Here is a 55335-nt window from a genome sequence, read left to right as displayed (position 1 = left end):
GTCGCCCCTACATCTCCACCTCCGGCGCCACCAGCATTGCGGCGTGCCTGACCGGGCTCGCCGACCGCCTCCCGAAGAGGAGCTCGATATGTTCAACAGTCTGCCTCAATCCCTCGGCGCTGCCAGCGCGCTCGCACTGGCCGTGGTCGGACTCGTCTCCGTGGCACCGTCGGCAACGGCCGCAGACCCTGCCACCGTCTCCTATAACACGAACGTGGGAACGATTCGCGCCGAGTTCTCGGACACCACGTTGTCGGCCGGAGACGCATTCACCGTTGCGGTCACGCTGATCAACTACGAGGGCCCTGCGCGGCTCAGCCTGAACCTCGACGTCCCGGAAGCTGGCGGCATCCCACTCTTCGTCTTCGACGGCTGCATCGACGAATCCGAGGCGGTCGAGACCTGCGGGATCACGGCGGGGCCCGACGGTGGCGTGATCGTGGCAGGGAGCCCGCCCGTCGATACTCGGGCCACAGCGACGGTGGAGCTCCGAGTCAACAACGCGGCGCCCGCTGGCACCTATCCGATCACGGGACTGGGGATCGCTGAGAGGCCTGGCCTGCCCAACATCGCGGGCCAGCTCGGCCCGGCCACCCCGTTCACCGTGACGGCACCGGCGGAGGCGGATCTGGGTGTCGCTCTGGACGCGACGGCGGGTCCGCTGCTCGGTTCACAGATCACCTACGACCTGGACGTGTCGAACACGGGCCCGGGGGACGCGACGGCGTCCAGCGTGGAGATCGACCTGCCGCACAAGGTGTACTCCGTGTCCAACCTGCCCGCCGCGTGCGCCTACGACTCGTCCACCGACGTCGTCACCTGCGACACCGGGGCCGTCACCAACGGCGACACCAGCTCGCTGTCGTTCAAGGCCAACATCGCCCTGCTGGCCATCGGCTCACTGAACGCGACCGCCACCCGCGTCTCGTCCAGCCCCGACGACCCCAACCCGGCCAACGACACCTCCACCGCACACTGCGGCAGCCTCACCGGCCTCATCATCACCTGCTGACCGGGTGCCGACCAATCTTTGTCTCCGAAGGAGTAGACCCATGCGTTCTCCCACTTCACGCCGGTTTGTCGGCAGAACCGTCGTCGCCGTCCTGGCGGCGGCCACGCTTGCCACCAGCACGCTTCCTGCCTCGGCCTCCGACCCGGCGTCGACGAGCGTGACGGTCGCCACCGGCAGCGCCACGTTCAGCTTCTCGGACACCGTCGTGTCTCAGGGCGACGACGTGTCGCTCACCATGGAGTACACCAACTCCACGAACGCGACGATCTACGCCTCCGGCGGGCTGTACGCCTACACCGACGAGCTGACCGCCATCTTCGACCTGAACTCCTGCACGGTCGACGACCCGTCCGGGGACTGCGACTCCCTCCTGGACGGCATCGCCCTGCGCGGCCGCACCGACGTCCCGCCCTCGGGCACCGAGACCGTGGAGTTCGACCTCCAGGTCCGCTCCGACGCCGCACCCGGAACCTACGAGATCGAGCCCGACGTCGGTCTCGGGACGTCGTTCAGCAGCAACTTCACCCCCGTCATCACGATCACCGTCCTCGAGCCTGCGGCCGACCTCGACGTCGGCCTGTCCGCGACTGGCTCGCTGCTCACCTCGCAGATCTCCTACACGCTCAAGGTGAGCAACGACGGCCCTGCCGCTGCCACAGCGTCCACGGTCGACGTGGCCCTGCCCGCTCAGACAGGTTCGGTCTCAGGCCTGCCCGCCACCTGCACCTACAGCTCGGCGACCGACGTCGTCACCTGCGAGACCGGAGCGATCGCGTCAGGCGACACCGTCACCAGGAACTTCAAGGCGAACGTCGTCCTGCTCTCGCACGGCTCGCTCACGGCCACGGCGAGCCGGGTCTCGTCCAGCCCGAGCGATCCGAACGCCGCCAACGACACCGCGACGAAGACCTGCCAGAACCTTCTCGGAGTCGTCATCACCTGCTGAGGGGGCAAGCACGCTGCCCGGTGCGGCAGCGTGCTTGCCAGCCGCTCGGCCAGCCGGCCGCGTTCGAGTGCGGCCCGCGCGTCGGTACTCGCCGACCATCACCGAACAGTCTCGCCACCTGCACGCGTCGGCTCAGGTCGAGCTCGTGCCCTCTCACCAGGAGCAGCAAATGTCCACCAGACAGCGAAGAGTCCTGACCGCGATGAGTTTTCTCATCCTGGCTGCAACAGGCTTCGCCGTGGCAGCCCAGCCGGCAGCGGCCGCCCCGGCCAGCACGACCTATGACGGTCCCTCGATGTCCGCCGTGATGACGATCTCCGACAGCGAGGTCCTGCCCGGCGAGTCGTTCACAATCCAGATCGACGTCACCAGCAAGCTGGCCAGCGCTGGCACCGCCAGCATCCGGATGTTCGCAGCGCCTCCGAACACGACGATTCTGGATCTCGACTGCGGTGCGACCACCGGGGTCTCGTCGTGCACCCAGGACCAGAGCAACCCACCGCAAACCGACTACACGGTCGAGATCCCCGTGGCGGGCGGAGCGACCGAGTCGGCGACACTCCACTACGACGTGCGGGAGGACGTGGTCGCCCCGACGACCAAGCAGCTGGTGTTCGAGGTGGGCATCACCGGTGGTTCCGGAGGCTATGGGGCAGTCCTCCCGCTGACCGTCGAGTCGGTGCCGCAGGAGGCGGATCTCGCCGTCGACCTTCAGGCCGCCGCTGGACCGTTGCTTGCTTCCCAGATCACCTACCAGCTCACCGTCGCGAACACTGGCCCGGATGAGGCGACGGCCTCGAGCGTCGAGTTCGCGCTTCCTCACAAGGTGTACTCGGTGTCGAACCTGCCCGCGGGATGCTCGTACGCGTCTTCGACGGATATCGTCGTCTGCGACGTGGGAGCGATCGCCAGTGGTGATGAGGCGTCGAGGTCTTTCAAGGCGAACATCGCTCTGCTGGCCATCGGGTCACTCAACGCGACCGCGACGCGCGTGTCGTCGAGCCCGTCCGACCCCAACCCGGCCAACGACACGTCCTCTGCGCACTGCGCCAGCCTCACCGGGGTGATCATCACCTGCTGAGTCCAGCACGACGGACCGCGGTCGCGAGGTGCCAGACTGACCTCTGACCGCATCGGGCCTGCCCTCGATCGCGTCGACGATCGGGGGCAGGCCCTCGTCGATGGGCTCGGCGTCATCGGGTACCTGGTCGATGGTGTCGTGACGCGGCGCCCGGCCACCGTCCTGGACGGACGGTGCAGGCAGTCAGTTGCGGGCCGGGTGCGGGTCAGCCAGGGCGGAGGCGTACCAGTCCACGTCCTCGGGCACCCGCTGCGCGGGAAGTGACAGTCTGACCGCGGGCGGCGAGGCCGTCCAGAGTTTGGTGGTGCTGAACCACGAATCGTGGGCGACGAGGTCGATCTGGGCACGAGTGATGCCCAACGGCGCCAGGGCGATCGCGGCCTCACCAGCCCCCAACGCACATGTCGGGGTCTCGGTCCCGGCATGTGCGAACACGGGTCCCGCCAGGCTGCGGACGCTGGTGGGACGTGGCTCCGCCACGTGGTAGACGCCCGCGGCGAGATCGTCAACCGCGGTTCGCGCGACCAAGGCCCCCAGCCGATCACGCCCGATGCACGACAGCGGCGCGTCCGGGTTGCCGACCCACGCACCCAGGCGCCGCACCGCGGCGATGAGGGGCGCGAGAAACCAACGATCACCGCGTCCGTGGACGAGATGCGGCCTGAGGACGGTACCGCCGGCGTCGAGGACGTAGCGTTCGGCCAGGAGACGGCTGGAGGACAAGGCCGACCTCGGACGCTCGGGCCGCTCGTTCTCCGCCCGACCGTTCAGATCACCGCCGTACACCCCCGCCGTCGAGAGGTGCACGATGCGGCGGACACCGGCCCGACGCGCGACCTCGACAACGCGGGCGGTACCTTCGACGTTGACCGACTGCTGGAGCGTCGGATCGTCGCCGACGTAGCTCGCCGCGTGGACGAGGATCTGCGCCCCGGCACACAGGTCCTCGAGCGCACCGCGGTCGTCGAGCGTGCCTTGAACCGTCCGCGCCGGGGCGTCTACCCGCCCCGCCTCACGGACGAGCACCGCCGTCTCGGCCGCTGCGGACAGATGGCGCACCACGGCGGAGCCGATGAACCCCGTCGCGCCAGTCAACGCCACGCGAGAAATCCTGGCCCCGGACTGGTCCGCGTCGGGGTACTGTGCCATTCGGCGCCCTCGAATCTGTGGGAGAGGTGGACACATGGACATCAGGGAACCCCAGCAACAGCGAGGCTTCGAGCGGCGGGCTGCGGTGCTGGAGGGCGCGGCGAGCGTCTTCGAGCAGTATGGCTACGGGCAGTCGTCGCTCAAGCTGATCACGCAGTCCTCCGGCGCCACGACCGGCTCCGTGTACTTCTACTTCCCGACGAAGGAATCGATCGCCCTCGCGGTGATCGAGGAGCAGAACGCGCGAACTCTCGCAGGCTTTGGGGAGATCATCGCCCGGCACCGGGGCATGGACGTGCTGTTCCGCGCGTCGCGTGCGGTGGCTGATGCCCTGCTGACGGACGTCGTCGTCCGCGCGGGGATCCGGCTCTCCCTCGAACAGGGGACGCTGGCCGTTCCCACCGCGGAGTTCTACCGCCGCTGGATCGATGGTCTGATCGCACCGCTGCAGGACGCGGTCGACGTCGGTGACGTGGTCACGAGCATCCCGCTGCCGGACCTCGCCGAGACCCTGATTCCCTACTTCACCGGTGTTCACGTCGTGTCTGACGTGCTCAGCGGTCGCGCGGACCTGTACCGGCGTCTGCGGACCATGTGGCACCTGGTCGTGCACAGCATCGGGGCGGCCGATCGGCAGGAGCGGCTTCTGGCCCGGGTGGACGACCTGTTCGACCGTTCTCAGCCGGGAGCACGTCTTCATCCCGGTGTGTCGGCGTAGGCGGCCTTGCCGGCCATCGTCGTGCCGAACATCCCTTCACAACGGACGGACAACGCGTGAAGCACGTCGTCCCCGCGCACGACGTCCTGACGGTCGGTGATCCGCATCCGAGGTTGCGCCCAGGCCGGCCGCGCAGGATCAGACGTCGAGAAGGTGATGGTCCGTAGCCACAGGTTGCCGGACCGGTCCCGCGTGACCCCGTCGATCAGACTCACGAGCATCTGCAGCATCTGCCCGGCGAACACCAGGCAGTCCACCAGGGAGGCAGCCGTGCCCGTGCCGCTCTCGATGCCGTCGTGGACCACCTGAGGGCCGACCTCCGTGTAGCACTTCAAACTTGCTGCGGTCGCGTCGGCGTCGAGGATGCGTCCGACATGGTCGGTCTCGCGGAAGCCGTGCGTGTAGAGGGTCGGGCCGATCGTGCCGACCCGGCGACGAGCGGGGATCCCCACCTCGGGGTGGCAGACCACCGCGGTGACCGTGAAGGTCCCGACCTTGATCAGATAGTCGCTGCGTCGCCTGTCGTCCGGGTCCACCGCCCACCGGCACGACACCGGGACCTCGTCGAGGGCACTGACCGGATGGGCTCCGGTGCGGACGGCGAACTCGGCGAACCACGCGTCCCGGAGCTCGTCGCGGTTCAGGCCGAGGGCGCGGGTGAGGGCCATCTCCGCAGCGTGAGCGCCGAGGACGATGGCGTCTGCGGTGCTGAGATGAGGCACGCGAGACACTCCCGGTTTGTGGGACCAGTCGGCGGGGTACGAGACACCAGCCACACCGGCAAGGAGCCCGCCGTCGTCCTCTTCTGGCCGCAAGGGCGGCAGGTGATATCGGGTCCTCCGGTACCCGGCGCCGAAGTAACGACTGCTCCTCGGGCCGAGGACGGCGTCGAACGTCTGGCCGCTCGTCGGACGAGCCGGCACCGTGTGCGACATCAGATCTCCTTCGAGCCGGTCAGGCAGCGCAGGACCCAGGTCCCCAGCATCCGACAGGAGAGCGAACGATGCGAGCCGGACGAGGCACGGGTGCGGGTGAAAAGCGAACGTCCTGCTTGTGCATCGCCCCTGGTCGCCGGGTGGGCAAGAGCGTGGTGAGCGAATCTGGAGGCCGGATGTCGATCGAACGACCTTGTCATTATCGCGCCGGCTCGCCTCACGGCCCGGCGGCCCCACCGGCGCCCCCGCCACGAACCGGGAGGGACGGCGATCCTGTCCCTGACGTCGGGTCAGGGCATCCGGCCACCGGTGATGTAGTCGGTCAGCTGGTCCCGCTCGGCCTGCACCTCGGCCATCCGGCGCTTGACGACGTCGCCGATGCTCACGATCCCGACCAGCCGGCCGTCGTGCAGGACGGGCACGTGCCGGATCCGGCGTTCGGTCATCGCCACCATGAGGTCGTCGAGCGGCGTCTCCGGTGCGCAGCCGTGGACGTCGACCGTCATGATCCGTGACACCGGTTCGTCGAGCACGCCGTCGCCCTCGGCGTGCAGGCGCCGGACCACGTCGCGCTCGCTGACGATGCCGTCGACGTGCACGCCGTCGTCCGACACGACGACGGCACCGATCCGGTGCTCGGCGAGCAGCGCGAGCAGGTCCCGCACACTCGCTCGCGACGTGGTGGTGACGACCTCGTCGCCCTTGTGGCGCAACATCTCCGTCACTCGCATCTCAGACCTCCGTCCGGTGCGCGCCAGGACATCGTCGTCCCGGCCTGCACCTTCGACGCTACGGGCATCCGGCCGCACACGCCCCCCGCGAGAGGGACGGCGCATCGCTGGTCAGCGACCGACCGTCCGGAACCCACAGTTGCCGGCGGTCGAGTCCGGGGTGTTGCCCGTCCGCGCGGCCACGCGATAGCGGTGGCAGTAGGAGTCGTGACAGAGGTACGAACCACCCCGGGTCACGCGGCGCAGCGGCGCGGCCGTCACGCCGTCGTCGGCGAGTCCAAGGTGTCGGCGACCACCGTCATCGACCCGTGCACCCTGGTCAGGGCGCGCAGCGCGGAAGACGTCCTCGCACCACTCCCAGACGTTGCCCGCGACGTCGTAGAGGCCGTAGCCGTTGGGCGGGTAGGTAGCGACGGGCGAGGTGGCGAGCCACCCGTCCTCTGCGGTGTTCCGGGTCGGGAACCGCCCCTGCCAGATGTTGCACATCCATCGTCCACCGGGAGTCAACTCGTCGCCCCAGGCGAACCGCGCGCCGACGAGCCCGCCACGTGCGGCGACCTCCCACTGCGCCTCGGTCGGCAACGAGCACCCCGCCCATCCGGCATAGGCCCGCGCGTCGGCCCAGCTCACGTGGACCACCGGGTGCTCCGCCAGATCGTCGATGCCGCTCGTCGGCCCGTACGGGTGTCGCCAGTCGGCTCCACGCACCCGGAGCCACCAGGGCGCCGCGCCGGACCGCCCCACCACATCCTCGGGCCGCGCCGCGACGGCCAGGTGGAACACGGCGGAGTCGCCATAGCGTTCCGCGTCCGTCTGGTGGCCCGTCGCCTCGACGAAGGCGCCGAACTGCGCGTTGGTCACGGGGGTGGCGTCGATGTCGAAGCCTTCGACGGCCACCTCGAACGTCGGGGACTCCCCGTCGGCCGGGTACCCCTCGTCGAAGTGGTCCCCGAGCCGATACCTCCCGCCAGGGACGTTCACGTGCTCCGTCACGGCCATGCAGCCCTCCTGGATGTTGACACCACCGCGGCAAGCAGGCTATAACACTTCACACATAGGTGCAGTTGCACATAGTCGTTCTCGCACCTATCACCGACCGGAAGAGACCGATGAAGCTCACCCACCTTCTCCTGGGGCTGCTCGCCCACCGCCCCCACCACGGATACGACCTGATGCGCTGGTTCGACGTCGAGGGCAAGTTCCTCCGGTCGAACCTCCACCACTCGCAGGTCTACCGAGAGCTCCGCGCCATGGAGTCACGCGGGCTCGTGGACTCCGCGATCCACCCCAGCAACGGCCGCCCCGACGCGAAGGTCTACCGGATCACCGACGCCGGCCACCAGGAGCTGTTGTCGTGGGTCCGGTCGCCCTACGAACCGTCGAGCCGCTACCAGGACGCCGACTTCTCCGCCCGGCTGATGTTCACGGTCCCTCTCGACGTCCGCGCCGCGCTCGACGTCGTCGAGACGGAGCTGACCTACCGCCGCAAGCAGGTCGGTGAGAACCGGAGCCGTCAGCGTGGGCTGCCGGCCGACGGCACGCTCACAGACCTCGACCCCGCGCGCAGCGAGTGGGTCGGCGAGGCGCTGCACCGTCAGGGGATGCAGGCGGTGGACGCCTGGATCGAGTGGCTCGAGCAGATGCGCACCGAGATCCGCGCGATGGTCGACGACCCGTCCACCGTCGCCGACGCCGAGAAGGAGGACCAGGCATGAGAGCGATCATGGTGATGTTCGACAGCCTCAACCGCCAGATGCTGCCGCCCTACGGCGCGGACTGGGTGCACGCCCCCAACTTCCGGCGGCTCGCCGACCGGACCGCCACTTTCGACAACTGCTACGGCGGTTCCATGCCCTGCATGCCCGCCCGCCGGGAGATGCACACCGCACGGCACAACTTCCTGCACCGATCGTGGGGCCCCCTCGAGCCGTTCGACGACTCGGTCCCGGCGATGCTCTCCGCCGCCGGTGTGCACACCCATCTGGCCACCGACCACCAGCACTACTGGGAGGACGGCGGCGCCACCTACCACACGCGCTACAGCACGTTCGAGATGTTCCGCGGCCAGGAGGGCGACCCGTGGAAGGGTCAGGTCGCCGATCCGCAGATCCCCGAGTCGGCAGGCACGACCGCGCGGCTCAAGCCGAACCTCTGGCGTCAGGACTGGGTCAACCGATCCCACCTCACCGACGAGGCCGACCACCCCCAGACGCGCACCTTCGACGCCGGGGTGGAGTTCATCGAGACCAACAAGGATCAGGACGACTGGTTCCTGCAGATCGAGACGTTCGACCCGCACGAGCCCTTCTTCAGCTACGCCCAGTACAAGCGGCACTACGACACCGGTTACGACGGCCCGCACTTCGACTGGCCGTCCTACAGCCAGGTCACGGAGGACGCGGACGTCGTCGAGCACGGCCGCGCCGAGTACGCCGCGCTGCTGAGCATGTGCGACCACTCGCTGGGGCGGGTGCTCGACCTCATGGACGAGCACGACCTGTGGGACGACACCCTGCTGATCGTCAACACCGATCACGGATTCATGCTCGGCGAGCACGGCTGGTGGGGCAAGAACATCCAGCCCTGGTACGACGAGACGATCCACACCCCGCTCTTCATCTGGGACCCCCGGACCGGCGTCGCCGGCGAACGCCGGGAATCCCTGGTGCAGACCATCGACTTCGGGCCGACACTGCTCGACTTCTTCGGCGTGACACCCACGCCAGACATGCAGGGGCGGCCGCTCACCGACGTCGTCGCCCGCGACGAACCGATCCGCACCGCCGGCCTGTTCGGCATCTTCGGCGGTCACGTCTGCGTCTCGGACGGACGCTACGTCTACATGCGGGCCTCGACGACGGCGCAGAACGGCCCCCTGTTCGAGTACACCCTCATGCCGACCCGCATGAACGGTTTCTTCGGAGCCGGAGAGCTCGGTGCCGCCGAGCACGTGGACGGGTTCTCCTTCACCAAGGGGACCAAGGTCCTGCGCACCCCCGCACAGTCGTTCGTCACGCCCTACGTCTTCGGCACCCAGCTGTTCGACCTGACCGAGGACCCGCACCAGACGCGGCCGTTGCGGGACGAGGCGCTCGAGCTGCGGATGGCGACGATGCTGCGCGACCTCCTGGCCGACTCCGACGCGCCTCAGGAGCAGTTCGTCCGCCTGGGGCTGCCGCCGACCGGCCCGTTGTCGACCGAGCACCTGCTCGTCGAGCAGCAGTGGCCTCTCCTCCAGGCCTCCCTCCAACCGGGAGCACGCGCCGAGGACTTCGGCACCGCCGGTCTGCAGCTGGACCTCACGCTGGGCTCACTGCTCCAGGACGAGTCCACCCGTGCGGTGCTGGCGCAGCACGCGCCCATGCTCACCGCGCCACCGCTCACCGACTACGTCGCCGATCTCTCGCTGCTGGAGATCGCGGCGTCGCTGGTCGGGCTCCTGCCCCGGCCCCTCCTGGCGGCTCTCGCCACAGCCCTGGAGTCGGCACGGGACGCGACCGTCCCGACCGCCGGCTGACCGCCTACCCACCTGCAGCACGGAGCCTTCCCAGGTTCCACCTCGCGCCGCACAACGACCGTGCGGCATGCCACGAAGGAGTGACGATGACCCAACCCACCCTGAGGACCGGCCCGGCGACGTCGACCGACGCCGCAGCCCCCACCGACGACACGTCCGGAGGTGGCCCGGTGGTGCCCCGACGCAAGACCAACCTCGCCCTGCTCGGTGGCTCGATGGCCACCGACGGCGGCGAGGGCAGCATCATGACCACGCTGTTCCCGGTGATCCAGGCTTCCCTGGGCCTGGCGACCAGCGCGCTGGGCATCCTCGCGGCGACCGGGCGCATCGTCGGCGCCGTGGCCGGGCCGGCCTGGGTGCTCGTCGCCCGCAAGACCGGCCGCAAGGGTGCCCTGGCGCTGGCCACGGGGTTCTGGGGCCTGTGGGGTGTGGCTGCCGGGTTCTCGCAGAACTTCACCCAGCTCCTGGTGCTCTACGCGATCATGGCGATGGGGCCGGTCGCCGCCCACACGTTCGTTCCCGCCGTCATCGGCGACTCCTTCGAGGAGAAGCGTCGCGGGCGCGTCGTCGGCTGGGTCTACGGGGGCGTCACCGCCACCAGCTCGCTGCTGGCGCCGTTGATCGGCCAGCTCGCGAACATCGAGAACGGTTGGCGCTACGGCTTCTTCGCCTTCGGTGCGGTCAACGTGCTCTTCGGTGTGCTCATCCTGGCCTTCTACAAGGATCCGGGTGTCGGATCCGGGGAGGCCCAGCTGCGCGAGTTCGACCAGAAGGCGCGCGACGCCGAGCAGACGGTCACGTGGGACAAGGTGAAGTCCCTGCTGAAGATCCCCAGCTTCGTCGTGCTCCTCGGCAGCCGGCTGCTGTCCAGCCACCTGCTGCTGGCCAGCTTCGGCGTCGTGCTGCTGGTGCAGGAGTACGGCTTCGACACGGCCGTGGCCGCCACGGTGATGGCTCCGTTCGGCTTCGGCTACCTCGCCGGTACGTTCCTCGGCGGGATCCTCTCGGACGCGCTGCACAAGGTCAGCCCGAACTACGGCCGGGTGGCGTTCCTGCAGGCTGCGCAGCTCGCCTACGCCGTCATCGCGTTCTTCGCGACCCAGTTCGCCTACGGCGGCATCGCGCCGTACCTGGTCCTCTTCGCCCTGGTCGGAGCGGCCATGGGGGTGAACCCGGGCGTCAACCGACCCCTGGTGATGTCCGTGACGCCGCCCGAGCTGCGACCGGCCGCCTTCGCGATCTTCGTCTCCATCGCCGAGTCCGTCGGCTTCGCGATCTACACCCTCACCGCCGGGTTCCTCGCCGAGGCGATCGGGATGCGCGCGACGATGCTCTGGCTGGTCGTCGGCATCATGACGCTCAACGCGGTCTACCTCACGCTGCTGTACAAGCCGTTCCGGCGGGACCGCGACGCGCTCGGCCGAGAGCTCGAGCGGCGCCACGAACGCCTCGCCGCCTCCTCCGGCAGCTGACCCCACCACCGACCGCGCGAGACCACGGCACGTCGATCACGGAGCAGGACATGACCGACCCACGACTCCCACGCAGCGTCTACCGGAGCGGCGACGAGCCCGACCCTCGGTTCTCCCTCGCCAACGAACGCACCTTCCTGGCCTGGATCCGTACCGCGCTCGCCTTTCTGGCCGGTGCCGTCGCGCTCGAGGCCCTCGCCACTCCGCTGCACCCACCGCTGCGACTCGCCGCTGCGTTGATCCTGGTGGCGACGGCGATCGCGCTCGTCGTCGAGGCCTGGGTCGGCTGGACGCGCACCGAGCGCGCGATGCGGCACGGACGGCCGCTGCCACCGCCGGTGTCCGCGCTGCCCGCGGCCGTCGGCCTGCTGGCGGCCGCGGTCCTGGTCGCCATGGGCCTCGTGCTCGGCACGCCGGCGTGAAGCCACCCTGGGACCAGGGCCTCCAGCCCGAGCGCACCGAGCTGGCGTGGCGCCGCACCGTCCTGGCCACCACCGCCGGTACGGCGGTCGCGGCACGCTATCTCGGGGCGAGTCAGCCGGTGCTGGGTCTGGTCCTTCCCTTGCTGGCCCTGCTCGGCGGTCTCGCGATGCTGCGCACGTCCACGGTCCGGTTCCGCCGACTCACGGACGCCCTGCACACCGCAGGCCCCGCACCGACCGTCCCCGTGATGCCCGGCGGCGGGATGCTCGCCGTCGTCACGGTGGCGGCTCTGCTGATCGCCGTCGTCTCCGCCGTCTTCGTCATCACCCACGCGGTGTCCTGACCCGCCCAGGAGCTCCGAGCGAGCCGGCATCGACCGGACCTCGTGGGGGACGGTCCGGGCGCGGTCGGCGCACGGTTCCGTCCCTGGACGCCGAGGCCGGTCCGGGACCTTCGGCCCTCGGCCACGGGTCATTGGCACCTGGGACGGCCAGATTCCCCGTGGTGTGCTGGCCGCAGAAGGAGATGAGCACCATGGACGAGACCTGGACCCGTGGGATCGTCGTCGGGGTCGACGGCTCACCGGAGAGCTACCACGCGTTCGACTGGGCTCGAGCAGCCGCCGCCCGGCACCACGTCCCGCTCACCATCTCGCACGCCGAGGCGGTGCCCGTCGGCCCGGTCACCCCGGTGCCCGCCTACGAGATCGAGACGCTGCAGGACGCGACGCAACGGATCCTGAGCAGCGCGCTCGACAGGATCGATCACGCCGACCGCGTATCGGTGCACGTCGACGCGGTCCCGTCGGTCGGGGCTCCCGCCCCCGCGCTCCTGCACGCCTCGCGGGACGTTGATCTGGTGGTCGTCGGACGTCGCGGGACCGACGTCACCCGGCACATCCTCGGCTCCGTCTCGGCGACCGTGGCCGCCCACGCCCGCGGGCCGGCCGCCGTCGTGCCCACCGGGGCCCGCACCGGCGACCCGGAGCGGGTCGTCGTCGGCATCGGGTTCGACGACGACCCCGCCGCCCCCCTCGACCTCGCGTTCGCCGAGGCCCGCGCCGCCGGCTGCCCCGTGGTGCTGTTGCACACCGTCCAACAATCCACGCGGGTGGCGCGCGAGGCAGGAGCGGGACGCATGGAGGACGTCGAGGCCGCGTTGCAGGGCCTCGCCCACCGGTGGAAGGAGCTGGTGCCCGACGTCGAGTGCCGTCAGGAGGTCCGCACGGGCAGTCCCGTCGACGCCCTGCTCGAGCACGTCACGCCGTCGGACCTGCTGGTCCTCGGCGGGCACCGCCACCCCCGCTTCGTCGGCAGGCTGCTCGGGTCGGTACCGGACGTGCTCCTCGGCGACGCGCCGTGCGTGGTGGCCGTGGCGCACACCGCCCGCCCGCACGCCGCGACGGACTGAGGCCGGTCGTGCGGGCCTGGGCCACCGGGGACGAGCCTGGCGGCATCACCCTGACCGAGCTCCCCGACCCGGAGCCCGCGGCGGACGAGGTGCTCGTCCGCGTCGAGGCCTCGGGTGTGTGCCGCACCGACCTGCACGTCGTGGACCGGGAGCTGGCGGTGCACCGAGGGCACGTCGTGCCCGGCCACCAGGTCGTCGGGACCGTCGAGGCCACCGGGTCCGCGGTCCGCCGGCTGCGTCCCGGCGAACGCGTCGGCGTCGCCTGGCTGCGCCGCACCTGCGGGGCCTGCCGCTGGTGCCGCGAGGGCCGCGAGAACCTCTGCCCGGACGCGGAGTTCACCGGGTGGGACGCCGACGGCGGGTTCGCGGAGCGGACCACCGTGCCGGAGGCCTTCGCCTACCCCCTCACCCCCGACCACGACCCGGTGACCACGGCACCGTTGCTGTGCGCCGGGATCATCGGATATCGCGCTCTGACCAGGGCGAACCTGCCACCCGGCGGCCGGCTCGGCATCTACGGGTTCGGGTCCAGCGCCCACCTCACCGCGCAGGTGGCGGCGGCCCGAGGGGCCGAGCTGTTCGTCATGACGCGCGGGCAGCACCACCGCGAGCTCGCCCGGCGCTCCGGGGCGCGGTTCGTCGGTGGGGCGACCGACGTCCCGCCGGTCCTCGTCGACGCCGCCATCGTCTTCGCGCCGGCCGGCGAGCTCGTCCCGTACGCGCTGCGGGCCACCGACCGGGGCGGCACCGTCGTGCTGGCCGGGATCCACATGAGCGACATCCCGTCCATGGCCTACGACCGCCACCTCTTCGAGGAGCGCGACCTGCGCACCGTCACCGCCAACACCCGGGCCGACGGGGCGGAGCTCCTGCGCCTGGCGACCACCCTGCAGCTGGCACCGACCGTGACGCGGTACCCGTTCACCGCTGCCGACGCCGCCCTCGACGACCTGCGCGCCGGCCGGGTGGCAGGGTCCCTCGTCCTCGTGCCGGACTGACGACGTCGGCCGGCAGGGACGGCACCGGGGAGGGAGTGGGCGTCACGCCCGCTGGAGGAGCTCCTCGGCCCGGAGAGCCACTCTCTCGCCCCACTCGCGGGCCCGGTCGCGCTCGTACGGCAACAGCGGACCCTCGACGCCGGCGACGTAGAACGACGCGCCGCGGTCCACCACGCGGTGCCCGTTGTGGCGCAGTGCTCGCGCTGCGGAGTGGGCCGCAGAACCGGGCAGGTGGCGGACGTTGTCCGCCCGGGTGTCGAAGGTGGCGTACAGCTGCATCGACCGAGCCGGCGCCAGCCGATCGATGAACTCCCGGATCCCCGCCTGGTCGACCGGCCGGTCGCCCAGGCGTTCCATGGCGTCGCGCCGCGTCTGGGGCCGGCTCATGGCGAACGCGTGCGTCGGCCCACCGATGACGACCAGATCCTCACCGTCCGTCCCGTGGTCGTCCAGGCAGGTGACAGAGCACACGCGCACCGGCATGTGCGTGGCGATCCCGTCTCCCACGGAGCGCGCCACCAGGGCCGTGTTGCCGAAGCAGGACTCGTAGACCACCAGTGCGGACATCTCGATCCACTCCTCTCGCCGCCGGCACCGTCAGCCGGCCCCGACCGCCGGGCCGCTCACCGGCATGACGATCCGGGTGCGCCAGGTGTCAGGGTCCGGGTCCGACTCGGGTCCGGACTCGTAGTACTCCCACGACTCGTCCAACGGCTGGAGGTCGTGGTCCACCATCCAGGCCTCGAGGCGTCCATAGGTCTCCGGCAGGCCGTCGTAGGCGCCGACGTGGACGGTCTCCACCACCCGCGCCTCGGGCAGGACGCCGGACACGGGCGTGCCCGGACCGGCGTCGGGGACGCTGAGCTCAGCGGGCTCCGCCAGCGGGAACCCGACCTCGACGTCGAACCCTCCGGACATCGCACCGCGGTAGCGGGCGTACGGTGGCCCGGCCGGCTGCCGGCCGCCACGCTCCAGCGCCGCGGCCACCAGCGGCACGACCCGGGCGAACAACGCGGGCAGGTCGTCCCGCCGGGCCAGCTGACGAACACCGAAGGTGGGCTGCTCCAAGGACTCGATGAGCCGGATCTCGTGTCCCTCGTCCATCGTGCTGAACCTCCCCGGCGGTCATCGACGCGCCCGACCGACGACCGCTGGATCCACGATCGCGCCCCATCCCCGGTCCTGGACAGGGACCTTGGTCCCACGTCGAGCGGACGGAAGTCCCGCACGGCGCGGACCGGACAGCCGACACCCGGTGCCGACGGTGGCCGGCAGGGCGATGATCACGGGGCGGGCGTGGCGGCGACCAGCGCCTCGGCCGTCAGTCCAGCAGGACCTTCTCGCCCGGGCGAGGAACCACAGCGAGGCAACCCACCTCGTCACGGACGCGGTCGGCCAGGGCGGCCGAGGCGTGCGCCTCACCGTGGACGACGTAGACGACCTCGGGCGGTTCCGACATCCGCCCCAACCAGTCGATCAGCTCGCTCGCGTCCGCGTGGACGGAGAACTCCTGGTCCTCGACGATCTCCGCCTTGACCGGTATGTACCGGCCCATCATCTTCACCTCGTGCGCGCCGTCGTGCAGCATCCTGCCTCGGGTGCCGATCGCCTGATAGCCGGTCAGGACGACACAGTTCCTTCGGTCCGGGAGCAGATGGCGCAGGTGATGGACCACCCGGCCGCCGGACGCCATGCCGGAGGCGGAGACGATGATGCACGGCTGGCGCGGTGAGTTGAGCGCCATCGACTCCTCCGGGGTGCGCGCCGCGTGCAGCGAGGGAAGGTCGACGAACTTCGCCAGACCCGGGCGGAGCTCCCCCGCGACCTCGGCGCGGTCGTACACCTCGAGGGCGGCCAGCGCCATCGGGCTGTCGACGAACACCGGGACCGGAGGAATCCGCCCGTCGCGGACCATCCCCGACAGGGCGTGCAGGACCAGCTCCGTGCGGTCCACGGCGAACGCCGGCACGAGCACCACCCCACCTCGCCGGATCGTGCGCCGCACGGCGTCCGCGAACGCCGCATGGGACCGGGGTGGGTCGTGGTGCTCCCGGTCCCCGTAGGTGGACTCGATCACCACGGCGCGCGCCGACGGCGGGTCCGCGCGGGGGCGCAGCACCGGGTGCTCCGTGCGGCCGAGATCCCCCGAGAACAGGACCTGGGCCGGCCCGACGCGCGCGAGCACGCTGGCCGAACCCAGGACATGACCGGCTCGGACCAGCCGGACGGCGGACCCGGCACCCAGGTCGAGGTCGACGTCGAACGGCACGGTCGCGAAACGCCCGATCGCCCGCTCGGCGTCGGCGACGGTGTAGAGGGGCAGGGGTGGGTCGTGACGGGACCACCCGCCGCTCCGGGCGAGGTCCGCGTCGCGTTCCTGCAGGTTCGCGCTGTCCCGCAGGACGATCGCGGTGAGCGCCGCCGTCCCCTCGGTCATCCGTATCGATCCCTCGTAGCCGTCGCGGACGAGGGCGGGGAGAAAACCGCAGTGGTCCAGGTGGCAGTGCGTCAGCACCACGTCGTCGATGGTCCGGGGTGGAACCGGGAAGGGGTCCCAGTTCTTGCGTCTCCACCTCCGCTCGCCCTGGTAGAGACCGCAGTCGACCAGGAGACGACGATCGCCCGAGTCGATCAGGAAACGGCTCCCGGTGACGGTTCCCGCGCCACCGAGGAACGTCAACGACACCGCGTCACTCATCGGGCCCCCTCGGACCCCATCGTCCGCCGCACGGGGGTGAGCGCAGTAGGGCCGAACGTCCCGGCACCGTGCGCGGACCTGGGGACGATCGCGCCCGAGACGACCCGGACGGCGGCCTTGGCGGCCTCGCCCTCGGCGACCAAGGGCGCGACCGCCAGCCGGCAGTGGTCGTCGATGACCCGGTGGGCCCGGCTCACTTCCCGCTGTACACCGGGAACACGCTGGAGTCGCCGTAGTCGCGGTCGTGCAGATCGCGCAGCGTCGCCATGTCGTGGTCGGAGATGACGAAGTCGACCTGCGCGTTGGACCGCATGTGGTCCGGGTTCGCCGTCTTCGGCAGGGACACAGCGCCCAGCTGCAGCGTGTAGCGGATGCAGAGCTGCGGCACCGTCACGCTGTACGTCTCGGCCATCGCCTGGACGTCGGGGTTGTTCAGGATCTCGCCGTGGGCGATCGGCGAGTAGGCCTCGACCACGATGCCCTTGCTCTCGCAGTAGTCGAGCAGCTCGGTCGGCGTGTTGCCGGCGTGGACGAGCAGCTGGTTGACGTGCGGTGTGACGGTCGCGTTCTCGAGGAGGCTGTCGAGGTCGGACTGAAGGAAGTTCGACACTCCGATGGCGCGGACCTTGCCCGCCCGGTGCGCCTCTTCGAGGGCCTTCCAGGCCTGCCGGTTGCCGTCGGCGTAGTCACCGCCGCGGAAGTCCTCCCACGGCTGCGGGGCGTGGATGAGGAACAGATCGATGTAGTCCAGGCCCATCGTGGCCAGCGACCCGTCGATCGCGGCGACCGCACCGTCATAGTCCTTGATCTCCGCGGCGAGCTTGGTCGATACGAACAGGTCCTCGCGGGCGACGCCGGACGTGCGGATTCCTTCGCCGACGCCGCGTTCGTTGCCGTAGGCCTGGGCGGTGTCGATGTTCCGGTAGCCGATCTCGACCGCCGCGCGAACGGCTTCGGCGGCCTGGTCATCGTCGATGAACCAGGTGCCCAGCCCCAGCTTGGGGATCTCGACACCGCCGGACAGGGTGGAGGTCTCGTTCAGGATGCTCATGCGTGCTCTCCGTTCTTCGGCAGGCGCCCGTACACCTCGTCGGTGACCGGCTCGAGCCATTCGTTGCTGACGTCCTCGCCCGGGGTGATGAAGGCGACGTGGGAGAACCAGGAGTCGGCCTTCGCCCCGTGCCAGTGCTTCGTCCCGGCAGGGACCCTGATCACCGTTCCCGGCTCCAGGCTGACCGGCTCCTCGCCCTCGGCCTGGTACCAGCCGCTGCCGGCCGTGCACAGCAGGATCTGGTCCCCGCCGCCGTCGGTGCCGTGGTGGATGTGCCAGTTGTTGCGGCAGCCCGGTTCGAACGACACGTTGCTCACCGGGACGTTCCCGCCGGCCAGCGGGGCGAGGTAGCTCTGGCCGACGAAGTACTGCGCAAAGGCGTCGTTGGGCTCCCCGAGCGGGAAGATCTGATCGAACTCGTCGCTCATGTCGACTCCTTCTGTGTGACCTGGGTGGCCTTCACCAGGGACGCTGGTCCTCGGCCGGACGCGGCCGTGTGCCGCGGACTCCACGCTAGGACGGCGTCGAGCGCACAGGGAGACCCTGCTGGTACACCCCTGACCGGAGCACCCCGAGCGGTCGTGGCTACCGTAGAGACGGCGTCGGGGCCCGGGCCTCGGTCGCACTCGCCGTGCACGACGTCGGACGGCGAGAAGGCGGATCGGAGTCCGCGTGAGGTGGGCCCGGAGGGACTCGAACCCCCGACATCCACGGTGCAAGCCTCGGAATGCACGTTGACCTGCACCTTTGCTCCCCGAAAGTCGTCCGCGGGGTTCAGCGGTGATACGACGTCGAGCAAGGCTGCATCACCGCCACACCTGAAGGAGATACGCCGCCACCGAGCGATCAGATCCACACCTCGAGCACGCGGTCCGGCCGTGTCGGGAACGGTCAGTCGTGAACGGCGAGCAGGGCTGGCAGGGAGTCGCAGACGAGTTCGCCTTAGCAGCGAAACATACCCCCCTGGGGTATAGTCGTCGGCGTGCTGCGCTGCCCTCGTCCGACCGGACAGAGCTGCGGCCCGGACTCAGATGACGAAGCGGAAGCGGCCCGAGCGCCGTGAACGGGAGGAAGGCGTGGCCAAGAACCAGTCGGCGACGACCCAGCGCGGTGCCCAGGTGGCTCTGCTGGTGATCGCGACCGCACAGCTGATGCTCGTGCTCGACGACTCGATCGTGAACATCGCGCTGCCGAGCATTCAGGCCGAGCTCGACGTCGAGGCCGTTGATCTACCGTGGGTCGTCAACGCCTACATCCTCTCGTTCGGCGCGCTGCTGATGCTCGGCGGCCGGGTCGGAGACTTGTGGGGCCGGCGCCGCACCCTGCAGGTCGGCATCACGCTGTTCGTCGTGGCGTCCCTGGTCGGCGGCTTCGGGCAGACGACGGCCATGCTCGTCGGCGCCCGCGCCGTACAGGGCATCGGCGCGGCGATGGCTGCCCCGAACGCTCTGGCGCTGATCGCCACGACCTTCTCCGAACGCTCGATGCGTGACAAGGCGCTCTCGCTCTACGGGGCGATGTCCGGGCTCGGCATCATCCTGGGTCTGCTGCTCGGTGGCGTGCTCACCGACACCCTCGGCTGGCGGTGGGTCTTCTTCATCAATGTCCCCATCGGGCTCATGGTGCTGCTCGGCAGCCGCACTCTCGTGTCCGCCGACCGTCACCGCGGCCGCGTCGGAGTCCTGGACGCCGTCCTGGGCACCGCCGGCATGGTCAGCCTCATCTACGCCATCACGCGGTTCGGCGACGAAGGCCTCGGCGACCCGGTCGCGATCGGCCTCGTGGTCGCCGCGGCCGCGCTGCTGACGGTGTTCGTCGTCACCCAGGCCCGTAGCCGCGACCCGCTGCTGCCGCTGAGCCTGTTCCACGACCGCGACCGTATCGGCGCCTACCTGACCATGCTGCTGCTCGCGATCGGCCCGATGGGCACGTTCTACGTCATCACCCTGCACCTGCAGCAGGTCCAGCACTACAGCCCGCTACAGACCGGGCTCGCCTGGCTGCCCTTCGCCCTCGGCATCGTGGTCGGCGCCGGTATCGCGCCGAAGCTGCTGCTGCGCATCGCGCCGCGCTACGTCGCCGCGGCCGCCGCGCTGCTCGGCGCCACCGCCGCGTTCTGGTTCTCCACGATCACCGTCGACACCGGGTACTGGCTGCACCTCGCCCCCGCGATGTTCGTCCTCGCGCTCGGCTTCGGACTCGGCGTCCTCACCCTGACCCAGGCCGCGGTCTACCGCGTCGATCCCGACAAGGCCGGCATCGCCTCCGCGCTGCTGAACTCCGCCCAGCAGATCGGCGTCGCGCTCGGGCTCGCCCTGCTCGCCGGCGTGGCAGCCACCGTCACCGCCCGCCCGGACAACGCCAACCTGCCCTCCGATCAGGCACTCGTTGCCGGATACAGCACCGCGCTGACCGTCGCGGCAGGCCTGCTCCTCGCCGCAGCAGTGCTCGCGCTCGTGCTCCTGCGCGGACAGCGGGCAAGCGCGACCGACCGGCAAGGCTAGAGCAGGAGGCGGCGCTCGGGCCCGCCACGCCCGGGAGGTTCGGATCTGCCAGAACCCGATTCTGGTGCACCCGGCAGGGGAGCTGAAGCTGCGGGGCGCGTGTGGCTCGGTCGCGCCGGGCGGCTGGATTGCAGGCGCCTGATCGTCGGGCGAATGTTGCATCTAGCTGTTGCTCGCGGTGGGCCCGGAGGGACTCGAACCCCCGACATCCACGGTGTAAACGTGGCGCTCTGACCAACTGAGCTACAGGCCCCGGCAGGCCAGGGCGATGCCCTGGCGGCGCAGCACAGGATACCCGGCGCGCGCCGGTGCGTGCGCCGGGCTCGCGGGCCGGGCGCGCACGTCAGACCTGGGCGATGGCCTGCAGGTAGGCGTCGAGGTCGCGCCGCCGGCCCCGGGGACGCACCACCGACCAGCGCACGATGCCGTCGGCGTCGACGAGGAACGACCCGCGCAGGGCATGACCCGACTCGTCGTCGAAGACGCCGAAGGCCCGTGCCGCCGCGCCGTGCGGCCAGAAGTCGCTCAGCAGGTCGAACCCGAATCCCTCGACCTCCTGCCACGCCTTGAGCGCGAACACCGGGTCGGTGGACACGGCGAGCACCTGCACCCCGGCCGCCTCGAACTCGCCGAGGTTGTCCCGCAGCTCACCGAGCTCGTCGGTGCACAGGCCGGAGAACGCGAACGGGAAGAACACCACCAGCACCGGCTCACCGCGCAGGTCGGCCAGGTGGGTGGGCGTGCCGTGGGTGTCGGGAAGGGTGAGGTCCGGCGCGGGGTCGCCCGCGACCGGAGCGCCGTCCGACATCGCGCTACCGGCCCCGCGGCGCCAGCCGGGTCGCGGACCAGTCGTCGCCCGCGGAGAACGTGCTGGTCGCGTGCAGGCCCGCCGTGGTGGAGGCCTCCTGGATCTCGCTGTGCCCCACGTGCCCGTCGCGGGCGGGCTTGCGGGTCAGCAACCACACCTGCCCGCCGTCGTCGAGCGCCGTCTGGACGTCCACGAGCATGTCCGTGAGGTCGCCGTCCTCCTCACGCCACCAGATGAGGACGCCGTCGACCACGTCGTCGTAGTCCTCGTCCACGAGCTCGCTGCCGAGCACGCCCTCCAGCGCCTCGCGCAAGGGTTGGTCGACGTCGTCGTCCCACCCGAACTCCTGCACGACCTGACCGGTGGTGAACCCGAAGCGTGATGCCAGGGTGTCCGCCTGCTGTCCCACGAGGACCTGTGTTCCTTCCGTCATACCCGCGGCGCCGTCGCCGGCGCCCTGTCTGCGTTCTGTTGTGCGTCAACGTAATGCACGCGGGCCCCGGATGCCCGCCAGGTCCGCGCCGCAGGCACACTCTGCAGAAGACGGCATGACGTAGATCACGGATTCTTGACCGCTCCCTGGTGTTCGCCCGGAGAAAGTCGAGACACAATGTCTAGTGACCACCCGTCGGTGGCCTGCGCCGTCGCGACCCCGACGTCGCGGGCGGCGCGCACGGGACACCTGACACGAGCGGTCGCCGGACGACGGCGGCAGCCCGCAGAAGAGAGAGGTTGCTGGTGGCTTCGTACGACGAGACCGGACCGCTGATCGACGGTCTGCTCAGCGCTGTGCCGGACATCGACCCGTCCGAGACCTCGGAGTGGGTGGAGTCCCTCGACGGGCTGATCGACGACAAGGGCGGACCCCGCGCCCGCTACGTCATGCTCAACCTGCTGCGCCGCGCCCGTGAGCGCAGCGTGCAGATCCCCACCTCCGTGGCGACCCTGTACGTCAACACCATCGGCGTGCACGAGGAGCCGTACTTCCCGGGCGACGAGGTCATGGAGCGCCGCTACCGCTCGTGGATCCGCTGGAACGCCGCGGTCATGGTGACCCGCGCCCAGCGTCCCGACATCGCGGTCGGCGGGCACATCTCCTCCTACGCCTCCGTGGCGACCCTCACCGAGGTCGGCCTCAACCACTTCTTCCGCGGCAAGGACCACCCCGGCGGCGGCGACCAGGTCTACTTCCAGGGACACTCCTCCCCCGGCCAGTACGCCCGCGCCTACCTCGAGGGCCGCCTCTCGGCCGACCGCCTGGACGGGTTCCGTCAGGAGAAGTCGCACACCGCCGGCGGTCTGCCGTCCTACCCGCACCCGCGCCTCATGCAGGACTTCTGGGAGTTCCCGACGGTCTCCATGGGCCTCGGCCCGGCCTCGGCGATCTACCAGGCGTGGACCAACAAGTACCTGCACAACCGCGGCATCAAGGACACCAGCCAGCAGGACGTCTGGGCGTTCCTGGGCGACGGCGAGATGGACGAGCCCGAGTCGCGCGGCATGCTCCAGCACGCCGCCCACCAGGGCCTGGACAACCTCACCTTCGTGGTCAACTGCAACCTGCAGCGCCTCGACGGCCCCGTCCGTGGCAACGGCAAGATCATGCAGGAGCTGGAGGCGCAGTTCCGCGGCGCCGGCTGGAACGTCATCAAGGTGGTCTGGGGCCGCGAGTGGGACGCCCTGCTCAACGCGGACAAGGACCGCGCGCTGGTCAACCTCATGAACGCCACGCCGGACGGCGACTACCAGACCTACCGCGCCGAGTCGGGCGCGTTCATCCGCGAGCACTTCTTCGGCCGCGACCCGCGGACCAAGGCGCTCGTGCAGAACATGACCGACGACGACATCTGGAACCTGCGTCGCGGCGGCCACGACTACCGCAAGATCTTCGCGGCCTACACCGCCGCGCGCGCCCACACGGGTCAGCCCACGGTGATCCTGGCCCAGACCGTCAAGGGCTACGGCCTCGGTTCGAGCTTCGCGGGCCGCAACGCCACGCACCAGATGAAGAAGGTCAAGAACGACGACCTCAAGGCGCTGCGCGACAACCTGCGGATCCCGCTGACGGACGAGCAGATCGACGCCGAGCCCGGCCTGCCCCCGTACTACCACCCGGGCATGGAGGACGAGTCGATCCAGTACATGCTGGAGCGTCGCCGCCAGCTCGGCGGGTTCGTGCCCGAGCGCCGCTCGGCGCCCAAGGCGCTGACGCTGCCGCAGGACAAGTCCTACGAGATCCTCGCCAAGGGCTCCGGCACCCAGCAGGTCGCCTCCACGATGGCGTTCGTCCGGCTGCTCAAGGACCTCATCAAGGACAAGGACTTCGGCAAGCGCATCGTGCCGATCATCCCCGACGAGGCCCGGACCTTCGGTCTGGACGCGATCTTCCCGACCGCGAAGATCTTCAACACCGTCGGGCAGAACTACCTCGCCGTGGACCGCGAGCTCATGCTGAGCTACAAGGAGTCCGAGGCCGGGCAGATCATGCACACCGGCATCAACGAGGCCGGATCCGCCGCGGCGTTCCAGTCCGTGGGCACGGCGTACGCGACCCACGGCGAGCACATGGTGCCCGTCTACATCTTCTACTCGATGTTCGGGTTCCAGCGCACCGGCGACCAGTTCTGGGCGGCCGGCGACCAGATGACCCGCGGGTTCATCATCGGCGCCACGGCGGGTCGCACGACCCTGACCGGTGAGGGCCTGCAGCACGCCGACGGCCACTCGCCGCTCATCGCCGGCACCAACACCGCCGTCGTGCAGTACGACCCGGCGTTCGGCTACGAGATCCGGCACATCGTGCGCGACGGTATCGAGCGCATGTACGGCGACGGGTCCGACGGTCGGGACCAGAACGTCATGTACTACCTGACGGTCTACAACGAGCCCATGGTCCAGCCGGCCGAGCCGGAGGACGTCGACGTCGAGGGCATCCGGCGGGGCATCCACCGCATCTCGACCTCCGACCTGGAGGCCGGGGACGACACCCCGCGGGCGCAGCTCCTCTCGTCGGGCGTCGGTGTGCCGTGGGCGCTCGAGGCCCAGCAGCTCCTGCGCGACGACTGGGGCGTGGCCGCCGACGTGTGGTCGGTGACGAGCTGGAACGAGCTGCGGCGCGACGCGCTCGCCGCCGAGAAGGACGCCCTGCTCGACCCGGCGGCCGAGCCGCGGGTGCCGTACGTGACCGCCAAGCTCTCGGGCGCGAAGGGTCCGTTCGTCGCCACCAGCGACTACGACCACCTGGTCCCCGACCAGATCCGCGCCTGGGTGCCCGGCGACTACGCGGTGCTCGGCGCCGACGGGTTCGGGTTCTCCGACACCCGCGCCGCCGCCCGCCGGCACTTCCTCATCGACGGGCCGTCGCTCGTGGTCCGCACGCTGCAGCAGCTCGCCCGCCGCGGCGAGGTCGCGTCCGACGTCGTCGCCCAGGCCGTGGAGAAGTACCGCCTGGCCGACGTCAACGCCGGGACGTCCGGCGTGGCCGGCGGCGACAGCTGACCGACCGCCGCTGCTGAGGCGGCGCGCGCGACGCCGGCCCCCGTCACCCGAGAGGGTGGCGGGGGCCGTCGCCGTGTGCGGAGGGACCCGCCTCGCGCGATCTCCTACCTGAGCGTACGCACGCCTACCTGGGCGAGCGCACGCCTACCTCGCGGTGGGTCGGCCTACCTCGCGGTGTGCGGGGCCTACCTCGCGGGGGGTCGGCCTACCTCGCGGTGTGCGGGGCCCACCTCGCGGGGGGGCGGCCTCCCTCACGGGAGGAGTGCCTAGGTGGGCGAGCCGGCGGTCTCGGCGGCCTCGACGGCGGCGACGAGCTCCGGGCGGATCCGGGCCACGGCCGCGGTGTCCGGGTGCGAGTCCAGCGCCTCCAGGTGCTGCTTCGCCTCGAACACGCGGTCTGCCTCGATCGCGGCCATGACGAGGTGCCGCCCGACCTCGGGCGTCTGCTCGCGCACCCGCCAGTGGCCGATCCCGAGCCCGAGGGCGTCGACCGGCAGCCCGGCGTCGCGCAGCACCTGCAGGCTCGTCGCCAGCGCCTGACCGGACTCGTCGCGTTCGGAGGCCGTCGAGAACCGCCGCAGCGCTCCCTCCGGGTCGTCCGCCACCGAGAGGCGCCCCAACTCCAGCAGCGGGCGCCACGCGCGGGGGTGTCCGGCGAGCTCCTCGGCGAGCGACCACACCGCCAGGTCGGCGGCCTGCTGGGACTCGGGCTCGTCCGCGGCCGCGGTCAGCGGGTCCTCGGCGTTCGGGGGTTCGGTGGCACGACGCCGGACGAGCTCGGCCAGGGCGGTGAAGGCCCGCTCGTCGTTCGGGTCGTTCTGCAGCATGGCGCGCAGCGCGTCCTCGTGCACCTCATCACCATAGCGGCGGGTGTCCGTGGGCCGCCGCGTCCCCACCCGTGAGGACGAGCGCGGGCGGCGGAGCAGCTGGCGGAGCCGGGGCATCAGGGCCATGTCATCGACCATATCGCCTGGTGCCCACTCGGCGTCGGCCAACGGAGCGCGCGCGCCGCGTCCGACCCTCGTTTGTGCGTTCCCCACAACGCACCCCCTATCCTCGGAGCATGTCGACCTCGACCGTCTCGCGCGACGAGAACGTCCAGCGCGTCCGTGAAGGCCTCGGCCTGCTCACCGCGGCGGCCATGCGACGCCTCGACGAGGAGGTCGTCTGGTACCGCCAGCTCCCGGCCGAGGACCGGTCGTACGTGGCCCTCGTGGCCCAGACCGGCATCAACGCGTTCGTCTCCTGGTTCTCCGACCCCCGCCAGACGCCGCACGGCGTCGGCGAGATGTTCGCGGCCGCGCCGCCGGAGCTGACCCGGTCGATCTCCCTGCAGCACACCCTGCAGCTCGTGCGACTGATGGTCGACGTCGTCGAGTCCCACTCCGACCGGATCGCCGCCCCCGGGTTCGAGCGCGAGCTGCGCGAGGCCGTGCTGCTCTACTCGCGCGAGGTCGCCTTCTCCGCGGCCGAGGTCTACGCACGCGCGGCCGAGGTCCGGGGGGCGTGGGACGCCCGCCTCGAGGCGCTGGTGGTGGACGCGCTCGTGCGCGGCGACACCGACGACGCCCTGCGGTCCCGGATCTCCGCGCTCGGCTGGAGCGGCCGCGGTCAGGTGCTCGTGGTGGTCGGCGAGGCCACGGACGGCCTGGACGACGTCGGCACCGCCGAGCTGCGCCGAGCCGCCCGGCGCGCCGCCGGGGACACGCTGGTCGGCATCCACGGCGACCGCCTCGTCCTGGTGCTCGGCGGCGAGGGAGACCTGGTCGCGGCCGCGACGTCCCTGGTGGACAGGTTCGGCCCGGGCCCCGTCGTCTTCGGCGGCGTGGTGCCCAACGTCTCGGAGGCGACGGCGTCGGCCCGCTCGGCGCTCGCCGGACTGGCCGCGGCCCCGGCCTGGCCGCAGGCGCCGCGCCCCGTGCTGGCCGACGACCTGCTGCCCGAACGCGTCCTGACCGGCGACCGCACCGCGCGCCGCACCCTGGTGGCGCAGGCCTACCGGCCGCTGGAGGAGGCGACCGGGTCGGTGCTCGAGACGCTGTCGGCCTACCTCGGCACCGGGCGCTCCCTCGAGGCCGCCGCACGTCGCCTGTACGTGCACCCCAACACCGTCCGCTACCGGTTGCGCAAGGTCTCCGAGATCACCGGCTGGGACCCGCTGGACGCCCGGGAGTCGTTCGTGCTGCAGGTCGCCCTCGCCCTCGGCCAGCTCGGCCCGGACCACTGACGACGGCGGCCGGGTTGCCGATTCCCACAATCGGTGCCGGTGAGGTTGGTGCGGGTCGCGACGCGCCACCACCACACCAGGGTGGCACCGTGGATCCGTGCTCGCCGTCGTCTGCCCTGGACAGGGCTCGCAGACCCCCGGGATGCTCAGCCCTTGGCTGGAGCTGCCCGGCACCACCGACCTGATCGACACCTTCTCGGCCGCCGCCGGGACCGACGTCGCCCTGCACGGGACCATGTCGGACGCGGACACGATCCGCGACACCGCCGTCGCGCAGCCGCTCATCGTCTCGGCCTCGCTCGTGGCGCTGCGCACGATCCTGGACGGCCGTGCGACGACGGACGTCGTCGACGTGACCGCGGGCCACTCCGTCGGCGAGCTGTCGGCCGCCGCCGTGGCGGGCGTGCTCGACGACGCCGGTGCCGTCGGGCTCGTCTCCCACCGCGCCCGGGCCATGGCCGACGCCGCCGCCGCGGCGCCGTCGGGCATGAGCGCCGTCGTGGGCGGCGACCCGGACGAGGTCCTCGCGGCCGTCGAGGCCGCCGGGCTGTTCCCGGCGAACGTCAACGGGGGCGGCCAGACCGTCGTGGCCGGTGCCACCGACCGGCTCGCCGCGCTCGCCGACGACCCGCCGGCCCGAGCCCGCGTCATCCCGCTGCCCGTGGCCGGCGCCTTCCACACGCCGTACATGGACGCCGCCCGCGCCGCGTTCGAGAAGGTGTCCACCACCTGGCTCGCGACCGACCCGCGGCTGCCGCTGCTGAGCAACGCCGACGGCGCCGCCTACAGCACCCTCGGCGCCGGAGCACACGGTCAGGGGACCTCCGCGGACGTGCTGACGCGCCTCACCGCCCAGGTGACGGCGCCGGTGCGGTGGGACCTGTGCCAGGCCACCCTGGCGGACCTGGGGGTGACCGGGCTGCTCGAGCTGGCGCCCGGCGGGGTCCTCACGGGACTGGCCAAGCGTTCCCTCAAGGGCGTGGAGTCGGTGGCCGTGAAGTCCCCCGACGACGTCGAGGCGGCCCGCGACCTCATCGCACGCCACTCCCGGGCCGCCGGCGCGTCGGCAGGGGCGGAGCAGTGACCGCACGCCGGGCCCTGCGCCAGGCCGAGCCGGTCCGGCACAGCCGCATCCTGGGCCTCGGCGCCGAGCGTGGCGACCAGGTCGTGACCAACGACGACCTCGCCGGACCGATCGACTCCTCCGACGAGTGGATCCGCCAGCGCACCGGCATCGTGACCCGGCGTCGCGCGGCGGGCGACGTCGACGTCCTGGACCTCGCCGAGGCCGCGGCACGCCGCGCGCTCGACGCCGCCGGGCTGACGGGCGCCGACGTCGACGCGGTGATCCTGTCCACCATCACCTACTTCCACCAGACGCCCGCGGCCGCCGCGGTCCTCGCCGACCGTCTCGGCGCGACGCCGGCGGCGGCCTACGACATCTCGGCCGCCTGCGCCGGGTACGCCTACGGCATCGGACAGGCCGACGCCCTCGTGCGTTCGGGCGCCGCCCGCAACGTGCTGGTGATCGGCGCCGAGAAGCTCAGCGACGTCGTCGACCCCACCGACCGGTCGATCTCGTTCCTGCTGGGCGACGGCGCCGGGGCGGCCGTCGTCGGCCCCTCGGACACGCCGGGCATCGGCCCGACCGTGTGGGGGTCCGACGGCTCCAAGGCCCAGGCGATCCGCCAGACGCACTCGCTGGCCGAGCTCGCGGCCGACGGCACGCTCGGCATGCCGACGCTGCGCCAGGACGGCCCGACCGTCTTCAAGTGGGCGAGCTTCCAGATGGCGCCCGTCGCCGCCAAGGCGATGGCCGAGGCCGGCGTCGAGCCCGAGGACATCCAGGTGTTCGTGCCCCACCAGGCGAACATGCGGATCATCGACCAGCTCGTCAAGCAGCTCCGGCTGCCAGACTCCGTGGTCGTCGCCCGCGACATCGCCGAGACCGGCAACACGTCGGCGGCCTCCATCCCGCTGGCCACCGACCGCCTGCTGGCCGAGGGCTCGGCCCGCTCCGGCGACCTGGCACTGCAGATCGGATTCGGCGCAGGGCTGGTCTACGCCGCCCAGGTGGTCGTGCTTCCCTAGCAGGGCCCGTAGAGTCCGAACCCGGTGGTGCGCGACAATCGCACTGCCACCACCCCGACCCGGTGCCGGACGGCCGGCACCACGTTCAAGGAGAGACGTACCCCATGGCTCACACCGCTTCCGAGATTCTCGAGGGCCTCGCCGAGATCGTCGCCGAGGAGACCGGTCTGCCGACCGACGCCGTCGTCGCCGAGAAGTCCTTCACCGACGACCTCGACATCGACTCGCTGTCGATGATGACGATCGTGACCCACGCCGAGGACAAGTTCGGCGTGCGCATCCCGGACGACGAGGTCAAGAACCTCACGACCGTCGGTGACGCCGTGAAGTACATCGAGGGCGCCCAGGACTGACCGTCCCCCGCCCGCGCGGGCAGACCGGGAGCACCCGGTCTGCCCGCGCCGCCCGCCCGTCTCAGCTCGACCAGCCTCTGGAGATCGCACATGTCCACGCGCGACGTCGTCGTCACCGGCCTCGGTGCCACCACCCCCCTCGGCGGGGACGCCCCCACCACGTGGGCGGCCGCGCTCGCCGGCGAGTCCGGCGCTCGCACCATGGACAACGACTGGTCGGAGACGTACGGCATCCCCGTCACGTTCGCGGCGACCATCAAGCAGGACCCCTCCGAGAAGCTGTCGCGGCCCGAGACGAAGCGGATGGACCCGTCCGCCCAGTACGCGATGATCGCCGCCCGGGAGGCCTGGCAGGACGCCGGGGCGCCCGAGGTCGACGGCGAACGTCTGGGCGCCGTGGTCTCCTCCGGCATCGGCGGCATCTGGACCACGCTCGACGGCTGGGACACCCTGCGCGAGCGCGGTGCGCGCCGCGTGCTGCCCATGACGGTGCCGATGCTCATGCCGAACTCTGCCGTGGCGTACGTGTCGCTGGAGCTCGGGGCCAAGGCCGGGGCGCACGCCCTGGTCTCCGCGTGCGCGTCGGGCGCCGAGGCGATCGGCTACGGCATCGACATGATCCGCGCCGGCCGGGCCGACGTCGTCGTGTGCGGCGGGACCGAGGCCACGATCCACCCGATGCCGATCGCGGCCTTCGCCGCCTCACGCACCCTGTCGCTGCGCAACGACGACCCGGCGGGCGCCTCGCGTCCTTACGACGTCGACCGGGACGGGTTCGTCATCGGCGAGGGTGCGGCGGTGCTGGTGCTGGAGAGCGCCGAGCACGCCGCCGCCCGCGGCGCACGCGTCTACGCGCGGCTCGCCGGCGTCGGGCTGTCCTCGGACGCCTACCACATCACCTCCCCCGACCCGGAGGGCACCGGTCAGGTCTCCGCGATGCGCCGGGCCCTGGAGGACGCCGGGCTCACCGGCGGCGACGTCGTGCACATCAATGCGCACGCCACGTCCACCAAGGTGGGCGACCTCACCGAGACGCGATCGATCCGCACGGTGCTGGGTGCGGAGACCGACCACGTCCAGCTCTCGGCGACGAAGTCGATGACGGGTCACCTGCTGGGTGGCGCCGGCGCGCTCGAGACGCTGTTCACGGTCAAGGCCCTGCACGAGCGCCTCGCCCCGCCGACGATCAACGTGGCCAACCCCGACCCGGAGCTGCAGGTCCCCCTGGTGCGCGACACCCCGTCGGCACTGCCCGACGGCGACATCGCGGCCATCAACAACTCGTTCGGGTTCGGCGGGCACAACGTGGCCCTGGCGGTCACCAGCGTCTGAGCCGACCCTGCCCCGCGGCCCCGGCTGCCGGGCCGACGACGACGGCGCCCCACCGGTCATCGTGACCGGTGGGGCGCCGTCGTACGGAACCAGGAGGGAGCGCGGGCTAGCCGACGCGGTGCAGCCAGCGCACCGGGGCGCCGGCGCCGGCGTACCGGAAGGGCTCGAGCTCGTCGTCCCAGGCGTTGCCGAGCGCGAGGTCCATGGCCTCCCGCAGCGCGCGGGCGTCGTGTGCGCCCTCCATCGCCGACCGCACCCGGTCCTCGGGCACGACGGTGTTGCCGTGCACGTCCGTCATGGCGTGGAAGATGCCGAGATCGGGGGTGTGCGACCAGCGGGCGCCGTCGGCACCGTGGCTCGCCTCCTCCGTCACCTCGTAGCGCAGGTGGTCCCACCCACGCAGCGCGGAGGCGAGGCGGGCGCCCGTCCCTTGGGCGCCCTGCCACGAGTACTCCGCGCGGTACAGGCCACGTGCCGCCGGCTGGGGTGTCCAGTCCAACGAGACGTGCCCGCCCAGCACGCTGCCTGCCGCCCACTCGAGGTGGGGGCAGAGCGCGCGCGGCGCGGAGTGCACGAGAAGTACACCGCGAGTGATCGCTCCGGCCATGATTCCTCCCTGGGTTCCGAGGTCCGTCTTCCCCTACGTCCTCGGTGCGCCAGCGAAGCCACTGGTCAGCGCCACGTTGCGGCGTGTCGTCTTGCGTCCTTGTCACATCCTGCCCGAAGGGTCCGGGCCGCGCGAGAGTGAAAGGAACATTTGAGACACCTCAGAGCCGTTCGCGCAGCTCCCGCATCGCCTTCTTGCGGGTACCCCGCTCCAACCGGTCGAGGTAGAGCTTGCCGTCGAGGTGGTCGCACTCGTGCTGCAGGCAGCGCGCCATGAGGTCGGTCCCCTCGACCACGACCTCGTTCCCGTCGAGGTCCACACCCTCGACCCGGGCGTACCAGGCGCGAGTGGTCGGGTAGAACAGCTCCGGGACCGACAGGCACCCCTCGTCGCCGTCCTGCTGCTCGTCCGAGACGGCCACCAGCCGCGGGTTCAGCACGTAGCCGACCTCGTCGTCGATGTTCCAGGAGAACGCCCGCAGGCTGACGCCGATCTGGTTGGCCGCCAGCCCGGCACGACCCTCGGCGTCCACCGTGTCCAGCAGGTCCTCCACCAGGGAGCGGACACGGTCGTCGACCGTCGTGATCTCGTCGCACGCCGTGCGCAGCACGGGGTCGGGCACCACCCGGATCTCTCGCATCGCCATGGGTGACATTCTTCCACGGCGCGGCCCTGACCTGCGCCGTGGCGGGGCCGACGGCAGAGCCCGCGCGGGGCCGGCTCGGCCCCGTTCCGGTAGGCTCACCGCCGCGCCCCGTTAGCTCAGCCGGTCAGAGCAGGAGACTCATAATCTCTCGGTCGCGGGTTCAAGTCCTGCACGGGGCACCAGGGCGACAGCACGTGCGGACGGGCAACGACGACGGCCCGTCCCGCCCGTCATCGTTGCCAGTCCTCCCGGTAGTCCGGGTGACCCGAGAACCCGGCCGCCGTCTCCCGCAGCTGCGCCTCGATCTCTGCGGACTGCGTGGGCCCGAAGAACCCCGCCTCGAACCGTCCCGCGTTCTCGTGCAGCTCGCGGAGCTCGGCCAGGCGCTCACGGTCGGCGTCGTCCGGATGTCCGGCATCGGGTGCGTGGTGTGCCTCGTGGGTGTGCAGGACCTCCGCGATCCGATCCCGCACGAACTGGACCATGCTGGTCATGGCGATCTCCTTCACCGAGTGGACCGTCCGCGACGACGTCCCTGGGACGAACGCTACGCCGTCGGCCGGGCAGCGCCTCCGGGGCCAGGACGCACGGCGGGCGGGACCGCGTGCTGCGATCCCGCCCGTCGTGGTGGTCGGTCTACTTCTTGAACGCGTCCCGGACGTCGTCGCCGGCCTGCTTGAGGTTGGCCTGGGACTGGTCCTTCTGGCCCTCGGCCTGCAGCTTCTCGTCGTCCGACGCCTTGCCGAGGCCTTCCTTGGCCTTGCCGACGGCTTCTTCCGCGGCGTGCTTCGCCTTGTCACCGATGCTCATGCTGGCCTCCTTCTCCGGAGGGTTTCCCCGGGAGCTCGACGATAGGAGCCTCGGGCTGTGATCGCATCCTCTGCCGACTCGGGCCGTGACGGTCGCGACCGTGCCTGCGGACACGTGCCGCGCCGCTGGCGACGGCGGCTACCGTGGCCCCATGTTCTCGCGCCGCCGCCAGCTCCCCGCCCCGGCACGTGCCGCCGTCCCGACCGTCGGGAACGAGCGCCTGCTGGCCGGCGCCGACCTCGCGGACGGTGGCTGGGTCGTGGCCACGACGGCGGACCTCGCCACGGTGTCCCGGCCCGACGACGGCGCGCGGCTCACGCTGCGGCGCCCCTGGGGCGACGTGGACCGTGCGGCGTTCGACCCGGAGCGTTCCGAGCTGACCGTCGAGTGGGTCGATGCGGCACCGGACCTTCGGCTGCACCTCGCCGACCCCGCCGGGACGCGCCTGCCCGCCGTCCTGCGGGAACGGGTGATCTGGTCGGTGGTCCTGGCCGAGACGGTCGACGTCCCCGGCGGTCAGGTCCGCGTCGCCGTGCGCCGCGACCTCGACGGCACGATGTACTCCCAGGCGATCGCCGGCGACGGCGTCGACCTGTACCGACCCGAGGTCGCGAGAGTGGTGGACGCCACGGAATCGAAGGTCCGGGGGGCGTGCGGACTACCGGGTTGAACCTGGTATGGTTTTCACCGGTTCGCCGCTCCGTGGAGCGGGAGCCTGCGATCCCGCGTAGCTCAGCTGGCAGAGCATCCGACTGTTAATCGGACGGTCACTGGTTCAAGTCCAGTCGCGGGAGCCACCACGAGGGCCCCGGATCCGCCGCGCGGATCCGGGGCCCTCGTCGTTCCTGCGGAGCCGCCGGTTCAGACGCTCTCGCGCAGCCTGCGACGCTCGGCCTCGATCGCCACGAGCTGCTCGAACGCCGTCCGGTAGGTGTCCGGGTCCGACGTCGGGTCGAGCCGCTGCACGCGGCTCTTGGCGTCGGCGATGCGGCGGGTCAGCCCCAGATCGGCCACCTTGCGCACGACGTCGGCCACGTAGGCGGCGATGACGCTCTCGCGGTCCTCGGGCACCGGCGCCACCGACAGCTCGGTCACCAGCGGCGCGACGGCGTCGCCCGCCTCCTCCACGACGCTCTCGACCCAGCGTCCACCGCCCAGTCCGCTGCCGGTGCCCACTCCCCCGGCCGCACGCACCGCGGCGTGCACGGCCCGCCAGGCGGGAGTGGCGAACGCGTCCTGGTCCAGATCGTCGAACGTGGCCGGGACGTGCTGCGGGTACTGCAGCACCACCACGAGCGCGAGGCGCTCGATCCGCGCCACCGGGTCCGACGGGTCGGGTGCGGTGAGCACCGGCCCGTGCACGGCCTCGCCCGACGGCGCACCGTCGTCGCGCAGTCCGGGCACGGGGCGCTCGTCCCGGCGGCCGGGGCGCTGTCCGGTCGGTCCCGACCGCGACCCCGCGCGGGCCACCTCGCGCCGCACCTCCTCGGTGTCCATGCCGATCCACCGCGCCAGCGAGCGGGCGTAGCCGAGCTGCATGGAGCGGTCCCGGATCCCGGCGACGAACGGCGCCGCCGACCGCAGCGCCCCGACGCGGCCCTCGACGGTGTCCAGGTCGAACCCGTCCAGGGTGGTGCGGATGACGAACTCGAAGAGCGGCACCCGGCCGTCCACGAGCGTCTTGACGGCCTCGGGTCCGCGCGCCATGCGCAGGTCGCACGGGTCCATGCCGCCGGGTTCGACCGCGACGAACGTCTGGGCGTGGAAGCGCTGGTCCTCACCGAACGCCCGCATCGCGGCCTTCTGGCCCGCAGCGTCGCCGTCGAACGTGAAGATGATCTCGCCGCCCAGGGACGCCCCCGAGGCGAGCTGCAGGCCTCCGCCGGCGGTGGTGTCCCCCAGCAGGCGGCGCACCACCTTGGCGTGGTCCCCGCCGAACGCGGTGCCGCAGGTGGCCACGGCGACGTCGACCCCTGACAGGTGGGCGGCCATGACGTCGGTGTACCCCTCGACGATGACGACCCGCTTGGACTGGGCGATGGCGCGCTTGGCCAGGTCGATCCCGTAGAGGACCTGGGCCTTCTTGTAGAGGCTCGTCTCCGGGGTGTTGAGGTACTTGGGGCCCTGGTCGTCGTCGAAGAGCTTGCGCGCGCCGAACCCGATGACGGCGCCCGTCACGTCGCGGATGGGCCACACCAGCCGGCCACGGAACCGGTCGTAGATGCCGCGCTGGCCCTGGCTGACCAATCCGGAGGCGACGAGCTCGGGCTGGGTGAACCCGCGGCCCTGCAGGTGGCGCAGCAGCGCGTCCCAGCCGGTGGGGGCGTAACCCAGCCCGAACGTCTCGGCGTCGGCGCGCTCGAAGCTGCGTTCGGCCAGGAAGGCGCGAGCCGCCTGGGCGTGCGGGCCGAAGAGCTGCTCGGCATAGAACTCGGCGGCCACCCGGTGGGCCTCGATCAGTCGCTGGCGGCGGCCGGGCTCCTCGCGGGAGCCGCGGGCGGCAGCCTCCCCCGTGCGCGAGTCCTCGTACCGCAGCTGGACGCCGACCCGGTCGGCGAGGTGCTCCACGGCGTCCGTGAACCCCATGCCGTCGATCTTCTGCACGAACGAGATGACGTCCCCGCCCTCGCCACAGCCGAAGCAGTGCCAGCGCCCGACGCCGGGACGCACGTGGAAGGACGGCGAACGCTCGTCGTGGAACGGGCACAGCCCCTTGAGGGAGCCGACGCCCGCGGGCTTGAGCGTGACGTGTGCGCCGACGATCTCGTCGATCCGCGCGCGGTCGCGGACCGCCTCCACGTCCTCGCGCTTGATCAGACCTGCCACGATCCGCAGTCTAGGTGCTACGTGCCCTCGCGCGGGTCGCCGAGATCGAGCCGCATCAGCACGCGCGGGAAGCCGTTCAGGGTCGAGGAGGTCGGCGCGGCGACGGTGAACCCCGCCTCCTCGAACATGCTCCGGGTCCCGGTGTAGGCCATCGTGAGGTCGACACGCTCGCCGCCGTTGTCGACCGGGTAGGCCTCCACCGCCGGCGCCCCCTGCGTCCGCGCGAACGCGACGGCACCGGCGATCAGCGGCCGGGTCAGCCCCTTCCTGCGGTGGCCGGGGCGCACCCGCACGCACCACAGCGACCACACGTCGACGTCGTCGACGTGCGGGATCCTGCGGTGGGTCGCGAACGACGTGTCCGCACGCGGATGGATCGCGGCCCACGCCACGGGCTCCGTCCCCTCGTAGGCGATCACGCCGGGGGGCGGCTCCTGGGCGCAGAGCTCGCGCACCCGCTCGCCACGGTCGGGACCCCGGAGAGCCTGGTTCTCCTTCGAGCCGATCCGATAGCTCAGGCAGAAGCACACGGTGGCGTCGGGGCGCTTCGGCCCGACCAGCGTGCGCACGTCCTCGAAGACGCGCGCCGGACGCACCTCCACGTCCGCCGTCATCGGAGCGAGACCTTCGCGTCGCCCGGCGTCGGACCACCCGGTCCCGCCGTGAGTGCTGCTCGGACCATCCTCATGTCATAGCGGCCCCGCACGGGGCAGGCAACCGCAGGGCGCCGGCGACGGCGGACCGGTCCCCGGCGCCCCTTCACCGGTTGCTCCGGAATACCGGTCGCGGCCGACGCCTTGACCAGTGACGTGGCCACTACCTCCGTCGGGCTGCGCTCCGAGCGCGGACCGATCCTGCTGTCCCTCATGCTCGCGACGGCGCTCGTCGCCCTCGACGCGACGATCATCGCGACGGCGTCGGCCACCATCGCCCGGGAGCTGGGCGGGTTCGAGCAGCTCCCGTGGCTCTTCTCGACCTACCTGCTGGCCCAGGCCGTGGGCACCCCGCTGTCCGGTCGGCTCGCGGACGTGCTGGGCCGCAAGCGGATGATGCTGGCCGGCGTGGCGCTGTTCTTCCTGGGCTCGGTGCTGTGCGGCGCCGCCTGGTCCATGGGTGTGCTCATCGTCGGCCGCGTCCTGCAGGGCCTCGGCGCGGGCGCCGTCATGCCGGTCTCGCTGACCATCGCCGCCGACATCTACACCCTCGAGGAGCGCGCCAGGACCCAGGGCTACCTGGCCTCGGTGTGGGCGATGTCGTCGGTCGTGGGGCCGACCCTGGGCGGGGTGTTCTCCGAGTTCGTCAGCTGGCGGTGGATCTTCTTCGTCAACGTCCCGCTCTGCGCGCTGGCGGCCTGGATGCTGATCCGCCGGTACCACGAGTCCTCGCGCGAGGGCACCCGCGAGCCCATCGACTACCTGGGCGCCGGGCTCCTGGCCGGTGGCAGCACGGCCCTGCTCCTGGGTCTCCTGGAGGGCGGCAGCACCTGGGGCTGGTCGTCGCCGACGACGACGTCGATCTTCGCCGCCGCGGTGCTGCTGTTCGTGGCGTTCGTGGTCCGCGTGCGCCGGACGCGGTACCCGATCCTCGACCTCGCGATCCTGCGGCGGCGCATCGTCGTCGTCTCGACCGCGGTCTCGCTCGTGGTCGGCGTCATCGTGCTGGGCCTGTCCACCTACATCCCCATCTACGCCCAGGGAGTGCTGGGCGTCGGACCGCTGGTGGCAGGCTTCACGCTGGCGGCGATGATGGTGGGCTGGCCCCTGTCCGCCTCCAACGCCGGCCGGCTCTACCTGCGCATCGGGTTCCGGCTCACCTCGATGATCGGCTCGGCCGTGGTGGTCGCGGGAACCGCACTGGCGCTCCTGCTCGGCGCGTCGAGCCTCGTGGTGGCCGTGGCCGGCGTCTGCTTCCTCGTCGGGGTCGGCATGGGTCTGACGGCCGTGCCCACGCTCATCGCCGCCCAGTCGTCGGCGTCGTTCACCGAGCGGGGGGCTGTCACCGGCACCAACATGTTCGCCCGGTCCCTGGGTTCGGCGGTCGGCGTCGCCGTCTGCGGGGCGATCGTCAACGCCGGCACCACGCTCGGGCCGGAGGGACTCCCCGTCGGTCCCGGCCTGATGTCCGCCATGCACGTCGTCTTCGGCGTGCTGGCGTCGTGCGGCGTGCTGCTGCTCGTGCTCGCCACCCTGATCCCCGCGGACCTGCAGGAGGCCCGCGACCGCCGCTCCGGCGCGGCCGAGCCCACGGCGGCGACGTAGCCAGGGCGGGCCGCGGCGTCAGTCGCCGCGCACCAATCGGACGTGGAGCTGCATCGCCGAGACGTCCGTGAGGGATGCGACCTGGTCGACGGCGACCCGCAGCCGCGCGGCGTCGTCCGCGGCGTCACGCCAGTCCGCGGCGAACGCGGGCTCCAGGGCCAGCGGCGCCCGGTCCGTCAGGGCCTCGACCAGGTCGACGACGATGTCGCGCTGCGCGGCGTAGACCGGTTCGGACTCCCGCGGTGCCATGACGTAGGTGACCGCGACGCCCTTGAGCGCCAGGATCTCGTCGGCGGTCTCGTCCGGGACGACGAGCCGCGCCGAGTAGCGGGTGAGCGGCCCCTCGCCGTAGATCTCGCGGGTGGCGCGCTGGGCGGCGCCGCTGAAGCGCCCGATGAGCTGGCTCGTGGCGTCCTTCAACGCGGCCAGTGACCGGCGTGAGCCGTCGAAGTCCGTGACCAGGTAGCCGGTGTCCCGCAGGCGGCACAGCGCGGCGTCCAGCGCGTCCGGGTCGTGCCAGTCGCCGTACCAGGAGCGCACGTGGTCCACGATCCGCGACCGTTCCTCGGTGTCGTGGAGCAGTCGCAGGTCGACCCGACCGCCGACGACGGCGTCCTCGACGTCGTGCACCGAGTAGCTGATGTCGTCCGCGAGGTCCATGACCTGTGCCTCCATGCAGCGCACGCCACCGCGCGGGGCGCCCTGCCGCAGCCAGGCGAAGACCTCGGCGTCGTCCGGGTAGACGCCGAACTTGTGCGTCGCGCGCCCGTCCGGCCGGGCAGGCCCCTCGCCGAGCCGCCACGGGTACTTCACGCTGGCGTCGAGCGAGGCGCGCGTCAGGTTGAGCCCGCGCGGGGCGCCGTCGTCGGCGATGATCTTCGGCTCCAGCCGCGTGAGCAGCCGCAACGTCTGGGCGTTGCCCTCGAACCCGCCGATGTCCGCGGCGACCTCCGCGAGCGCCCGCTCCCCGTTGTGCCCGAACGGCGGGTGGCCCAGGTCGTGGGTGAGGCAGGCGGTGTCGACCAGGTCGGGATCGCAGCCCAGCGCCCGGCCCATCTCGCGGCCGACCTGCGCGACCTCGAGCGAGTGCGTGAGGCGGGTGCGCACGAAGTCGTCGCTGCCCGGGGTCAGGACCTGGGTCTTGGCGCCCAGGCGCCGCAGCCCGGAGGAGTGCACCACGCGGGCGCGGTCGCGCTCGAACGGCGTGCGGTGCTTGGACTTCGGAGGTTCGGCGGCCCAGCGTTCGGTGTCGGCGTCGGTGTACGACGCCGTCCCCTCCTCGCCGGGGACGGGGCGCGGCCCGGTCCCCACCACGGCGGGGTCGAACGCGTCCTGCGAGAACGTCTGCACGCAGGTCAGCCTACCGAGCGGCGCCGACGCTCCGTCCGGGACCCTACCTGGCGGGCTGCAGACCGCGGTAGACGGCGGTGCGCAGCTCCTGCGCCCAGGGTTCGTACTGGGGCATGCCCAGGTCGCGCGCGACGGCGAGCTCGGCCTCGACGTCGTAGGGCACGCGCACGTGCTGCAGACCGAACGGGGCGGGCCGGTCGGCGTCGGGCACCCCGTCGAGGATCGTGTAGCAGGCGGTGGGTTCGTCCAGGGAGTTGCCGACGCTGCCGACGTTGAACAGGGTGCGGCCCCGGAAGGTCTCCACGTAGGCGTCGTGGACGTCGCCGTACCCGACCAGGGTGGGTTCGGGGCCGGGGCCGGTGAGGTCGGTGGTGGCGAACATGCCGGCGAACTCCTCGGGGGTGTGGTCGAAGTGCACGCGGGTGTGGACGCTGGTGGCCGAGGCGTGGAACAGCCGGATGCGGCGCCCGGAGAGCTGCAGGTCGTGGCACAGCGGCTTGGCGGCGATCCGCTCGCGCTGGTCCGGTCGCAGCTCGTCGCGCCACCAGACCATCTCCGCGGGCCCGTCGTCGGCGATGCCGGGCAGGAAGTCGTCCCAGTTGCCGCGCACGTCGGCCTCGCAGACCGCGGTGAGTCGGTCGACGACGGCGCTGCCGCGGGGACCCTTGCCGGCGTCGTCGCCGAGGTTGACGATCCGGGTGATCCCGCGCCGGGCGACGTCCGCGAGGACGGCGTCGAGCGCGGTGAGGTTGCCGTGGACGTCGGAGACGATCGCGATCTGCTCGGTGGCCACGCGTCGATGCTCCCACAACCGGCGGGACCGGGGGTCAGCGCCGTTCAAGCATGCCCCGGACGAACGCGATCTGCGCGGCGTGCTGCAGGGCGTCCGCGGCCACCGAGACCAGCCGGGCGCCGAGCGTGACCGGCGGGTCCCACGCCTGGTCGACGACGACGTCGAGGTCCGCGTCGGCCAGGCCGGTCAGGACGTCGAGCGACTCGTTCTGCACGTCCTGGACGTAGCCGAGCAACAGCTCGGCCGAGGCCTGCACCTGGGCGACGTCGTCGGGGGTGTGACCGAATCCGGTGTCCTCCGGGCCGAACGGGAGAGCGAACTTCTCGTCCCAGCCGCCCGCGGTCCAGACCTGCTCGCGGCCGCACGCCGCGGAGACCTGCACGTCCTGCCCGCGGCCGATGTGCCAGGTCAGCCAGGCGATGGTGTTCGCCCCCGGATCGACCCGCGCGGTCAGCTCGTGCGCCGTCAGCCCTTCGACCCCGCGGCGCACCGTCGGGCCGATCCGCGAGTACAGGTCCTCGAGCACTTCGATGCCTTCCACCGTGGCCTCCGTCCGTGGTCGTCCTGGGCCCACGGTGCCCCCTGCCGAGCGGATCCGCGACCGCTCAGGCCAGGCGGTGGACGCCGACGCCGGGCCCGTCGCCCGGGATCGCCAGTCCCCCGGGTCCGGCCGTGACCGGGACGTCGCCGTACAGGCGCTCCGGCGTGGCGCCCGGGGCCAGCAGCCGGCCCGGCAGCACCGCACCCTGCCAGGGCGCCCGCGCCAGCACCACCAGCACGCGCTCCGTCGGGGTCTCGCGCAGGAACACCACGGCGTCGTCGGCCACCACGGCCCACCGCATGCCGCCGTCGCTCAGCGCGGGCGAGGCGCGCCGCACCGCCGACAGGCGCCGGTAGACGTCCAGGGTCGCGGCGTCCCACCGCGACCCGCCACCGCGCGCGCCCTGGTCCCAGGCCATGGTGGTGCGCGCGTGCTCGCCGTTGTCCCCCGTGGCCCCCACCTCGTCCCCGGCGAACACCACGGGCGTGCCCGGGTAGGTGAACAGCAGCGCGGCGGCGACCTCGGCGGCCTGCGCCGACCCGACGACGGTGCGCAACCGGGGGGTGTCGTGCGAGCCGAGCAGGTTCCACTGGCGGGCGGTCACCGACCAGGGCACGGACGCGCCGAACTCCCGCATCGTGGCCACCATCGCCCCCGCCGGGCGGCGCGCCCCCGCGACGGGCAGCCCGTGGGCCGCCACCGGCGAGCCGTCCACCGCGAGCCACGACCACGCCGGGCGGGTGAAGCCCGTGTAGTTCATGTTCGCGTGCCAGCCGCCGGCCAGCAGGTCGTCGGTCGCATCGTGGAAGTGCTCGGCGATCAGGGCCCCGTGCGGGGCGTCCTGCACGACGGCGGCACGCAGCTCGCGCGCGACGGCGTGGGTGCGGTCGTCGCTCCCCCACCGGCCGGTCATGTTGGCGACGTCGACCCGCCAGCCGTCCAGGTCGAACGGGGCACGCAGGTACCGCCCGATCGGGGCGTCGTCACCGGTGACCATGCGCCGCCAGGTCTGCGGCGAGGACCAGTCGAGCTTGGGCAGGGAGCCGAAGCCGAGCCACGCGGCATAGCCCTCGCCGGCCGGCGTCGTCGCCACGTCGGGTCCGCCCGGCTCGGCCCAGACGTACATGCCGTGCTCGGGCGAGGCCGGGTCCGCCAGGGCCCGGCGGAACCACTCGTGGTCCTGCCCGGTGTGGTTGGTGGTGATGTCGCCCATCAGCCGCATCCCGCGGGCGTGCACCGCCGCGGACAACCGGGCGTAGGCGGCGTCGCCGCCGAGCAGCGGGTCGACGTGGTCGAAGCTCGAGGCGTCGTAGCGGTGGTTGGACCGGCCGGGGAACACGGGCGTGAGGTAGACGGTGCCGACACCGAGCGCCGCGAGGTGATCGAGGTGGTCGACGATCCCGTCCAGGTCGCCGCCGTAGAGCTGCGTCCCGGCCAGCACGCCGGTGCCGGCGGGCTCGTCGTCCCAGGCGGCCGGCGCGGCCCAGTCCGGCAGCGGGCGCGAGGACGCCGCCGCCGACCGCGCGAACCGGTCGGGGAAGATCTGGTAGACCGGCCCGTCCGCCAACCAGTCGGGCGCCGGCGCGTGCGTGCTCAGCCGGAAGCTGCCGGCGTCGGACACGTCGCGGTCGTGCACCCCGCGTCCGTCGAGCCAGCGGTACCCGCCGGGCGACTCGAGCAGGAACCGGTACGGCACCACGGGGTTGTGCACCACGACGTCGGCCGCGAAGACGGCCTCGCCGTCCGTGCCGCCGTCGGGCAGGGCCTCCACGAGCCGCGGCTCGCCGTCGCGCACCGTGCGCAGCCACACCCGCCCGGCGCCGGACGCGTGCGGCACCCGCACGCGGACGGGCACCGTGTCGCCGAGCGCGGGCGTGCCGGCCGGGACGTGGACGGACGAGCCGTCGTGGTGGGGCAGGTCGAGCAGGTGCGGCGTGCGGGTCATGCTGTCCTCTCGGTCGGCGGCCGGTGCCGCCGACCGAGGTCAGCGGCGTCGACCGATGGCCCACCCGGCGGCGAGCGCGATCGCGACCCCGACGATCTGTCCGCCGAGGATCACCTTGTTCAGGTCGAGCACGGGCTGCCAGCGAGCCCCCTCCGCCGAGACCACGAAGACGCCGAGCGGCTTGACCTGCAGCCCGTAGCCGCCGCCACCGCCGCCTCCCTCCCCGCTGCCCTCGCCGTGCGTCTCGCCGCGGAGCTCACCCTGGGCGTCGCCCGAGGCGTCGCCCGCGTCCGAGCCCTTGCCGTCGTCGCCCTCCGCGTCGGCCGAGCCGACCCGGAACGACTTCGACCAGCCGGCCAGGTGACCGGACCCCTTGCCGGTGCCGGTGCCCTGGCCGGACCCGTGCCCGGTGCCGCTGCCGGCGGCGCCGCCCGAGCCGGTCCCGATGCCGCCCCACACCTTGGCGACGGGGATGAGGAGCTGTCCTTGGTGCTCGTAGGCCTCCCCGTACGCGCGGCGCACGGAGAAGGAGTCGTCGGCGGCGTCGGTGAGCCGCCCGAGGTCCGGGGTGTAGCTGCGCGTGTCGTCGGTCATGTGCCCAGGCTAGAGCCGTGGTGTGAGGCCCGCCACAGCCCGGGCAGAAGTTCCTCAGCCCTTCACCGACCCGGCGGTCAGCCCGCCGACGATGTACTTCTGCAGGAACAGGAACAGCGCGAGGATCGGGATGGTGGAGATCACCGCGCCGGCCGCGAAGAGCCCCCAGTTGGCCTCGAGCAGGCTGGACACCCAGGAGTAGAGCCCGACGGCGAGGGTCCAGTTCGCCTCCGACTGCAGCAGCACGCGCGCGATGACGAACTCGCCGAACGTGGCGATGATCGACAGCAGCGCCACGACGGCCAGGATCGGCGTGACCAGCCGCAGGATGATCGTCCAGTACGTCTGGGCATGGGTGGCGCCGTCGATCTTCGCCGCCTCGTCGAGCTCACGCGGGATCGTGTTGAAGAACCCGTACATGAGGAACGTGTTCACGCCGAGCGCTCCGCCCAGGTAGACGCAGATCAGCGCGACCTTGGAGTTCAGGCCGAGCGCCGGGACGACCTCGCCGAGGCTGATGAGCAGCAGGAAGATCGCCACGAAGGCGAGCATCTGCGGGAACATCTGGATGATCAGCAGGGTCGTCAGACCGGCGCGCCGGCCCTGGAACCGGAACCGGCTGAAGGCGTAGGCGGCCGCCGCGCCCATGAGCACGGTGCCGATCGCCGTCACGACGGCCACCTGCACGGAGTTGGCGACCCACGACCAGAACATGGTGCCGCCGAGCGCCGCGTAGTTGGCGCCGCTGACCGTGTCGAAGAGCTGGTTCGACCCGGTCAGGGTGCCGCCCTCGGACAACGACGCCGACAGGACGTACACGATCGGGAAGACGGCGTAGACGACGAACACGACGCCGACGAGGTGGCGCCAGCCGTCCTCGGCGAACCACCGGCCGGCGGTCCGGCGACGGGGCGCATCGGGGGCGGGGCGCGCGGTGCGGCTCCCGCGGAGCGAGACGGTGGTCATGTCAGTTGATCTCCTCGAGCGAGCGGGTCCGCTTGAAGGCGACGGCCGAGATCGTCGCGATGATCACGAAGATGACGATGGACAGCGCGCTGGCCAGCCCGAAGTTCTTCGGGGCCGTGCCGTCGAGCCCTGCCACGGAGTAGACCATCGTGATGAGGATGTCGGTGTGACCCAGCGGCACGGACGCGTCCTCGAACCGTGGACCACCGCCGGTGAGCATGTACACCAGGGCGAAGTTGTTGAAGTTGAACGCGAAGCTGGAGATGAGCAGCGGCGTCGTGGAGACCAGCAGCAGCGGCATCGTCACCGAGCGCCAGGTCCGCAACCGGCCCGCGCCGTCGATCTTGGCGGCCTCCAGCACGTCCGACGGCAACGACTGCAGCGCGCCGGTGCAGATGAGGAACATGTACGGGAAACCGAGCCACAGGTTGACGCCGATCAGGGACAGCTTCGCGAGCCAGGGGTCGGTCAGCCACGGGATCGCCGCGCCTCCCAGGAGCACCTGGTTGACGAACCCGAAGCTGCGGTTGAGCAGGCCGGACCACAGCAGCGGCGCCACGAAGCCGGGGATCGCGTACGGCAGGATGAGGAGCGTGCGGTAGACCCGCCGGCCCCGCAACGGTGCGTTGAACACCGACGCCAGGAACATCCCCAGCAGGAACGTGGTGGCCACGGACGCGATCGCGAACACGAAGGTCCACACGACCACCTGGAAGAACGGTCCGGCGTACCGGGAGTCGCTGAAGGCGGTGGTGAAGTTGTCGAACCCGACGAACACCCGCCAGCCCACGTCGAGCGTGCTGCCGTCCGCCGCCTCGAACTGGCCGTCGTCGTTCGGGGTGTAGACGGCGCCGGTGACGGTGTCCGTCATCGTGTCGGCGGTCTCGTCGTACACGAGCGTCGGGGTGTAGGTGTAGCCGGTCCGCGCGTCCTGGGTGCGGATCGAGCCGGCGTTCGGGTCGTCCGAGACGGGCACCCGCAGGTCGGTGACCTCCCCCTGGCGGGCGATGACGTCCTGACGGTCCAGGACCTCCCAGCCGTCCACGGCGGTGATCTGCCCGTCGGCGACGGTGGCCCCGACGGGCTCGAGCGGCTGCTCGGCGTCGCCCACCGCCGTCGTGCCGTCCGGTTCGACGACGGCGAAGCCGAGCGTGCCGCCGTCGTCCACCACGGTCAGGGGCAGGGCGGGCGACCCCTCGACGCGGCGCTCGTTCTGCGCGAGCAGCGCCGTGATCGCGTCGTCCTTGGTGGAGTTGTGCCCGTCGCCGTAGTTGGTGAAGGCCACCCACCCGGTGTAGGCGATCGTGAAGATCTGGAACGTGAACAGGAAGATCAGTCCGGGCACGACGTACTTCATCGGCACGGTGCGCCGGGAGAAGTACACCCAGTTGACCACGGCCAGCATCGCCAGCATGGCGCCGAGGACGACCCACGACTCCGCGACCCACGCGGACCACAGGACGTAGACGCCGAACGCGTCCGCGACGGCCATGATCGCCAGCTTGACCAGGAACCCGGCGCCGTAGCGGCGGGCGTGGGACTCGTCGGGACGGACCCGCCGGCGGCGGGGGGCGTCAGGAGGGGTGGCGCCGGTGGCCGCGTCGGGTCGCTCGGCGACGGCGCTCGGGGCGCCGGGCTGCTGCAGGTCGCTCATCGGGGGCCTTCCGGGGTCGCGTGACGGGCCGTGGCGACTGCCACGGCCCGTCACGAGAGGTCAGGACGTCAGGAGCCGAGGGCGCCCTCGATGTCGGAGTTCATCTTGTCCCAGGCCTTGGCCGGGTCCTTGGCCGAGCCGGAGATGATGTTGGCCTCGGTCACGCCCCAGAAGGCCCACACGGAACCCATCTCCGGGATGGACGGCATCGGCACGGCCTCGGCGCCGACCTCGCGGAAGCCCGCCACGATCGGGTCCGACGACGCGGCGTCGGCAGCGGCGGTCAGGGCCGGCGGGCGGCCACCCGCCTCGAACAGCGCGGTCTGGGCGTCCTCGGTGGACAGGTAGTTCACGAGGAAGTCGTTCGCCAGCAGCGCGTTCTCGCTCTGGGCGCTGACGTAGAAGCCCTGGACGCCCACGAACGGCTGGGCGGCCTCGTCGCCGGCGGCCGGCACCGGGTCGATCGACAGGTCGAGGTCGGAGAACTGGTCCAGCATCCACGGACCGCCCACGATGAACGGCGACTTGCCCTGGGCGAACGCCTCGACCGCGATGTCGTAGGTGATGTCCGTGCTCAGGTTGCCGTTCGCGCCCTGGTCGGCGAGCCACTGGGCGTAGGCCTCGCCGGCGTCGCCGGTCATGGCGAGCTCGGGCGAGTACGAGCCGTCGTCGTTCTGCTCGAACACGGGCGCACCGAACGAGGTCTGGAACGGGTAGAAGGTGTACGGGTCACCCTCGGTCGAGGTCTGGATGAGGAACGGGTACTTGGTGCCCGCGTCCTTGCCCATCGCGATCGCGTCGTCCCAGGTGGCCGGCGCGGAGTCGGCGAGCTCGGTGTTGCGGATCAGCGCGATGTTCTCGATCGCGTAGGGCAGTCCGTAGACGGCGCCGTCGGCGGTGAACGCCTGGACGGCGACGTCCTCGAACTCGCCGGCCTTGTCGCCGAGCTCGACGGGGGCCACGACGCCGTTGGTGATGAGCTCACCGAGCCAGTCGTGGGCGCCGACGGTCACGTCGGGGCCCTCGCCCGTGGGAACCTGGGCGATGAAGTCGGCCCGGATGTCCTCGAAGGGCTTGAGGACGGTCTCGACCTCGGTGCCGGTCTCGGCGGTGAAGTCCTCGGCCGCGGCCTCGACGGCGGCCTGGCGGGTCTCGTCGACCCAGACCGTCAGCGTGCCGCCGTCGGCCATGTCGTCGCCGGCCGCCTCGGTCGCGGTGTCGTCGGCGGTGCCTTCGGCCGGCTCGGCCGTGTCGTCGGTCCCGCAGGCCGACAGGGCGAGCGTGGCGACCAGGGCGGAGGCGAGAAGGATGCTCCGTCGCATCGGGGTACTCCCAGCATCGTTCGGTGGCCCGGTGGCGGGTGCGCCGGTGGGCCCTGCTGAGGGATGAATGTATGAGGTCTGTTCGCGTTTTGCAAGATCTTGCAATAACGTTTCTGCAACGCAGTGCCGCGGGGGCGTCCGCCTGCCGGGCGTCACCGACCGAGGAGAACCGTTGTCCCCTACGATCACAGGCGTGCGTACCCGTCTGAGCGACCTGGCCGAACAGGCCGGGGTCTCCACCGCGACGGTGTCGCGCGTGCTCAACGGCAAGCCCGGCGTCGCGAGCTCCACCCGCCAGTCGGTGCTGGCCGCGCTGGACGTCCTCGGGTACGAACGCCCGTCGGCGTTGCGCAGCCGTTCCGCCGGCCTGGTCGGGCTCGTGGTGCCGGAGCTGACCAACCCCGTCTTCCCCGCGTTCGCCCAGGCGATCGAGTCGGTCCTGGCGCAGCGCGGCTACACCCCGCTGCTGTGCACGCAGGCGCCGGGCGGCACCACCGAGGACGAGTACGTCTCGACCCTGGTGGACCACTCGGTGGACGGCATCGTGTTCGTCTCCGGCCTGCACGCGGACACCCGGGCCAGCCACCGGCGCTACGAGCTGCTGACGGGCCAGGGCGTGCCCATCGTCCTGGTCAACGGCTACGCCGACGACATCGACGCCCCGTTCGTCTCCCCCGACGACGCCGAGGCCGTCGACGTCGCGGTCCAGCACCTGGTCACGCTGGGTCACCGGCGCATCGGGCTGTCCATCGGGCCCGAGCGCTACGTGCCCGCCCGCCGCAAGGTAGCGGCGTTCTCCCGGGCGCTCGTGCGGCACGGCCTGGCCGACGACGAGCCGGCGGCGCGCGCGCACGCCATCAGCACGCTGTACACGCTCGAGGGCGGCCAGGCCGCGGCCGGGGAGCTCTTCGCCTCCGGTCACACCGCCGTCGTGTGCGGCTCGGACCTCATGGCCTTGGGCGCCGTGCGCGCCGCCCGCTCCCAGGGGCTCAAGGTGCCCGACGACGTCTCGGTCGTCGGGTACGACGACGCCCCCCTCATCGCGTTCACCGAGCCCCCGCTGACCACGGTGCGCCAGCCCGTCGAGGCGATGGCGCACGCCGCGGTGAGCGCCCTGCTCACCGAGATCGGCGGCGACCGCGCGCCGCGCACCGAGCTGCTCTTCTCCCCCGAGCTGGTCGTGCGGGGCTCGACCGGCCCCGTGCCGCGGCACTGACCGGCCCCGACCGGGGACGTTGCGCGGCGCACGGACTCCGCGCAGGCTGGTGCCCACGCCTCGACACGCCCGAACGCCTCCCGCAGCCGCCCTGCAAACGTTGCAGCAACGGTTACACTCGAACGCCGAACCCGCCACCGATCATCGCGAGGACCACCGCATGGCCACCACCGAGCCGACCACCCCCACCCCGGAAGCCCTCCAGGAGGGGACCACCGTGCACGTCGGGTCGCGCGCGTCCCGCCAGTGGTGGCGCGACGCCGTGATCTACCAGGTCTACCCGCGCTCCTTCGCCGACGGCAACGGAGACGGGATCGGCGACATCCCGGGCATCACGGCGCGGCTCGACCACCTGCAGGCGCTGGGCATCGACGCGGTGTGGCTCTCGCCGTTCTACCGGTCCCCGCAGAACGACGCCGGCTACGACGTCGCCGACTACCGCGACGTCGACCCGCTGTTCGGCACGCTCGACGACTTCGACACCATGCTGGCCGGCGCGCACGACCGCGGCATGCGCGTCATCGTCGACCTGGTCCCCAACCACACCTCCGACCAGCACGCCTGGTTCCAGGCGGCGCTGGCCGCGGAGCCCGGCTCCCCCGAGCGCGCCCGCTACATCTTCCGCGACGGCCAGGGCCCCGACGGCGCCGAGCCGCCGAACAACTGGCAGTCCATCTTCGGCGGGCCGGCCTGGACGCGCCTGCCCGACGGCCAGTGGTACCTGCACCTGTTCGACTCGACCCAGCCCGACCTCGACTGGAACCGGCCCGAGGTGCGCGCCGAGTTCGTCGACGTCCTGCGGTTCTGGCTCGACAAGGGCGTGGACGGGTTCCGCGTGGACGTGGCGCACGGCATGGTCAAGGCCGACGGGCTGCCCGACTGGCACGGCCACGTGTCGATGGTCGACGGCGGCACGTCCGACGAGGAGTCCGAGCCGGGCGCGCCCGAGGACGGTTCCACCGGCGCCGGCAACCAGGGCCCGATGTTCGACCAGGACGGCGTCCACGAGATCTACCGGTCCTGGCACGAGGTGCTCGCCGAGTACGACGGCGACCGCTGCCTGGTCGCCGAGGCCTGGGTGGAGCCCCTGTCCCGCCTGGCCCGGTACGTCCGTCCCGACGAGATGCACCAGGCGTTCAACTTCTCCTTCCTGACCACCGGCTGGGACGCCGCCGCGCTGCGACGCGTGATCGCGGCGTCGTACCGCGCCAACGACGAGGTCGGCGCACCCACCACCTGGGTGCTGTCCAACCACGACGTCGTGCGGCACGTGACCCGGCTCGGCCTGCCGAACCCCGGCGTGCGGCCGAACGGCGTCTTCGCCACCGACCCGCAGCCCGACGAGGAGCTCGGCCTGCGGCGCGGCCGGGCGGCGTCGCTGCTCATGCTGGGCCTGCCGGGATCCGCCTACCTGTACCAGGGCGAGGAGCTCGGGCTGCCCGAGCACACGACCATGCCGAACGACGTGCGCCAGGACCCGGCGCACTTCCGCACCCAGGGTGCCGAGGCCGGCCGCGACGGCTGCCGGGTGCCGCTGCCGTGGTCCGCCGACGCCCCCGGGCTCGGGTTCGGACCCACCGGTGCGACCTGGCTGCCGCAGCCGGAGGCGTACGCGCGGTACGCCGCCGACGTCCAGGACGGGGTCGAGGGATCCACGCTCGAGCTGTACCGGGCGGCGCTGGCCACCCGCCGGGCCGAGGGACTCGGTCACGGCGGTCTGACGTGGCTGGCGGGCTGGGAGGATTCCGGCGACGTCGTGGCGCTGCGCAACCTCGACGTGGTCGTGGTGGCGAACCTCGGCGCCGAGCCGGTCGAGATCCCGGGGGCCGGCGAGGTGCTGCTCGCCTCGGGTCCGCTGGCGCCCGGGCTCGACGACACGACCGTCGTCGTGCCCGCCGACACGACGGTCTGGCTGCGCGCCTGACCCACCCCCGACGCTGTGGGCATGAAATCGACGGTTGTCCATCGATGGACAACCGTCGATTTCATGCCCACAGCGTCGGGTGGTCCGGACCGGGTCAGCCGCCGGAGACGCTGAGCTCCGCCTCGCGCAGCCTGGCCTCGAACTCGGCGTCCAGGTCGCGCGAGTCGAGCCAGCCGTAGGGCAGGTGCGGCTTCTTCGGCGAACCGGCCCGCCCCCGCGGGCCCTCGGCGTCCTCGCCGGGGTACGGCAGCGACAGGTCGAGCGCGTCGAGCCGCTCCCGCAGCTCGGCCAGCGTGGAGACCATCGACAGCGAACGGCGGGCGTCGCCCCCGACGGCGTACCCCTTGAGGTACCAGGCCATGTGCTTGCGCAGGTCACGCATGCCCTTGCCCTCGTCGCCGTCGTAGTACTCGATCATCAGCTCGCCGTGGCGGTAGATCGTCTCGGCGACCTCGCGCAGCCCGGGGCGCACCCGCAGGTCCGAACCGTTGAACGCTGCGGCCAGGTCGGCGAACAGCCACGGCCTGCCCTGGCAGCCGCGGCCCACGACGACGCCGTCCGCCCCGGTCTCCCCCACCATGCGGATCGCGTCCTCGGCGGCCCACACGTCGCCGTTGCCGAGCACCGGGACGGAACGCACGGCCTCCTTGAGCCGGGCGATCGTCACCCAGTCCGCGGTGCCCGAGTAGTGCTGGGCCGCGGTCCGGGCGTGCAGGGCGACGGCGGCGACGCCGAGGGACTCGGCCGTGCGGCCGGCCTCGAGGTAGGTGAGGTGGTCCTCGTCGATGCCCTTGCGCATCTTGACCGTGACGGGGATGCCGTACGGCTCCGCCGCCTGGACCGCCGAGCGCACGATGTCGGTGAAGAGCTGCTTCTTCCACGGCAGCGCCGCACCGCCGCCCTTGCGCGTCACCTTGGGCACGGGGCAGCCGAAGTTGAGGTCGACGTGGTCGGCCCGGTCCTCTCTGGCGATGATGCGCACGGCCTCGCCCACCGTGGCCGGGTCGACGCCGTAGACCTGCGCCGAGCGCGGCGTCTCGTCGTCGCCGAAGGTCACGATGCGCAGCGCCTCGGTGTTTTGCTCCACGAGCGCGCGCGAGGTGACCATCTCGGCGACGTACAAGCCCGGGTCGAAGCCGGTGGACTCGCCCGCCTGCCGGCACAGGGTGCGGAACGCCCGGTTGGTGACTCCGGCCATGGGTGCGAGCACGACCGGGGTCGCGACCGTCAGGGGGCCGATCTGCAGGGGAGGAAGGACAGCGCTCACGGCGTCATTCTCCCATCCACGCCCCGAGCCCGGCTGTGACGCGCAGCGGTGGCGCTGCTCACCCTCCGCCGGTCCCGACGTGCCCAGAAAGGACGTCGGTGGCATTCTGGCGCAGCCCCGACGAAAGGAAACTCATGGCACTCTGGCTGGTCCTCATCATCGCCGGTCTCGTCTCGCTCATCCTCGGCCTGGTCGGCCTCGGCCAGTTCTTCATCTGGGTCGGCGTCATCGCCATGGTGGTCGGCGTCGTCCTGGTGCTGGTCAACCGGGGGAACCGCAAGGTCGGCTGACCCGGCCCCGCGGAGGTCCGGCGTCGAGATGCGACATGTCGGGACCTGTGGAACGTTTACTACGTGTCGTGACAAGACCTGTCGCGACGGACGAAGGAGGTCCACGTGCCACTCTGGCTCATTCTGATCATCATCGGTGTCGTGCTCCTGATCCTGGGGCTCGCGGGGATCGCGAAGTTCCTGATCTGGGTCGGCATCATCGTGCTGGTCGTCAGCCTGGTGCTGGCTCTCGTGCGACGAGCGAAATAGCGACCTACCCTTCAGCACGACCCCTTCCTGGACAGCAGGAAGACAGCAGCGGGGCCGTCCCCTTCGGGACGGCCCCGCTGCTTGTCGGTCGGGCAGTGGCACGATCGGTGTCACACCTTGCCGCCTCGGTGCTACACTTTGGCGATGCCGACGACGAAGCCCCGCCATGCGATCACCGAGTCAGAGGCCATCTCCCATGCGCTCGCCGTTGCCCGTCGACGCTGGCCGGGGGAACCCACGAGTCGACTTCTGGCACATCTCATCGAGGAAGGTGCCTCGACGGTCGAACAGCAGGGTTCCGCGCTCGACCGCGAGCACGAGCGCGCTGTCGACGACCTGGCACTGCTGGCCACGCACTACCCCGACGGCTATCTGGACGACGTGCGCGCCGGGTGGGACGAGTGATCGTCGCCGACGCGAACGTCGTCATCGCGGCGGCCAACCCCGGACATGCACATCACGCCGCGGCGCGGGACGTCGTGCGAACCCATGGGCGGGACCGCATCGTGCTGCACTCACTGACTCTGGCCGAGGTCCTGGTCGGGCCTGCTCGCACCGGGGGTCAGGTCGAAGCGCGCGCCCGCCTCGAACGCGCAGGCTTCTCCGTATCGCCTGACGGCGACCCTGCCTCGGAAGCCCTCGCCCTGGTCCGGGCGACGACGTCCTTGAAGATGCCCGACGCCTGCGTCCTCGCGACCGCCGAGCACCTGGGGGCGGACCTCGCGACGTTCGACCGACGTGTCGCGCGTGAAGCCCGCGCTCGGGGCGTCACGGTGCTCGGGGCACCGGAGCCCGATACCGACTGAGAGCAGCCGCAGACGTGACCGGGGGCCGCCCAGTTGGACGGCCCCCGGTCACCTGCGACGACGCGGCGGCGTCGGAGCGTGGGTCAGACCCCGGGCATCCGCTGGGCGAGGTAGCCGGCCACCTGGTCGAGCGCCACGCGCTCCTGCGCCATGGTGTCGCGGTCGCGGATCGTCACGGCCTGGTCGTCCAGGGTGTCGAAGTCGACCGTGACGCAGTACGGCGTGCCGATCTCGTCCTGACGGCGGTACCGCTTGCCGATCGCCTGGGTGACGTCGTGGTCGACGTTCCAGTGCTCGCGCAGCTCGGCGGCGAGCTTCTCCGCCGTCGGCAGCAGCTCGGAGCTCTTGGACAGCGGCAGCACGGCGGCCTTGACCGGGGCGAGTCGCTTGTCGAGGCGCAGTACGGTGCGCTTGTCGACGCCGCCCTTGGTGTTGGGCGCCTCGTCCTCGGCATACGCCTCCACGAGGAACGCCATGAGGGAACGGGTCAGGCCGGCGGCCGGCTCGATGACGTACGGGAAGTACTTCTCGTTCGTCACCGGGTCGCGGTACATCAGGTCCTTGCCGGAGTGCTCCGCGTGCGTCGACAGGTCGAAGTCGGTGCGGTTGGCGATGCCCTCGAGCTCGCCCCACTCGGAACCCGTGAACCCGAAGCGGTACTCGATGTCCACGGTGCGGGTCGAGTAGTGCGACAGCTTGTCCTGCGGGTGCTCGTACAGGCGCAGGTTCTCCGGGTCGATGCCCAGGCCCGTGTACCAGGCCATGCGGGTGTCGATCCAGTACTGGTGCCACTCGGCGTCCGTGCCGGGCTCGACGAAGAACTCCATCTCCATCTGCTCGAACTCACGGGTACGGAAGATGAAGTTGCCCGGCGTGATCTCGTTGCGGAACGACTTGCCGATCTGCGCGATGCCGAACGGCGGCTTCTGCCGCGACGCGGCCGCCACGTTAGCGAAGTTCACGAAGATGCCCTGCGCCGTCTCCGGACGCAGGTAGTGCTTGCCCGCCTCGTCCTCGACGGCGCCGAGGTAGGTGGACAGCATCATGTTGAAGTCGCGCGGCTCGGTCCACTCGCCACGCGTGCCGCAGTTGGGGCAGGCGATCTCGGCGAGACCGCCCTCGGGTGCGCGGCCCTTCTTCTCCTCGAACTCCTCGACCATCTGGTCCTCGCGGAACCGCTTGTGGCAGCTCAGGCACTCGGTCAGCGGGTCGGTGAACGCACCGAGGTGGCCCGACGCCTTCCACACGGGCGTGGGCAGGATGACCGACGAGTCGAGGCCGACGACGTCGGGCCGGCGGGTCATCGCCTTCCACCACTGCCGCTTGATGTTGTCCTTCAGCTCGACGCCCAGGGGGCCGTAGTCCCACGCGGAGCGGGTCCCGCCGTAGATCTCGCCGGACTGGAACACGAAACCTCGGCGCTTGGCCAGGGAGACGACGGCGTCGAGCTGGGCGGTCGCGGATGCTGCCACGGATCACTCCTGAGGTCGACCCCGCAGGTGGCTCCGGCGGGGTTGATGTGCATGGGTGGGCGGCGCCCGACGGGCACCGGCAGCCAGCCTACCGGTCGCCCAGTCCGCCAGGATCTCGTCGCCCGCCCTACGACTCGCGCGCGTTCGGACGCGCACGCGCTCCGATCATCCCCGGGGACCTCGACCCATCCCCGCACCGGCTCAGCCAGCCAGCGCTACACCCGCATCTGCGTTGAGCCGGTAGACCTTGCCGACGCTGGTGGGATGCTCGGTGATATCGGTCAGCCACAGCTCGTTCGGCGCCGCCGCGGTGAAGTCGCGCAGAACGAGGTCGTCGTGCGCGGGCGGGCCGGGCCGCTTGCCGTTCTTCGACCGCTTCTTGCCGAACACCGACCACCAGCGCCCGTCCCGACAGACCCGCCACATCGTGCGGTCGCACGCGACGTGGCTGGCCTCGCGTGCCTCGTCGGCCAGCAGCCGGTACCCGTACTCCGGGTCATCGCGGTGAGCGTCGAACAGGGCGTTGGCCAGATAGGCCTGGGCCAGCTCACGCTCGCTGACCGGTGCGGCGAGCCACCGGTAGTACGGCTGGCGGGCAAGGTTGAGGACCCGGCACGTCACCGCGACTGGGATCCGTCTTCGGCGAGCTCACGGACGAGCGGGTAGCTCATTTTCCGGGCAGGTGCGCCTGGGCGAAGTACGCCGCCGCCCGGCGCAGCACCTGGTTCTCCTGTTCCAACAGCCGCACACGCTTCCTGGCCTCACGGAGCTCGGCCGACTCGGACTTCGTCACACCGGGCTTGGCGCCGGCCTCGACGTCGGCCTGGTGGAGCCAGTTGCGCAGG

General features: G+C 71.6%; 56 protein-coding genes and 3 tRNA genes (1 of these 59 cut by a window edge). 28 read left to right on the top strand and 31 right to left on the bottom strand.

Going from position 1 to position 55335, the window contains the following annotated elements; genetic code table 11:
- Positions 1–88 precede the first annotated feature (88 nt).
- From ACIQLL_RS16475 to ACIQLL_RS16465, 3 genes are all read left to right on the top strand, one after another.
- A complete protein-coding gene (locus tag ACIQLL_RS16475) occupies positions 89–1012 on the top strand; it encodes a hypothetical protein (RefSeq protein WP_402469468.1) in 924 nt (307 codons plus the stop codon).
- 40 nt (positions 1013–1052) lie between these two features.
- Positions 1053–1958, top strand: a complete 906-nt coding sequence (locus ACIQLL_RS16470) for a hypothetical protein (protein ID WP_402469465.1) — start codon at positions 1053–1055, stop codon at positions 1956–1958.
- Positions 1959–2127: 169 nt separating this feature from the next.
- Positions 2128–3039 carry a DUF11 domain-containing protein gene (locus ACIQLL_RS16465; RefSeq protein WP_402469462.1) on the top strand — a complete coding sequence of 304 codons (912 nt, stop codon included), beginning with the start codon at positions 2128–2130 and terminating at the stop codon, positions 3037–3039.
- 183 nt (positions 3040–3222) lie between these two features.
- On the opposite strand, the gene ACIQLL_RS16460 is transcribed toward ACIQLL_RS16465, so the two are convergent.
- Positions 3223–4140: an NAD-dependent epimerase/dehydratase family protein gene (locus ACIQLL_RS16460; RefSeq protein ID WP_402469459.1), complete on the bottom strand. Its 918-nt coding sequence runs from the start codon at positions 4138–4140 to the stop codon at positions 3223–3225.
- An 82-nt stretch (positions 4141–4222) separates the two neighbouring features.
- On the opposite strand from ACIQLL_RS16460, the gene ACIQLL_RS16455 reads away from it, so the two are divergent.
- Positions 4223–4906 carry a ScbR family autoregulator-binding transcription factor gene (locus tag ACIQLL_RS16455; RefSeq protein WP_402469457.1) on the top strand — a complete coding sequence of 228 codons (684 nt, stop codon included), beginning with the start codon at positions 4223–4225 and terminating at the stop codon, positions 4904–4906.
- Here the strand turns inward: ACIQLL_RS16455 and ACIQLL_RS16450 are convergent.
- The 3 genes from ACIQLL_RS16450 to ACIQLL_RS16440 all read right to left on the bottom strand — a co-directional run bounded on the left by ACIQLL_RS16450 (position 4885) and on the right by ACIQLL_RS16440 (position 7571).
- Positions 4885–5841 carry an AvrD family protein gene (locus ACIQLL_RS16450; RefSeq protein WP_402469489.1) on the bottom strand — a complete coding sequence of 319 codons (957 nt, stop codon included), beginning with the start codon at positions 5839–5841 and terminating at the stop codon, positions 4885–4887. The two genes, ACIQLL_RS16455 and ACIQLL_RS16450, sit on opposite strands and share 22 nt — an antisense overlap.
- Positions 5842–6131: 290 nt before the next feature.
- Positions 6132–6572: a CBS domain-containing protein gene (locus ACIQLL_RS16445; RefSeq protein WP_402469455.1), complete on the bottom strand. Its 441-nt coding sequence runs from the start codon at positions 6570–6572 to the stop codon at positions 6132–6134.
- A 111-nt stretch (positions 6573–6683) separates the two neighbouring features.
- Entirely contained in the window at positions 6684–7571 is an 888-nt protein-coding gene (locus ACIQLL_RS16440) for a formylglycine-generating enzyme family protein (RefSeq protein ID WP_402469452.1), read from the bottom strand.
- Positions 7572–7681: 110 nt separating this feature from the next.
- Here ACIQLL_RS16440 and ACIQLL_RS16435 point away from each other — a divergent pair, with 110 nt between their 5' ends.
- The 7 genes from ACIQLL_RS16435 to ACIQLL_RS16405 all read left to right on the top strand — a co-directional run bounded on the left by ACIQLL_RS16435 (position 7682) and on the right by ACIQLL_RS16405 (position 14392).
- Complete coding sequence (locus ACIQLL_RS16435; RefSeq protein ID WP_402469451.1) at positions 7682–8287, top strand: PadR family transcriptional regulator; 606 nt, start codon at positions 7682–7684, stop codon at positions 8285–8287.
- The gene (locus ACIQLL_RS16430) at positions 8284–10089 is read left to right on the top strand and encodes a sulfatase (protein WP_402469448.1); all 1806 of its coding nucleotides are present in this window, start codon (positions 8284–8286) and stop codon (positions 10087–10089) included. Before ACIQLL_RS16435 ends, ACIQLL_RS16430 begins: the two co-directional genes overlap by 4 nt.
- Before the next feature lie 86 nt (positions 10090–10175).
- A complete protein-coding gene (locus tag ACIQLL_RS16425) occupies positions 10176–11561 on the top strand; it encodes an MFS transporter (RefSeq protein ID WP_402469445.1) in 1386 nt (461 codons plus the stop codon).
- Between the two features lie 50 nt (positions 11562–11611).
- Entirely contained in the window at positions 11612–11983 is a 372-nt protein-coding gene (locus ACIQLL_RS16420; protein ID WP_402469443.1) for a YidH family protein, read from the top strand.
- Positions 11980–12327, top strand: coding sequence for a DUF202 domain-containing protein (locus ACIQLL_RS16415; protein WP_402469440.1), 348 nt, complete (start codon positions 11980–11982; stop codon positions 12325–12327). The genes ACIQLL_RS16420 and ACIQLL_RS16415 overlap by 4 nt, the downstream gene beginning before the upstream one ends.
- 182 nt (positions 12328–12509) lie before the next feature.
- The gene (locus ACIQLL_RS16410; protein ID WP_402469438.1) at positions 12510–13394 is read left to right on the top strand and encodes a universal stress protein; all 885 of its coding nucleotides are present in this window, start codon (positions 12510–12512) and stop codon (positions 13392–13394) included.
- A gap of 8 nt (positions 13395–13402) precedes the next feature.
- Entirely contained in the window at positions 13403–14392 is a 990-nt protein-coding gene (locus ACIQLL_RS16405; RefSeq protein WP_402469436.1) for a zinc-dependent alcohol dehydrogenase family protein, read from the top strand.
- A gap of 42 nt (positions 14393–14434) precedes the next feature.
- Here the strand turns inward: ACIQLL_RS16405 and ACIQLL_RS16400 are convergent, their stop codons facing one another.
- The 5 genes from ACIQLL_RS16400 to ACIQLL_RS16380 all read right to left on the bottom strand — a co-directional run bounded on the left by ACIQLL_RS16400 (position 14435) and on the right by ACIQLL_RS16380 (position 18569).
- The gene (locus ACIQLL_RS16400) at positions 14435–14959 is read right to left on the bottom strand and encodes a flavodoxin family protein (protein ID WP_402469434.1); all 525 of its coding nucleotides are present in this window, start codon (positions 14957–14959) and stop codon (positions 14435–14437) included.
- A gap of 30 nt (positions 14960–14989) precedes the next feature.
- Positions 14990–15496, bottom strand: coding sequence for a GyrI-like domain-containing protein (locus ACIQLL_RS16395; RefSeq protein WP_402469432.1), 507 nt, complete (start codon positions 15494–15496; stop codon positions 14990–14992).
- 217 nt (positions 15497–15713) lie between these two features.
- Positions 15714–17090, bottom strand: coding sequence for an MBL fold metallo-hydrolase RNA specificity domain-containing protein (locus ACIQLL_RS16390; RefSeq protein ID WP_402469430.1), 1377 nt, complete (start codon positions 17088–17090; stop codon positions 15714–15716).
- Positions 17091–17283: 193 nt separating this feature from the next.
- Positions 17284–18141: an aldo/keto reductase gene (locus ACIQLL_RS16385; RefSeq protein ID WP_402469428.1), complete on the bottom strand. Its 858-nt coding sequence runs from the start codon at positions 18139–18141 to the stop codon at positions 17284–17286.
- The gene (locus tag ACIQLL_RS16380; RefSeq protein ID WP_402469425.1) at positions 18138–18569 is read right to left on the bottom strand and encodes a cupin domain-containing protein; all 432 of its coding nucleotides are present in this window, start codon (positions 18567–18569) and stop codon (positions 18138–18140) included. The genes ACIQLL_RS16385 and ACIQLL_RS16380 overlap by 4 nt, the downstream gene beginning before the upstream one ends.
- A gap of 648 nt (positions 18570–19217) precedes the next feature.
- Between ACIQLL_RS16380 and ACIQLL_RS16375 the strand changes: the two genes are divergently transcribed.
- On the top strand, positions 19218–20645 hold the full coding sequence (locus ACIQLL_RS16375; RefSeq protein WP_402469423.1) for an MFS transporter: 1428 nt from the start codon (positions 19218–19220) through the stop codon (positions 20643–20645).
- A gap of 179 nt (positions 20646–20824) precedes the next feature.
- Here the strand turns inward: ACIQLL_RS16375 and ACIQLL_RS16370 are convergent.
- The 3 genes from ACIQLL_RS16370 to ACIQLL_RS16360 all read right to left on the bottom strand — a co-directional run bounded on the left by ACIQLL_RS16370 (position 20825) and on the right by ACIQLL_RS16360 (position 21862).
- A tRNA-Val gene (locus tag ACIQLL_RS16370) sits at positions 20825–20898 on the bottom strand.
- Between the two features lie 90 nt (positions 20899–20988).
- Positions 20989–21453, bottom strand: coding sequence for a peroxiredoxin (locus ACIQLL_RS16365; protein ID WP_402469420.1), 465 nt, complete (start codon positions 21451–21453; stop codon positions 20989–20991).
- Positions 21454–21457: 4 nt separating this feature from the next.
- Positions 21458–21862 carry a DUF3052 domain-containing protein gene (locus ACIQLL_RS16360; protein ID WP_402469417.1) on the bottom strand — a complete coding sequence of 135 codons (405 nt, stop codon included), beginning with the start codon at positions 21860–21862 and terminating at the stop codon, positions 21458–21460.
- Between the two features lie 329 nt (positions 21863–22191).
- On the opposite strand from ACIQLL_RS16360, the gene aceE reads away from it, so the two are divergent.
- Positions 22192–24951 carry a pyruvate dehydrogenase (acetyl-transferring), homodimeric type gene (aceE, locus tag ACIQLL_RS16355; protein WP_402469414.1) on the top strand — a complete coding sequence of 920 codons (2760 nt, stop codon included), beginning with the start codon at positions 22192–22194 and terminating at the stop codon, positions 24949–24951.
- Positions 24952–25217: 266 nt separating this feature from the next.
- Here the strand turns inward: aceE and ACIQLL_RS16350 are convergent, their stop codons facing one another.
- A complete protein-coding gene (locus tag ACIQLL_RS16350; RefSeq protein WP_402469412.1) occupies positions 25218–25904 on the bottom strand; it encodes a hypothetical protein in 687 nt (228 codons plus the stop codon).
- A gap of 110 nt (positions 25905–26014) precedes the next feature.
- Between ACIQLL_RS16350 and ACIQLL_RS16345 the strand changes: the two genes are divergently transcribed.
- The 5 genes from ACIQLL_RS16345 to ACIQLL_RS16325 all read left to right on the top strand — a co-directional run bounded on the left by ACIQLL_RS16345 (position 26015) and on the right by ACIQLL_RS16325 (position 30954).
- The gene (locus ACIQLL_RS16345; RefSeq protein ID WP_402469410.1) at positions 26015–27178 is read left to right on the top strand and encodes a PucR family transcriptional regulator; all 1164 of its coding nucleotides are present in this window, start codon (positions 26015–26017) and stop codon (positions 27176–27178) included.
- Positions 27179–27275: 97 nt separating this feature from the next.
- Positions 27276–28262 carry an ACP S-malonyltransferase gene (locus ACIQLL_RS16340; RefSeq protein WP_402469408.1) on the top strand — a complete coding sequence of 329 codons (987 nt, stop codon included), beginning with the start codon at positions 27276–27278 and terminating at the stop codon, positions 28260–28262.
- The gene (locus tag ACIQLL_RS16335; RefSeq protein ID WP_402469406.1) at positions 28259–29269 is read left to right on the top strand and encodes a beta-ketoacyl-ACP synthase III; all 1011 of its coding nucleotides are present in this window, start codon (positions 28259–28261) and stop codon (positions 29267–29269) included. Before ACIQLL_RS16340 ends, ACIQLL_RS16335 begins: the two co-directional genes overlap by 4 nt.
- A gap of 104 nt (positions 29270–29373) precedes the next feature.
- Entirely contained in the window at positions 29374–29622 is a 249-nt protein-coding gene (locus ACIQLL_RS16330; protein ID WP_402469404.1) for an acyl carrier protein, read from the top strand.
- Positions 29623–29712: 90 nt separating this feature from the next.
- Complete coding sequence (locus ACIQLL_RS16325) at positions 29713–30954, top strand: beta-ketoacyl-[acyl-carrier-protein] synthase family protein (RefSeq protein WP_402469401.1); 1242 nt, start codon at positions 29713–29715, stop codon at positions 30952–30954.
- 106 nt (positions 30955–31060) lie between these two features.
- Here the strand turns inward: ACIQLL_RS16325 and ACIQLL_RS16320 are convergent, their stop codons facing one another.
- The gene (locus ACIQLL_RS16320; RefSeq protein ID WP_402469398.1) at positions 31061–31561 is read right to left on the bottom strand and encodes a DUF3145 domain-containing protein; all 501 of its coding nucleotides are present in this window, start codon (positions 31559–31561) and stop codon (positions 31061–31063) included.
- 160 nt (positions 31562–31721) lie between these two features.
- Positions 31722–32207, bottom strand: a complete 486-nt coding sequence (def, locus tag ACIQLL_RS16315; RefSeq protein WP_402469395.1) for a peptide deformylase — start codon at positions 32205–32207, stop codon at positions 31722–31724.
- A 105-nt stretch (positions 32208–32312) separates the two neighbouring features.
- On the opposite strand from def, the gene ACIQLL_RS16310 reads away from it, so the two are divergent.
- Positions 32313–32389, top strand: a tRNA-Ile gene (locus tag ACIQLL_RS16310).
- Positions 32390–32437: 48 nt separating this feature from the next.
- On the opposite strand, the gene ACIQLL_RS16305 is transcribed toward ACIQLL_RS16310, so the two are convergent.
- Together ACIQLL_RS16305 and ACIQLL_RS16300 are read right to left on the bottom strand one after the other, a co-directional pair.
- Positions 32438–32701: a hypothetical protein gene (locus ACIQLL_RS16305; protein WP_402469392.1), complete on the bottom strand. Its 264-nt coding sequence runs from the start codon at positions 32699–32701 to the stop codon at positions 32438–32440.
- Positions 32702–32843: 142 nt separating this feature from the next.
- A complete protein-coding gene (locus ACIQLL_RS16300) occupies positions 32844–33017 on the bottom strand; it encodes a CsbD family protein (RefSeq protein ID WP_402469389.1) in 174 nt (57 codons plus the stop codon).
- Positions 33018–33168: 151 nt separating this feature from the next.
- Between ACIQLL_RS16300 and ACIQLL_RS16295 the strand changes: the two genes are divergently transcribed.
- Positions 33169–33687 carry a hypothetical protein gene (locus ACIQLL_RS16295; RefSeq protein ID WP_402469386.1) on the top strand — a complete coding sequence of 173 codons (519 nt, stop codon included), beginning with the start codon at positions 33169–33171 and terminating at the stop codon, positions 33685–33687.
- Positions 33688–33738: 51 nt separating this feature from the next.
- A tRNA-Asn gene (locus tag ACIQLL_RS16290) sits at positions 33739–33814 on the top strand.
- A 64-nt stretch (positions 33815–33878) separates the two neighbouring features.
- Here ACIQLL_RS16290 and dnaG read toward each other — a convergent pair.
- Entirely contained in the window at positions 33879–35843 is a 1965-nt protein-coding gene (gene dnaG / locus ACIQLL_RS16285; RefSeq protein ID WP_402469384.1) for a DNA primase, read from the bottom strand.
- A gap of 17 nt (positions 35844–35860) precedes the next feature.
- Positions 35861–36457: a GNAT family N-acetyltransferase gene (locus ACIQLL_RS16280; RefSeq protein ID WP_402469381.1), complete on the bottom strand. Its 597-nt coding sequence runs from the start codon at positions 36455–36457 to the stop codon at positions 35861–35863.
- 195 nt (positions 36458–36652) lie between these two features.
- On the opposite strand from ACIQLL_RS16280, the gene ACIQLL_RS16275 reads away from it, so the two are divergent.
- A complete protein-coding gene (locus ACIQLL_RS16275; protein ID WP_449768910.1) occupies positions 36653–38101 on the top strand; it encodes an MFS transporter in 1449 nt (482 codons plus the stop codon).
- Between the two features lie 18 nt (positions 38102–38119).
- Here the strand turns inward: ACIQLL_RS16275 and ACIQLL_RS16270 are convergent, their stop codons facing one another.
- From ACIQLL_RS16270 to ACIQLL_RS16235, 8 genes are all read right to left on the bottom strand, one after another.
- Complete coding sequence (locus ACIQLL_RS16270; RefSeq protein ID WP_402469483.1) at positions 38120–39412, bottom strand: deoxyguanosinetriphosphate triphosphohydrolase; 1293 nt, start codon at positions 39410–39412, stop codon at positions 38120–38122.
- Between the two features lie 82 nt (positions 39413–39494).
- A complete protein-coding gene (locus ACIQLL_RS16265; protein WP_402469378.1) occupies positions 39495–40244 on the bottom strand; it encodes a metallophosphoesterase family protein in 750 nt (249 codons plus the stop codon).
- A gap of 34 nt (positions 40245–40278) precedes the next feature.
- Positions 40279–40785, bottom strand: a complete 507-nt coding sequence (locus ACIQLL_RS16260) for a mycothiol transferase (protein WP_402469375.1) — start codon at positions 40783–40785, stop codon at positions 40279–40281.
- A gap of 64 nt (positions 40786–40849) precedes the next feature.
- The gene (locus ACIQLL_RS16255; protein WP_402469373.1) at positions 40850–42730 is read right to left on the bottom strand and encodes a glycoside hydrolase family 13 protein; all 1881 of its coding nucleotides are present in this window, start codon (positions 42728–42730) and stop codon (positions 40850–40852) included.
- 39 nt (positions 42731–42769) lie between these two features.
- Positions 42770–43324, bottom strand: a complete 555-nt coding sequence (locus tag ACIQLL_RS16250) for a hypothetical protein (RefSeq protein WP_402469371.1) — start codon at positions 43322–43324, stop codon at positions 42770–42772.
- A 54-nt stretch (positions 43325–43378) separates the two neighbouring features.
- Positions 43379–44290: a sugar ABC transporter permease gene (locus ACIQLL_RS16245; protein ID WP_402469369.1), complete on the bottom strand. Its 912-nt coding sequence runs from the start codon at positions 44288–44290 to the stop codon at positions 43379–43381.
- A gap of 1 nt (position 44291) precedes the next feature.
- Positions 44292–45944, bottom strand: coding sequence for an ABC transporter permease subunit (locus ACIQLL_RS16240; protein ID WP_402469366.1), 1653 nt, complete (start codon positions 45942–45944; stop codon positions 44292–44294).
- A gap of 68 nt (positions 45945–46012) precedes the next feature.
- On the bottom strand, positions 46013–47266 hold the full coding sequence (locus tag ACIQLL_RS16235; RefSeq protein WP_402469365.1) for a sugar ABC transporter substrate-binding protein: 1254 nt from the start codon (positions 47264–47266) through the stop codon (positions 46013–46015).
- Between the two features lie 193 nt (positions 47267–47459).
- On the opposite strand from ACIQLL_RS16235, the gene ACIQLL_RS16230 reads away from it, so the two are divergent.
- On the top strand, positions 47460–48482 hold the full coding sequence (locus tag ACIQLL_RS16230) for a LacI family DNA-binding transcriptional regulator (RefSeq protein WP_402469362.1): 1023 nt from the start codon (positions 47460–47462) through the stop codon (positions 48480–48482).
- Between the two features lie 160 nt (positions 48483–48642).
- On the top strand, positions 48643–50406 hold the full coding sequence (locus tag ACIQLL_RS16225; protein WP_402469360.1) for a glycoside hydrolase family 13 protein: 1764 nt from the start codon (positions 48643–48645) through the stop codon (positions 50404–50406).
- A 94-nt stretch (positions 50407–50500) separates the two neighbouring features.
- Here ACIQLL_RS16225 and dusB read toward each other — a convergent pair whose 3' ends face one another.
- A complete protein-coding gene (dusB, locus tag ACIQLL_RS16220; protein ID WP_402469357.1) occupies positions 50501–51673 on the bottom strand; it encodes a tRNA dihydrouridine synthase DusB in 1173 nt (390 codons plus the stop codon).
- 134 nt (positions 51674–51807) lie between these two features.
- Here dusB and ACIQLL_RS16215 point away from each other — a divergent pair, with 134 nt between their 5' ends.
- From ACIQLL_RS16215 to ACIQLL_RS16200, 4 genes are all read left to right on the top strand, one after another.
- The gene (locus tag ACIQLL_RS16215) at positions 51808–51963 is read left to right on the top strand and encodes a hypothetical protein (protein WP_402469355.1); all 156 of its coding nucleotides are present in this window, start codon (positions 51808–51810) and stop codon (positions 51961–51963) included.
- 105 nt (positions 51964–52068) lie between these two features.
- Entirely contained in the window at positions 52069–52212 is a 144-nt protein-coding gene (locus tag ACIQLL_RS16210; RefSeq protein WP_402469353.1) for a hypothetical protein, read from the top strand.
- A 144-nt stretch (positions 52213–52356) separates the two neighbouring features.
- Positions 52357–52617: a hypothetical protein gene (locus ACIQLL_RS16205; protein WP_402469351.1), complete on the top strand. Its 261-nt coding sequence runs from the start codon at positions 52357–52359 to the stop codon at positions 52615–52617.
- Complete coding sequence (locus tag ACIQLL_RS16200; protein WP_402469349.1) at positions 52605–53018, top strand: type II toxin-antitoxin system VapC family toxin; 414 nt, start codon at positions 52605–52607, stop codon at positions 53016–53018. Before ACIQLL_RS16205 ends, ACIQLL_RS16200 begins: the two co-directional genes overlap by 13 nt.
- A gap of 83 nt (positions 53019–53101) precedes the next feature.
- Here the strand turns inward: ACIQLL_RS16200 and ACIQLL_RS16195 are convergent, their stop codons facing one another.
- The 3 genes from ACIQLL_RS16195 to ACIQLL_RS16185 all read right to left on the bottom strand — a co-directional run.
- Positions 53102–54490: a glycine--tRNA ligase gene (locus tag ACIQLL_RS16195; RefSeq protein WP_402469348.1), complete on the bottom strand. Its 1389-nt coding sequence runs from the start codon at positions 54488–54490 to the stop codon at positions 53102–53104.
- Positions 54491–54691: 201 nt separating this feature from the next.
- A complete protein-coding gene (locus tag ACIQLL_RS16190) occupies positions 54692–55111 on the bottom strand; it encodes a hypothetical protein (RefSeq protein ID WP_402469491.1) in 420 nt (139 codons plus the stop codon).
- Positions 55112–55157: 46 nt separating this feature from the next.
- Positions 55158–55335, bottom strand: partial view of a transposase gene (locus ACIQLL_RS16185; RefSeq protein WP_402469345.1) — the 3' portion only. The gene runs 110 nt beyond the window's last position; 178 of the gene's 288 nt are visible here — the last part of the coding sequence; the start codon falls outside the window, past its right edge; it ends in the stop codon at positions 55158–55160.

Origin of the sequence: Isoptericola aurantiacus, from assembly GCF_044769875.1 — a bacterium.
Classification (GTDB): domain Bacteria; phylum Actinomycetota; class Actinomycetes; order Actinomycetales; family Cellulomonadaceae; genus Isoptericola; species Isoptericola aurantiacus.
This window is presented reverse-complemented; position numbering and strand designations above follow the sequence as displayed.

Excerpts from the sequence above, each read along its gene's own strand:
- ACIQLL_RS16475 (WP_402469468.1), top strand. The coding sequence starts at position 89 with ATGTTCAACAGTCTGCCTCAATCCCTCGGCGCTGCCAGCGCGCTCGCA.
- ACIQLL_RS16470 (WP_402469465.1), top strand. The coding sequence starts at position 1,053 with ATGCGTTCTCCCACTTCACGCCGGTTTGTCGGCAGAACCGTCGTCGCC.
- ACIQLL_RS16465 (WP_402469462.1), top strand. The coding sequence starts at position 2,128 with ATGTCCACCAGACAGCGAAGAGTCCTGACCGCGATGAGTTTTCTCATC.
- ACIQLL_RS16455 (WP_402469457.1), top strand. The coding sequence starts at position 4,223 with ATGGACATCAGGGAACCCCAGCAACAGCGAGGCTTCGAGCGGCGGGCT.
- ACIQLL_RS16450 (WP_402469489.1), bottom strand. The coding sequence starts at position 5,841 with ATGTCGCACACGGTGCCGGCTCGTCCGACGAGCGGCCAGACGTTCGAC.
- ACIQLL_RS16445 (WP_402469455.1), bottom strand. The coding sequence starts at position 6,572 with ATGCGAGTGACGGAGATGTTGCGCCACAAGGGCGACGAGGTCGTCACC.
- ACIQLL_RS16440 (WP_402469452.1), bottom strand. The coding sequence starts at position 7,571 with ATGGCCGTGACGGAGCACGTGAACGTCCCTGGCGGGAGGTATCGGCTC.
- ACIQLL_RS16435 (WP_402469451.1), top strand. The coding sequence starts at position 7,682 with ATGAAGCTCACCCACCTTCTCCTGGGGCTGCTCGCCCACCGCCCCCAC.
- ACIQLL_RS16430 (WP_402469448.1), top strand. The coding sequence starts at position 8,284 with ATGAGAGCGATCATGGTGATGTTCGACAGCCTCAACCGCCAGATGCTG.
- ACIQLL_RS16425 (WP_402469445.1), top strand. The coding sequence starts at position 10,176 with ATGACCCAACCCACCCTGAGGACCGGCCCGGCGACGTCGACCGACGCC.
- ACIQLL_RS16420 (WP_402469443.1), top strand. The coding sequence starts at position 11,612 with ATGACCGACCCACGACTCCCACGCAGCGTCTACCGGAGCGGCGACGAG.
- ACIQLL_RS16410 (WP_402469438.1), top strand. The coding sequence starts at position 12,510 with ATGAGCACCATGGACGAGACCTGGACCCGTGGGATCGTCGTCGGGGTC.
- ACIQLL_RS16400 (WP_402469434.1), bottom strand. The coding sequence starts at position 14,959 with ATGTCCGCACTGGTGGTCTACGAGTCCTGCTTCGGCAACACGGCCCTG.
- ACIQLL_RS16395 (WP_402469432.1), bottom strand. The coding sequence starts at position 15,496 with ATGGACGAGGGACACGAGATCCGGCTCATCGAGTCCTTGGAGCAGCCC.
- ACIQLL_RS16390 (WP_402469430.1), bottom strand. The coding sequence starts at position 17,090 with ATGAGTGACGCGGTGTCGTTGACGTTCCTCGGTGGCGCGGGAACCGTC.
- ACIQLL_RS16385 (WP_402469428.1), bottom strand. The coding sequence starts at position 18,141 with ATGAGCATCCTGAACGAGACCTCCACCCTGTCCGGCGGTGTCGAGATC.
- ACIQLL_RS16380 (WP_402469425.1), bottom strand. The coding sequence starts at position 18,569 with ATGAGCGACGAGTTCGATCAGATCTTCCCGCTCGGGGAGCCCAACGAC.
- ACIQLL_RS16365 (WP_402469420.1), bottom strand. The coding sequence starts at position 21,453 with ATGTCGGACGGCGCTCCGGTCGCGGGCGACCCCGCGCCGGACCTCACC.
- ACIQLL_RS16350 (WP_402469412.1), bottom strand. The coding sequence starts at position 25,904 with ATGGCCCTGATGCCCCGGCTCCGCCAGCTGCTCCGCCGCCCGCGCTCG.
- ACIQLL_RS16345 (WP_402469410.1), top strand. The coding sequence starts at position 26,015 with ATGTCGACCTCGACCGTCTCGCGCGACGAGAACGTCCAGCGCGTCCGT.
- ACIQLL_RS16330 (WP_402469404.1), top strand. The coding sequence starts at position 29,374 with ATGGCTCACACCGCTTCCGAGATTCTCGAGGGCCTCGCCGAGATCGTC.
- ACIQLL_RS16325 (WP_402469401.1), top strand. The coding sequence starts at position 29,713 with ATGTCCACGCGCGACGTCGTCGTCACCGGCCTCGGTGCCACCACCCCC.
- ACIQLL_RS16320 (WP_402469398.1), bottom strand. The coding sequence starts at position 31,561 with ATGGCCGGAGCGATCACTCGCGGTGTACTTCTCGTGCACTCCGCGCCG.
- def (WP_402469395.1), bottom strand. The coding sequence starts at position 32,207 with ATGGCGATGCGAGAGATCCGGGTGGTGCCCGACCCCGTGCTGCGCACG.
- ACIQLL_RS16305 (WP_402469392.1), bottom strand. The coding sequence starts at position 32,701 with ATGACCAGCATGGTCCAGTTCGTGCGGGATCGGATCGCGGAGGTCCTG.
- ACIQLL_RS16300 (WP_402469389.1), bottom strand. The coding sequence starts at position 33,017 with ATGAGCATCGGTGACAAGGCGAAGCACGCCGCGGAAGAAGCCGTCGGC.
- ACIQLL_RS16295 (WP_402469386.1), top strand. The coding sequence starts at position 33,169 with ATGTTCTCGCGCCGCCGCCAGCTCCCCGCCCCGGCACGTGCCGCCGTC.
- ACIQLL_RS16280 (WP_402469381.1), bottom strand. The coding sequence starts at position 36,457 with ATGACGGCGGACGTGGAGGTGCGTCCGGCGCGCGTCTTCGAGGACGTG.
- ACIQLL_RS16255 (WP_402469373.1), bottom strand. The coding sequence starts at position 42,730 with ATGACCCGCACGCCGCACCTGCTCGACCTGCCCCACCACGACGGCTCG.
- ACIQLL_RS16250 (WP_402469371.1), bottom strand. The coding sequence starts at position 43,324 with ATGACCGACGACACGCGCAGCTACACCCCGGACCTCGGGCGGCTCACC.
- ACIQLL_RS16245 (WP_402469369.1), bottom strand. The coding sequence starts at position 44,290 with ATGACCACCGTCTCGCTCCGCGGGAGCCGCACCGCGCGCCCCGCCCCC.
- ACIQLL_RS16240 (WP_402469366.1), bottom strand. The coding sequence starts at position 45,944 with ATGAGCGACCTGCAGCAGCCCGGCGCCCCGAGCGCCGTCGCCGAGCGA.
- ACIQLL_RS16235 (WP_402469365.1), bottom strand. The coding sequence starts at position 47,266 with ATGCGACGGAGCATCCTTCTCGCCTCCGCCCTGGTCGCCACGCTCGCC.
- ACIQLL_RS16225 (WP_402469360.1), top strand. The coding sequence starts at position 48,643 with ATGGCCACCACCGAGCCGACCACCCCCACCCCGGAAGCCCTCCAGGAG.
- ACIQLL_RS16215 (WP_402469355.1), top strand. The coding sequence starts at position 51,808 with ATGGCACTCTGGCTGGTCCTCATCATCGCCGGTCTCGTCTCGCTCATC.
- ACIQLL_RS16205 (WP_402469351.1), top strand. The coding sequence starts at position 52,357 with ATGCCGACGACGAAGCCCCGCCATGCGATCACCGAGTCAGAGGCCATC.